Origin of the sequence: Streptomyces albus subsp. albus, assembly GCF_000719865.1 — a bacterium.
Lineage (GTDB): Bacteria > Actinomycetota > Actinomycetes > Streptomycetales > Streptomycetaceae > Streptomyces > Streptomyces albus_E.
This window is the reverse complement of the sequence record NZ_JOID01000017.1, coordinates 56,438-114,108: the sequence shown is the minus strand read 5'-3', so window position 1 is coordinate 114,108 and position 57,671 is coordinate 56,438. Positions and strand designations below refer to the sequence as shown.

The 57,671-nt window shown below is 71.3% G+C and carries 49 protein-coding genes and 1 tRNA gene (2 of these 50 running past the window's edge); 38 read left to right on the top strand and 12 right to left on the bottom strand.

The annotated features are described in order from the left end of the window. On the top strand, positions 1-1,510 hold the 3' portion of the coding sequence (locus IF83_RS0119460) for a fibronectin type III domain-containing protein (protein ID WP_030545832.1). 869 nt of this gene lie to the left of the window's left edge; the window shows 1,510 of its 2,379 coding nt (coding positions 870-2,379); the start codon falls outside the window, past its left edge; the stop codon is at positions 1,508-1,510. A gap of 243 nt (positions 1,511-1,753) precedes the next feature. Continuing rightward, positions 1,754-2,473 (top strand): hypothetical protein, encoded by a 720-nt coding sequence (locus tag IF83_RS0119455; RefSeq protein ID WP_208605914.1) that lies wholly within the window; start codon positions 1,754-1,756, stop codon positions 2,471-2,473. Positions 2,474-2,646: 173 nt separating this feature from the next. On the opposite strand, the gene IF83_RS0119450 is transcribed toward IF83_RS0119455, so the two are convergent. Together IF83_RS0119450 and IF83_RS0119445 are read right to left on the bottom strand one after the other, a co-directional pair. Further along, positions 2,647-2,838, bottom strand: a complete 192-nt coding sequence (locus IF83_RS0119450) for a hypothetical protein (protein ID WP_030545828.1) — start codon at positions 2,836-2,838, stop codon at positions 2,647-2,649. Between the two features lie 9 nt (positions 2,839-2,847). After that, complete coding sequence (locus tag IF83_RS0119445) at positions 2,848-3,699, bottom strand: helix-turn-helix domain-containing protein (protein WP_030545826.1); 852 nt, start codon at positions 3,697-3,699, stop codon at positions 2,848-2,850. Between the two features lie 167 nt (positions 3,700-3,866). Between IF83_RS0119445 and IF83_RS35475 the strand changes: the two genes are divergently transcribed. Further along, on the top strand, positions 3,867-4,541 hold the full coding sequence (locus IF83_RS35475) for an ATP-binding protein (protein WP_347877110.1): 675 nt from the start codon (positions 3,867-3,869) through the stop codon (positions 4,539-4,541). On the opposite strand, the gene IF83_RS0119430 is transcribed toward IF83_RS35475, so the two are convergent. After that, positions 4,456-5,394: a DUF3800 domain-containing protein gene (locus IF83_RS0119430; protein WP_030545823.1), complete on the bottom strand. Its 939-nt coding sequence runs from the start codon at positions 5,392-5,394 to the stop codon at positions 4,456-4,458. The genes IF83_RS35475 and IF83_RS0119430 overlap by 86 nt on opposite strands. A 338-nt stretch (positions 5,395-5,732) precedes the next feature. On the opposite strand from IF83_RS0119430, the gene IF83_RS0119425 reads away from it, so the two are divergent. From IF83_RS0119425 to IF83_RS0119415, 3 genes are all read left to right on the top strand, one after another. Next, entirely contained in the window at positions 5,733-7,253 is a 1,521-nt protein-coding gene (locus IF83_RS0119425) for a type I restriction-modification system subunit M (protein ID WP_030545821.1), read from the top strand. Further along, positions 7,250-8,476, top strand: a complete 1,227-nt coding sequence (locus tag IF83_RS0119420; RefSeq protein WP_107046820.1) for a restriction endonuclease subunit S — start codon at positions 7,250-7,252, stop codon at positions 8,474-8,476. Before IF83_RS0119425 ends, IF83_RS0119420 begins: the two co-directional genes overlap by 4 nt. 201 nt (positions 8,477-8,677) lie before the next feature. After that, entirely contained in the window at positions 8,678-12,274 is a 3,597-nt protein-coding gene (locus tag IF83_RS0119415; protein WP_078843627.1) for a DEAD/DEAH box helicase family protein, read from the top strand. 236 nt (positions 12,275-12,510) lie between these two features. Here IF83_RS0119415 and IF83_RS0119410 read toward each other — a convergent pair whose 3' ends face one another. Together IF83_RS0119410 and IF83_RS0119405 are read right to left on the bottom strand one after the other, a co-directional pair. Next, entirely contained in the window at positions 12,511-13,086 is a 576-nt protein-coding gene (locus IF83_RS0119410) for a hypothetical protein (protein ID WP_030545815.1), read from the bottom strand. Positions 13,087-13,511: 425 nt separating this feature from the next. Then, a tRNA-Arg gene (locus IF83_RS0119405) sits at positions 13,512-13,583 on the bottom strand. Between the two features lie 287 nt (positions 13,584-13,870). On the opposite strand from IF83_RS0119405, the gene IF83_RS0119400 reads away from it, so the two are divergent. The 24 genes from IF83_RS0119400 (at position 13,871) to IF83_RS0119285 (ending at position 40,298) form a co-directional block, all read left to right on the top strand. Continuing rightward, on the top strand, positions 13,871-14,425 hold the full coding sequence (locus IF83_RS0119400) for a response regulator (protein WP_078843626.1): 555 nt from the start codon (positions 13,871-13,873) through the stop codon (positions 14,423-14,425). Positions 14,426-14,566: 141 nt separating this feature from the next. After that, positions 14,567-15,760, top strand: a complete 1,194-nt coding sequence (gene nrtL / locus IF83_RS0119395; RefSeq protein ID WP_030545812.1) for an ArgS-related anticodon-binding protein NrtL — start codon at positions 14,567-14,569, stop codon at positions 15,758-15,760. A 145-nt stretch (positions 15,761-15,905) separates the two neighbouring features. Then, positions 15,906-17,297: a diaminopimelate decarboxylase gene (lysA, locus tag IF83_RS0119390; protein WP_030545810.1), complete on the top strand. Its 1,392-nt coding sequence runs from the start codon at positions 15,906-15,908 to the stop codon at positions 17,295-17,297. Positions 17,298-17,903: 606 nt separating this feature from the next. Continuing rightward, positions 17,904-19,196 (top strand): homoserine dehydrogenase, encoded by a 1,293-nt coding sequence (locus IF83_RS0119385; RefSeq protein ID WP_030545808.1) that lies wholly within the window; start codon positions 17,904-17,906, stop codon positions 19,194-19,196. Positions 19,197-19,206: 10 nt separating this feature from the next. Next, positions 19,207-20,298, top strand: coding sequence for a threonine synthase (gene thrC, locus IF83_RS0119380; RefSeq protein WP_051722956.1), 1,092 nt, complete (start codon positions 19,207-19,209; stop codon positions 20,296-20,298). A 644-nt stretch (positions 20,299-20,942) separates the two neighbouring features. After that, positions 20,943-21,899, top strand: coding sequence for a homoserine kinase (gene thrB, locus IF83_RS0119375; protein ID WP_030545805.1), 957 nt, complete (start codon positions 20,943-20,945; stop codon positions 21,897-21,899). Between the two features lie 355 nt (positions 21,900-22,254). Then, the gene (gene rho / locus IF83_RS0119370; protein WP_030545803.1) at positions 22,255-24,363 is read left to right on the top strand and encodes a transcription termination factor Rho; all 2,109 of its coding nucleotides are present in this window, start codon (positions 22,255-22,257) and stop codon (positions 24,361-24,363) included. Positions 24,364-24,518: 155 nt separating this feature from the next. Further along, entirely contained in the window at positions 24,519-25,631 is a 1,113-nt protein-coding gene (locus IF83_RS0119365) for an LCP family protein (protein ID WP_030545801.1), read from the top strand. Between the two features lie 190 nt (positions 25,632-25,821). Beyond that, positions 25,822-26,046: a 50S ribosomal protein L31 gene (gene rpmE / locus IF83_RS0119360; protein ID WP_030545799.1), complete on the top strand. Its 225-nt coding sequence runs from the start codon at positions 25,822-25,824 to the stop codon at positions 26,044-26,046. A 144-nt stretch (positions 26,047-26,190) separates the two neighbouring features. Beyond that, a complete protein-coding gene (prfA, locus tag IF83_RS0119355) occupies positions 26,191-27,270 on the top strand; it encodes a peptide chain release factor 1 (RefSeq protein WP_030545797.1) in 1,080 nt (359 codons plus the stop codon). Positions 27,271-27,407: 137 nt separating this feature from the next. Beyond that, positions 27,408-28,247, top strand: a complete 840-nt coding sequence (gene prmC / locus IF83_RS0119350; RefSeq protein ID WP_030545795.1) for a peptide chain release factor N(5)-glutamine methyltransferase — start codon at positions 27,408-27,410, stop codon at positions 28,245-28,247. Positions 28,248-28,350: 103 nt separating this feature from the next. Further along, complete coding sequence (locus IF83_RS0119345; protein ID WP_030545793.1) at positions 28,351-28,998, top strand: L-threonylcarbamoyladenylate synthase; 648 nt, start codon at positions 28,351-28,353, stop codon at positions 28,996-28,998. Further along, positions 28,995-29,708 (top strand): arsenate reductase/protein-tyrosine-phosphatase family protein, encoded by a 714-nt coding sequence (locus IF83_RS0119340; RefSeq protein WP_394297348.1) that lies wholly within the window; start codon positions 28,995-28,997, stop codon positions 29,706-29,708. Before IF83_RS0119345 ends, IF83_RS0119340 begins: the two co-directional genes overlap by 4 nt. A gap of 560 nt (positions 29,709-30,268) precedes the next feature. Continuing rightward, positions 30,269-31,621 carry an MraY family glycosyltransferase gene (locus IF83_RS0119335; protein WP_037680532.1) on the top strand — a complete coding sequence of 451 codons (1,353 nt, stop codon included), beginning with the start codon at positions 30,269-30,271 and terminating at the stop codon, positions 31,619-31,621. Between the two features lie 291 nt (positions 31,622-31,912). Further along, complete coding sequence (locus IF83_RS0119330; RefSeq protein WP_030545787.1) at positions 31,913-32,350, top strand: hypothetical protein; 438 nt, start codon at positions 31,913-31,915, stop codon at positions 32,348-32,350. Positions 32,351-32,614: 264 nt separating this feature from the next. Continuing rightward, positions 32,615-33,436: a F0F1 ATP synthase subunit A gene (gene atpB / locus IF83_RS0119325; protein WP_030545785.1), complete on the top strand. Its 822-nt coding sequence runs from the start codon at positions 32,615-32,617 to the stop codon at positions 33,434-33,436. Between the two features lie 70 nt (positions 33,437-33,506). After that, the gene (gene atpE / locus IF83_RS0119320) at positions 33,507-33,731 is read left to right on the top strand and encodes an ATP synthase F0 subunit C (protein ID WP_030545783.1); all 225 of its coding nucleotides are present in this window, start codon (positions 33,507-33,509) and stop codon (positions 33,729-33,731) included. Positions 33,732-33,772: 41 nt separating this feature from the next. Further along, a complete protein-coding gene (locus IF83_RS0119315; RefSeq protein WP_030545780.1) occupies positions 33,773-34,330 on the top strand; it encodes a F0F1 ATP synthase subunit B in 558 nt (185 codons plus the stop codon). After that, positions 34,327-35,142 (top strand): F0F1 ATP synthase subunit delta, encoded by an 816-nt coding sequence (locus tag IF83_RS0119310; RefSeq protein WP_030545778.1) that lies wholly within the window; start codon positions 34,327-34,329, stop codon positions 35,140-35,142. Before IF83_RS0119315 ends, IF83_RS0119310 begins: the two co-directional genes overlap by 4 nt. 119 nt (positions 35,143-35,261) lie before the next feature. Continuing rightward, positions 35,262-36,833 (top strand): F0F1 ATP synthase subunit alpha, encoded by a 1,572-nt coding sequence (gene atpA, locus IF83_RS0119305; RefSeq protein WP_030545776.1) that lies wholly within the window; start codon positions 35,262-35,264, stop codon positions 36,831-36,833. A gap of 2 nt (positions 36,834-36,835) precedes the next feature. Further along, positions 36,836-37,753, top strand: coding sequence for a F0F1 ATP synthase subunit gamma (locus IF83_RS0119300; protein ID WP_030545774.1), 918 nt, complete (start codon positions 36,836-36,838; stop codon positions 37,751-37,753). Between the two features lie 5 nt (positions 37,754-37,758). Then, the gene (atpD, locus tag IF83_RS0119295; protein ID WP_030545773.1) at positions 37,759-39,213 is read left to right on the top strand and encodes a F0F1 ATP synthase subunit beta; all 1,455 of its coding nucleotides are present in this window, start codon (positions 37,759-37,761) and stop codon (positions 39,211-39,213) included. A gap of 132 nt (positions 39,214-39,345) precedes the next feature. Further along, positions 39,346-39,723, top strand: a complete 378-nt coding sequence (locus IF83_RS0119290) for a F0F1 ATP synthase subunit epsilon (protein WP_030545771.1) — start codon at positions 39,346-39,348, stop codon at positions 39,721-39,723. A gap of 125 nt (positions 39,724-39,848) precedes the next feature. Then, positions 39,849-40,298 (top strand): DUF2550 domain-containing protein, encoded by a 450-nt coding sequence (locus IF83_RS0119285; protein ID WP_030545769.1) that lies wholly within the window; start codon positions 39,849-39,851, stop codon positions 40,296-40,298. A gap of 130 nt (positions 40,299-40,428) precedes the next feature. Here the strand turns inward: IF83_RS0119285 and IF83_RS0119280 are convergent, their stop codons facing one another. The 4 genes from IF83_RS0119280 to IF83_RS33260 all read right to left on the bottom strand — a co-directional run bounded on the left by IF83_RS0119280 (position 40,429) and on the right by IF83_RS33260 (position 44,763). Beyond that, positions 40,429-41,691: a glycoside hydrolase family 18 protein gene (locus tag IF83_RS0119280; protein WP_030545767.1), complete on the bottom strand. Its 1,263-nt coding sequence runs from the start codon at positions 41,689-41,691 to the stop codon at positions 40,429-40,431. Positions 41,692-41,937: 246 nt separating this feature from the next. Beyond that, the gene (locus IF83_RS0119275; RefSeq protein ID WP_051722954.1) at positions 41,938-42,633 is read right to left on the bottom strand and encodes a response regulator; all 696 of its coding nucleotides are present in this window, start codon (positions 42,631-42,633) and stop codon (positions 41,938-41,940) included. A 4-nt stretch (positions 42,634-42,637) separates the two neighbouring features. Next, positions 42,638-43,870, bottom strand: coding sequence for a sensor histidine kinase (locus IF83_RS0119270; RefSeq protein WP_037680530.1), 1,233 nt, complete (start codon positions 43,868-43,870; stop codon positions 42,638-42,640). A gap of 83 nt (positions 43,871-43,953) precedes the next feature. Beyond that, positions 43,954-44,763, bottom strand: coding sequence for a response regulator transcription factor (locus tag IF83_RS33260; protein WP_051722951.1), 810 nt, complete (start codon positions 44,761-44,763; stop codon positions 43,954-43,956). A gap of 207 nt (positions 44,764-44,970) precedes the next feature. Here IF83_RS33260 and IF83_RS0119260 point away from each other — a divergent pair, with 207 nt between their 5' ends. Beyond that, positions 44,971-45,651 (top strand): 4'-phosphopantetheinyl transferase family protein, encoded by a 681-nt coding sequence (locus tag IF83_RS0119260; RefSeq protein ID WP_158711069.1) that lies wholly within the window; start codon positions 44,971-44,973, stop codon positions 45,649-45,651. Here the strand turns inward: IF83_RS0119260 and IF83_RS0119255 are convergent. Continuing rightward, positions 45,641-47,014, bottom strand: coding sequence for a helix-turn-helix domain-containing protein (locus IF83_RS0119255; RefSeq protein ID WP_078843622.1), 1,374 nt, complete (start codon positions 47,012-47,014; stop codon positions 45,641-45,643). The two genes, IF83_RS0119260 and IF83_RS0119255, sit on opposite strands and share 11 nt — an antisense overlap. A 35-nt stretch (positions 47,015-47,049) precedes the next feature. Here IF83_RS0119255 and IF83_RS0119250 point away from each other — a divergent pair, with 35 nt between their 5' ends. From IF83_RS0119250 to IF83_RS0119230, 4 genes are all read left to right on the top strand, one after another. Continuing rightward, positions 47,050-48,276, top strand: a complete 1,227-nt coding sequence (locus IF83_RS0119250; RefSeq protein WP_158711068.1) for an MFS transporter — start codon at positions 47,050-47,052, stop codon at positions 48,274-48,276. Positions 48,277-48,393: 117 nt separating this feature from the next. Beyond that, the gene (locus IF83_RS0119245) at positions 48,394-49,635 is read left to right on the top strand and encodes an aldehyde dehydrogenase family protein (protein WP_051722949.1); all 1,242 of its coding nucleotides are present in this window, start codon (positions 48,394-48,396) and stop codon (positions 49,633-49,635) included. Then, positions 49,632-51,350, top strand: a complete 1,719-nt coding sequence (locus IF83_RS0119240; protein ID WP_030545751.1) for a thiamine pyrophosphate-binding protein — start codon at positions 49,632-49,634, stop codon at positions 51,348-51,350. Before IF83_RS0119245 ends, IF83_RS0119240 begins: the two co-directional genes overlap by 4 nt. Before the next feature lie 102 nt (positions 51,351-51,452). Next, positions 51,453-52,355 (top strand): hypothetical protein, encoded by a 903-nt coding sequence (locus tag IF83_RS0119230; protein ID WP_030545749.1) that lies wholly within the window; start codon positions 51,453-51,455, stop codon positions 52,353-52,355. Between the two features lie 303 nt (positions 52,356-52,658). On the opposite strand, the gene IF83_RS0119220 is transcribed toward IF83_RS0119230, so the two are convergent. Both IF83_RS0119220 and IF83_RS0119215 read right to left on the bottom strand, forming a co-directional pair. Beyond that, positions 52,659-52,901, bottom strand: a complete 243-nt coding sequence (locus IF83_RS0119220) for an acyl carrier protein (RefSeq protein WP_037680528.1) — start codon at positions 52,899-52,901, stop codon at positions 52,659-52,661. Between the two features lie 150 nt (positions 52,902-53,051). After that, on the bottom strand, positions 53,052-54,032 hold the full coding sequence (locus tag IF83_RS0119215) for a ribonucleotide-diphosphate reductase subunit beta (RefSeq protein WP_051722947.1): 981 nt from the start codon (positions 54,030-54,032) through the stop codon (positions 53,052-53,054). 186 nt (positions 54,033-54,218) lie between these two features. Here IF83_RS0119215 and fabF point away from each other — a divergent pair, with 186 nt between their 5' ends. The 3 genes in view from fabF to lanKC are tightly spaced (each overlapping or abutting the next) and all read left to right on the top strand, a layout consistent with a single transcriptional unit that may run on beyond the window. Beyond that, positions 54,219-55,532 (top strand): beta-ketoacyl-ACP synthase II, encoded by a 1,314-nt coding sequence (gene fabF, locus IF83_RS0119210; RefSeq protein ID WP_208605913.1) that lies wholly within the window; start codon positions 54,219-54,221, stop codon positions 55,530-55,532. Further along, on the top strand, positions 55,529-56,362 hold the full coding sequence (locus tag IF83_RS31280; RefSeq protein ID WP_051722945.1) for a GNAT family N-acetyltransferase: 834 nt from the start codon (positions 55,529-55,531) through the stop codon (positions 56,360-56,362). Before fabF ends, IF83_RS31280 begins: the two co-directional genes overlap by 4 nt. Beyond that, positions 56,359-57,671, top strand: the 5' end (the start) of a protein-coding gene (gene lanKC / locus IF83_RS0119200; protein ID WP_051722943.1) for a class III lanthionine synthetase LanKC. The gene runs 1,363 nt beyond the window's last position; only the first 1,313 of its 2,676 coding nucleotides appear in the window; its start codon is at positions 56,359-56,361; the stop codon falls past the right edge of the window. The genes IF83_RS31280 and lanKC overlap by 4 nt, the downstream gene beginning before the upstream one ends.

Genomic DNA, 57,671 nt, shown 5'->3' with positions numbered 1-57,671 from the left:
CTTCCTGGACGGCCGGCTGCACGACGAGTTCCCGATGGAGCAGTACTGCCTGGACGCCGAGGGCGAGCAGGCGGACCCGTGCACGGCGGACAGCGTCATCGAGTACCCGATCGAGCCGCTCGAAGCGGCCACGTCGTACACGCTGCGGATCGAGGCGGTGGAGGAAGACGGCACGCAGTGGCGGGACTTCTCCGGCGGCTTCATCACCAAGACCGTCGCACCCTCGGTGCCCGACGAGGTCACGCAGCAGGTCAGCAGCGAGAGTTCGCAGTGTGCCGCGCAGGGCGGCGACTTCTACATCGCGCCGAGTGTGCGTTCCGCCGTGACGGTGCCGGGCGGCAGCACCGAGGTGTTCCCCGGCTGCTACACCGCCGCGGACGCCAGTTGCGTCGAAGAGCACATGCCGCCGGAGGAGGACGAGTCGTTCGACTGCTCGGACGATGTCACCGGGCTGCTCCGCGACGTCTCCTCGCCCGGCGGCGGACCGGCGCTCTCACCGCTGAACCCGTCCCCGACCAGCGACACGACGCCCTTGTTCGACCCGGGCAACCCGGTCCAACCGGTCGCCTGGTGCCTCCAGAGCGGCGCCTGCACGCTGCTGCTGGCACCACCGGCGACGGCGGCGGCGGGTGCGGGAGTCGCGGCCACCGTCTCCGCGGTGATCTTCTGGGTCGTCGTGATCGCGGCGGCGATCGTCATCGGGGTCGCGCTGGGGGTCATCTGGTCGATCATCGACGCCAGCCCGATTGCCATCGGCGGCCTCCTCGAATACCCGGTCGACCACGCCACCGACTTCGACACCTACGAGGACTGGGGCCTGGAAGAGGGCCGGTGGTACCACAGCCTGACGGCCTACGCCCAACTCATCAAAACGACGAAGGAGATAGCCGACGAACACCAGATGCCCTTCGCCTGGACCAGCACCGAGGACTCCTACCTCCGGCGCACCATCGACCAGGCCTGCGCCGCCCTCAAACAGACGGGCACCAGCACCGCCCCCTGCGACGACGACTTCGCCGTCTACGTACCGGGCGGGAAGAACCACAAGTTCGTGGACATGCAGCAGACCGGGGACCACATAGTGGCCGCCATGGGCAACGGGGGCTATCCGCAGCCCCCCGGACGGATCGCGTGGCTGGCCCCGGGACGCAGCATCGACGGTCAGGCCGCGCGGGCGGCCGGCCACCGGCGCGGCTGGTTCAACACGCTGGCGTTCCGGCCGAACGCCTGCGACAACCGCGGGGGCCAGGTCTGCGACGAGTTCCCGTTCTGGGCGACGGACCAGGCGGTCAACCTGTCGGGCCTGACCGCCGACTTGAAGCCGGTGCCTCGCCGGGAGGCGAATCCGCAGGGCAATGACATCTCCGTGTTCCACAGCAAGTGCAAGGTGAAGAACGGGGAGAAGTTCATGGTGCTGCCGCTCAAGTCGTGGGTGTCGGCCGGCGCCCCGAGCTTCGGCATCCGCGTCAACGGCAGCGGCGCCAGCGTGTGCATGCAGCCGTCGCCGTAGCGACCGACCGCGGTCCGCTGCCGCGCCACACGACGCGGCAGCGGACCGCCGGTCCCAGGGCGACGCGGTAGTGGACTGCCGACCTGAGCGCGACGCGGCAGCGGACTGCCGGCCCCGCCCGACGCGGCAGCGGACCGCCGGTACCCCGCCCGACGCGGCAGCGGGCCACCGATCCCGGCGCGACGCGGCAACGGACTCCCGGCCCCCGCCCGACTGTGGAAGGCTTCCGCCATGCTCGATGACATGACCGTGTTGCGTGACGCGGTGGCGGGCTACCGGGCGGCCGCCACGTCCGCGGGCCTCGACTGGCCCGCGCCCGCCACCCCGGCCCCGGCGCCTCCGGACCTGGTGCACCGGCTGTTCGACGTTAACCACGTCCCCGAGCAGCTGACGTGGCTCCAATCCCAGGGCTGGGATTCCCAGCGGCTCCTGCCCGACGGCGGACTCACGCTCCCCTGGCCGAGCGACGGCGACGCGCTCGACGACCTCTCACTGTCGATCGGCGTCCCGTTCCCTTGGCGCCATCAACTGCCGCTGTTCCACTTCGAGTACCTCTTCTACACGTTCGTCCTCGCCGGCGACCACGAGGGCGAGATCTGGCGCTACGAGTACCCGCCCGACACCTGGGACGCGGTACGGGCTGCTCCCAGCCTCGCCGCGCTGTTCACCGAGTGGACGAAGGGAATCGAGGCCGGTGCCGTGCGCCTGGACGACTCCACGGGCTGGCTCATGGTCGGCTCGGGCACCGGCAACGACGACGACACGATCCGCGAACTCGCGGAACGGGCCCCGGAACTCGACCCGCTGGCGTTCCCGATCTCCATGCCCAACCACCCGCTGCTCCGCACCCGGCAGGCCGAATGCGGGGTCGACCCGAACTCCGTCACCCCGGACCGGGCCCCCGAGATCATGGACGAGCTGACGGACGAAATCAGCGCCATCCGCGCGTCCCTCAGCGTGTAGAAGCCGGGAGGCCGCCGGGAATCCCCCGTGTTCCGCGAGCGCATACAACGGACGCCCGCGCGGGGTGCACCGGCCGGCGTCCGGTCCCGCCACTGCGGGTAACGGGCGCTGCGGGGGACGGCCGCCACCCTCGCCGCCGGTGCCACCGAAGCCGGGGTCCGCGCGGGCGGGCCCTACAGCAGGTGGTCGGCCTTGCCGGCCTTGATGTCGGTGATGAGGGTGCGCAGGGCTTCGAGGGAGTCGGTGAGGTAACGGTCCTCCTGGCCGTTGAGGGCTATGTAGCCGTTGCCGTCGGCATCGGTGCCGAGGCGGAAGCAGTTGTTGCCTTCTGCACAGAAGGGGGCTTCCCACGTGATGACAGGCATGAGGGCTCCTCAGAGTTCGCGGGCGACAGTGTGGATGAGCTCCCGGGAATTTTCGGGGTTCAGAGAGTGCGCGTCCATCCAGTCGAGGTGGGCGCGGAACTTGGCGAGTTGCGCGTCGGCGTGGAGAAACTCGCGGCCGTGCGTGGAGTCCAACTGCACCGTGTCGAGCTGCGGCACGGGGCCTTCGGCGTACAGGAGGGCGTGCCCCGCTCCGGGAAAACCGTCACAGTCGGCGGGGATGATCCGCAGAGTGATGTTGTCGCGCTCTGACATGGCCTGTAGATGATCGAGTTGGGTTCGGGTGACCTCGCGCCCACCGAACCGCATGCGAAGCGCCGCCTCGTGGATGTACCCGATGTACGGCAGCGAGATCGGCGCATCCAGAACCTGCTGCCGGTCCATCCGATGCTTCACGCGCAACTCAACTTCAAGGCGGGACATTTGCGGCAGCCCGGAGTTGAACACCGCACGGGCGTACTCCTCGGTCTGGAGGAGGCCGGGCAGATGGACGATCTGCCCGGTAAGGAGGCGCTTGGCGTGCCACTCGAGCTCGGCGATGTCGAGCAGTCCGGAGGGCAAGGTGCCGCGGTACTGCTCCCACCAGCCCGGTTCCGTTTCGCCGGCCATGGCCGCCAAGGCGTCGACGTAACTCTGGTCGGAACAGTCGTAGTTGCTGGCCAGCGTCCGCACTCGCTCCGGGCTCGTGATCCGGGTGCCCGCTTCCATGTTGGAGATCTTCGCGCGGTCCAGGCCCAGCAGACCAGCCGCGTACTGAGTGCTCGCACCAGCCGCGACGCGGAGTTTGCGCAGCTCAGCGCCAAGTCGCTGTTGGCGTTCCGTGGGTGCGCTTCGCATCGACATGCTGTCCTCTCTGCCCGGCTCCGTCAGTCTGCCGCGCTTCTCACCCTTGCTCCAAACTCGATCGTGGCAATTTGCCAAAGAATTGGTGGCGTCGTGCCACAAGAGGTCGCTAGCGTCGGGTCACGCGCAAGTTACACACCGCAACGCCGGAAGCGCACCGCGCGAGCATGCCCGCCTGCCCTGGGGCGGGTGTGCCCGCGACCAGGGCGGTAGGCCACCGGCGACCCCAAACCCGTGACAGAGCACTGGAGTTCGCCATGCCCGAGATCCCCCTCGTACCCGCTCACTGGCGCTTCCCGGCCCACCCCACCTCCGTACAGCACGCCCGGCACGCCGTCGCCGCATCGCTGCCGCAGGCCCTTCGGCCCCACCTCGGCGACGACCTCGGCCTGTTGACCTCCGAGCTGGTCACCAACGCCATCCGCCACGGCGCCTGCCGGGAGGAAGAGGAGCTGATCGAACTCGTCCTGTGGCCGGCCGACGGTCACTACTGGCTCGCCGTCTCCGACCCGGGAACGGGCAAGCCAACACTGACCCACCCGGACGCGAACTCCGAGAGTGGCCGGGGCCTCCTCCTCGTCGACAGCCTCGCCACAGCCTGGACCGTCCGCCCCCGCCCCACACGCGGAACCTCCGTAATCGCGGGACTCTCGTTCAGCCGGGCGGCTGAACCCGGCGGAACGGGCGGCAGGGAGGAGTTCGGGAGGCCGGGCGGGGCAGGCTGCCAGTGTGTCGCCCGTATCGGGGGTCGTCCCGTTACGGGAGAAGCGGCAAACCGCCGTCCGGCTCGGCCTCGCGCCGCTCGGGGGACGGAGCTCCCAGCTGCCCCGGGATTGCAGTAGCCGGCATAGTGACCGTCTTCTTGGGTCCGAACATCAGGCTGGACGGCTCCTGCGTCCGGCGGTCGGACACGACGATCCCGCCGCGCCACTTCCCCACGGGGTCCTGGTACCGGAACTGCAGCTTCTTCAGCTGCCGCCCGAACTGCTCCCGCAATGGCCGGTAAGCGTCGTCGCAGTGCACGTTCCACGTCACGTCGGCCAGGTAGGCGTGGCACGCGATGGGGAACAGTAGGGAGGACACCACGAGATCGGCGAGCTGGAGGAGCGTGTGGGTGTCGCTGTGGCCGAAGACCGGCGACTCGATGACCCCGCGGAGGCTGTCACCACCCGTGCGGTACTTGCGGGTGGTCACGCAGTGCACGTTGGGAGCGTTCTTCACCTTCGTGCGGCTGTCGAGGACCATCATGCCGCGCGAGTGCTCATGGGCGAGCTGCGCCTGGAAGGTCTCGTTCAGCGCGGCGACGGAGGCCGGATACACCCCGGACTCGTCGAATGCCAGCCCTTCCTCTTTGATCCACACGCGGGCGAGGATGCGGGCTTCGTGGGATTCCAGTATGTCGAGCAGCGAAGCCACCAGCTCCATGGCCGCGCGTCGCCAACTGTGGTTGCCCGCACGGAGGTTCTTGCGGACGTCCGAGCCCTTGATCTCGTGCTGGATCACCTCTGAGAGCTGGTCCGCGTTCCGCAGCTGCGGCCGGTAGTGCTTCTTGATGTCGAGAAAGGCCCAGGTGAGGGACCTTACCTGGGCTCGTGGCACGGTGAATCCGCCGACGACGAGGACCGGCGGAGCGTCAGGCCTCATAGGGGTGAGTGTCTGCCCGTTGCCCGCCTCGTCGATGTAGCACAGATGCACCGAACCTCCCGAAAACACGTCTGTGGCCGCCCCCGAAGGGACGGCCACAGGGTCTGCGCAGCCATATGCGCGGTTTTTTGCTTGCTGAGCCCGATCCTGCCGACAACGGCTACGGTCGGTCAAGTCGAGGACACGTTGCGTGGTATCAGTTTCGGCCAACCTTGACGGGCGAGGCCGAGAAACGCCGCCCAGGGAGCCTGGCGCGACGGCGAGGCTGGGGGTTGCTGGGCCGAGCAAGATGGTGTGCGCGGAGTCCGACGTCTGAGGCGCCAGGCGGTGGGGTCTCGAACCTGTCAAGTCTGGATGGCGCGAGGTTCGGGGGCCGTAGGATCCTCTGTGTGATTACGGGCGAGCTGAAGAGCAAGGTGGGGCGCGTCTGGGACGCGTTCTGGTCGGGTGGCATCTCGAATCCGCTGGAGGTGATGGAGCAGATCACGTACCTGCTCTTCATCAAGCGGCTGGACGAGATCCAGACCCGCAAGGACCGCAAGGCGACGGCAACGGGCAAGCCCGACCCGGACCCATTCTTCTCGGACGACCAGCAGGATCTGCGCTGGCAGAACTTCAAGGTCAAGGACCCCGAGATCATGTACGGGCTCGTCGCCGACGGCGTCTTCCCGTACCTGCGTCGCATGGGCGGGGAAGAATCGACGTACTCCCACCATATGAAGGACGCCCGGTTCACGATCCCGGGGCCCAACCTTCTGGCGAAGGTCGTCGATCTGCTCGACGACATCTCCATGGACAGCAGCGACACCAAGGGCGACATCTACGAGTACCTGCTCGCGAAGATCGCCACATCAGGCCAGAACGGACAGTTCCGCACGCCGCGCCACATCATCGACCTGATGGTCGAGATGACCCAGCCGGGGCCGCGTGACGAGATCTGCGACCCGGCGTGCGGCACGGCGGGCTTCCTGGTGCAGGCGGCGTCGTACGTGCGGCGGGTGCACCGCGAAGCGCTGCTCGGAGGGGAGCAGCGCAAGCACTTCAACGAGTCGATGTTCCACGGCTTCGACTTCGACTCCACGATGCTCCGCATCGGCTCGATGAACATGCTTCTGCACGGCATCGAGAACCCGGACATCCGTTACCGTGACTCGCTCGCGGAGAACGCGGCCGGCGAGGCCGAGCGCTACTCCCTGATCCTGGCGAATCCGCCCTTCGCGGGGAGCCTGGACTATGAGTCCACGGCGGTGGACCTCCAGCGCATCGTCAAGACGAAGAAGACGGAACTGCTGTTCCTGGCTCTGTTCTTGCGGCTCCTGAAGCCCGGTGGCCGGGCCGCCGTCATCGTCCCGGACGGTGTGCTGTTCGGTTCGACCAAGGCGCACAAGGAACTGCGCCGCATCCTGGTGGAGGAACAGCAGCTCCAGGCGGTGGTCAAGCTCCCGAGCGGGGTCTTCAAGCCGTACGCCGGTGTCTCGACGGCGATCCTGTTCTTCACGAAGACGGACTCGGGCGGCACGGACCACATCTGGTTCTACGACGTGCAGGCGGACGGACTGAGCCTGGACGACAAGCGCAACCCGCTGCTTGTGGAGGAGCGCCTGGGCGTCTGCCCGCAGGGCGACCCGCTGACGCCGGACGAGCTCCTGAAGAACAACCTCCCGGACGTCCTGGCCCGCTGGCAGGAACGAGACGGCACGGAGAGGAACCGGGCCAGGACCGAGCAGAGCTTCTGCGTACCCAAGACGGACATCGCAGCCCAGGGCTACGACCTCTCCCTGAACCGCTACAAGGAGATCGTCCATGAGGAAGTCGTGACGCGGACGCCGAAGGAAATCCTGGCGGACCTAGATCAGTTGAACGAGGAGATCGCCAAAGGAACGGCGGAGCTAAAGGGGATGCTGGCGTGAGCGCGTCCATGGTCCGTATCGGCGACGTTAGCGAGCAGATTCGTGGTGTCACATACGGAAAGGCGGATGCCACCTCGAAGAGTACCCCGGGGTATCTCCCGATTCTCCGAGCAGGGAATATTGGAGAATCGGGGATTACATTCGATGATCTGGTCTATGTTCCTTCCGCGAAGGTGGCAGAACGGCAACTGATTCGCCAAGGTGACGTTCTGATCGCAGCGTCAAGCGGCAGTTTGTCCGCAGTCGGGAAGGCGGCGCAGGCCGCCGAAGATTTCGCCGGTGCATTCGGGGCCTTTTGTAAGGTGCTTCGCCCGTGTGAAAGAGTTGACGCGCGCTATTTTGGGCACTTTTTCCGTACTGCTTCATATCGGCGACATGTTGCCAATGTGGCGGCCGGAGCGAATATCAACAATCTTCGCAATGAGCATCTAGATGGATTGATCTTGCGCTTGCCATCCTTCATGGAGCAAAAGCGTATCGCCGCCGTTCTCGACCAGGTGGATACCGTCCGTGCCAAGCGTCGGGAGGCCATCGTCCTCCTCGACGACCTGGCGCGATCGATCTACTTCAATATGTTCGGTAATCTTGTTGAAGTAGCTGAGAAGGTTCCGCTTTCAAGCGTCGCGAATATTGCATCAGGGATTACCAAAGGGCGCAAGGAGCCGATTGGGGAGCTCCAAAACGTTCCATACTTGGCAGTCGTCAATGTGCAAGATCGAAAGCTTAACCTTTCGACAGTCAAGGAGATTTCCGTATCGGTGGCTGAACTGGAACGTTTCAGGCTGCAGTCGGAGGACTTGTTGCTGACTGAGGGCGGTGACCCGGACAAGTTGGGACGGGGAACCCTGTGGCGTGGAGAGCTTCCGGTGTGTATCCATCAAAATCACCTGTTCCGAGTTCGAGTGATGGATCGTGAAGATGTCGACCCGGTCTACTTGAACTGGGTTATTTCGTCGAATTATGGAAAGAACTATTTCTTGCGTACCGCGAAGCAAACGACCGGCATCGCATCGATCAACAAGTCGCAACTTGGCGCTTTTCCCCTCCCGATGCCGCCACTCGTGCAGCAGAGAGAGTTCCGTGCCCGGATCGAAAGGGTGGAGGCACATCAGCAAGCGCACCGCATCCACCTAGCAGCCCTCGACGAACTCTTCACCTCCCTGCAGCGCCGTGCCTTTTCCGGCACTCTCTGGGAGAGTGAAGCCCCAAGCGACGCGGCGTAAGCCGCTTTCGCCGTTCGCGGTGCATCACACCGATCGCACCACCAGCACCACAGCCGCCCGTGCGGCCGGGCAGGGGAGCCCGGCCTCCGGATGGTTCTGCCGTAGGAGACGGACCGATACGTCGGCCTCGTGCGGGCTGGGACGCCGAGCCCCGGACCTGTACGACAGGGCCGCCACAGGGGAGAGGGACACCGCACCGCCATGGGTAGCGAGCAGAACGGTGAGAGCGGCCAGAAGAGCGATGGCCAGGGCCAGGCCAGTCACGACAAACACGCCCGCGACCGTGCCGCAGCCGACAGCATCGGCCATACGGCGGGCGGTAACTTCGCCTTCCTGCGCGCCGAGTGGCCCGACCTCTACGACGAAGCGATCCATGCCGAGCGGTTGATCCACCACGATCCCCGTGCCGCCTGCTTCTACGCCCGACGCGCCATCGAGATCACGGCCCGTTGGATGTACGACACGGACAGCAGCCTCAGCGAGCCCTACAAGAAAGACCTCGCGGCGATGCTCCACGAGCCGAGCTTCCGGCAGCTCGTCGGGCCGACGGTCAACGCCAAGATGGACCTTATCCGTCGGCACGGCAACAACGCCGTGCACAAGGCCGCCCCGGTTCCGAAGACCGTCGCCGAGGCCAGCGTCAAGGAGCTGTTCCACTCCCTCTACTGGTTCGCCCGTACCTACACCCGCCAGGCCGCCGCGCTGCCGCCCGCCGGGCTGGAGTTCGACACCGGCGTCGTACCGCGCCCCCTCTCCCCACAGGCCCGCGCGCTGAAGCAGGCCGAGCTCAAAGCCAAGGAGGCGGAGGACGAGGCACGCTTCAAGGAGCAGGCGGAGCAGCTCGCGGCCGAGCGGGCCCAGAACGCGGACCTCGCCCGGCAGCTCGAAGAGCTCAAAGCGCAGATCGCCGCCGCGAAGGCCGCCAACCAGGCCGTGCGGGACACCCACGACTACGACGAGCAGGCCACCCGGGACGCCTTCATCGACCTGCTCCTCAAGGAAGCGGGCTGGGACCTCCTCACCCGGGGAAAGGACACCGAGTACCCGATAGCAACCGGGATGCCCACCAAGACGGGCAAGGGGTTCGTCGACTACGTGCTCTGGGGCGACGACGGCAAGCCCCTCGCCGTCGTCGAGGCCAAACGGACCCAGCGGGACGCTCGCGACGGGCAGCAGCAGGCGAAGCTGTACGCCGACGCCCTCGAGAAGCAGTTCAACCGCCGCCCGGTGATCTTCTACAGCAACGGGTACGAGACCTACCTCTGGGACGACGGTCTTGGCTACCCGCCCCGCCAGGTGCAGGGCTTCTTCACCAAGGACGAGCTGCACTGGCACATTCGCCAGCGCGCCGGACGCCTCTCCCTAACGGCCACGCCGGTGAACGAGAAGATCGCCGGCCGCCCCTACCAACTCCGGGCGATCAAGCGGGTGGGCGAGACCTTCGAGCGGGACCGGGGCCGTCAGGCGCTACTCGTCATGGCGACCGGCACCGGCAAGACCCGCACCACCGTGGCCCTCGTGGACCAGCTGATGAAGGCGGGCTGGGCGCAGAAGGTGCTGTTTCTTGCAGACCGGCAGGCGCTGGTCACCCAGGCGATGAAGGCGTTCAAGGAGAACCTGCCGAACACCCCCGCCGCCAGCCTCCTCGACGACAAGGCCGCCGCGGCCCGCGTCTACCTCTCCACGTACCAGACGATGATGAAGCAGATCAACGTCACCGATGGCGCGGGCCGCCGCCGCTTCGGGCCCGGCTACTTCGACCTGATCATCATCGACGAGGCTCACCGCTCCGTATACGCCAAGTACGGCGAGCTGTTCCGCTACTTCGACTCACTGCTGCTCGGCCTGACCGCCACGCCCAAGGACGAGATCGACCACAACACGTACAAGCTGTTCGCCATGGAGGACGGGGTGCCGACCGACTCCTACGACCTCCATGAAGCCGCCGCCGAGGGTTACCTCGTCCTCCCCAAGGCGGTGAAGGTGCCGCTGAAGTTCATGGAGCAGGGCATTCGGTACGACGACCTCTCGGAGGAGGAGAAGGCCGAGTGGGATGCCAAGGAGTGGACCGAGGACGGTGACATCCCGGACGCGGTGGGTCGGCACGAGATGAACAAGTTCCTCTTTAACGAGGACACGGTGGACAAGATGCTGGAGACGCTGATGACGCGCGGCCACCGCGTCGAGGGCGGCGATCGGCTCGGCAAGACGATCATCTTCGCGAAGAACAACGACCACGCCCGCTACATCGAGGAGCGCTACAACGAGAACTACCGGCAGGGTGCCGGCCACACGGCGCGCGTGATCACGTACAAGGAAACGTACGCCCAGTCCCTCATCGACGACTTCTCCAACCCGAAGAACCCGCCAAACGCCCCGGACATCGCCATCTCCGTCGACATGCTCGACACCGGCATCGACGTGCCCGAAGTGGTGAACCTGGTCTTCGCCAAGCCGGTCTTCTCCAAGACCAAGTTCTGGCAGATGATCGGCCGCGGCACCCGACTGCGTCCCGCCCTGTACGGCCCCGACCCCGACAACCTCGACCACAACAAGAAGAACTTCTACGTCTTCGACTTCTGCGGCAACATTGACTTCTTCAACAGCCAGCTCGACAGGTCAGAGGGGCGCAGGGCTGCCACCCTCACCGAAAAGCTCCTCCAGCGCCAGCTCGATCTCGTCCGGGTCCTGGACAAGCGGCACCAGCCCGATCCCGCACGGGACGCCGGCCCCGACGCGATCGGCACCGAGGCGGAGATCCGCTGGTCGCTGGCTCACCGGCTGCACCACACCATCACCGGCATGAACCTGGACAACTTCTTGGTCCGCCCGCACCGCCGGGAGGTCGAGGTCTTCAGTGACTTCGGCAGCTGGCACCGGGTGGACGACGACGCGGACACCGCGATCCGTGACCACCTGCTCGGACTGCCCAGCGAGTTCCGCCCGGACGACGAGGAGACGGGCGAGGAGGCCAAGCGGTTCGACCTGATGGCGTACGGTCTCCAGCTCGCCGCGCTGGAAGGCAGCAAGGAGTTCGCCAAGCTGCGCGCGAAGATCCAGGACATCGCTTCCAACTTGCTCACCAAGACCAACATCCCGGCGGTCGGCGAACAGGCCGAGCTGCTGGAAGCGGTGGCGGGCGATGAATGGTGGGACGGCGTCACACTCCCGCTGCTGGAGGACATGCGGCGCCGTATGCGCCGACTGGCCCGTCTCACCGATCCCAAGGTCAAGCGGAAGGTCGTCTACACCGACTTCGCCGACACCCTCGGCGAAATCACCGAGGCCGAGATCCAGGGGATGCCCCAGGGCACGGACGAGCAGCGCTTCAAGCAGAAGGCCCGGGCCTACCTCCTGCGTCATGAGGACCAGCCGGTGGTGCGCAAGCTGCGTCTCAATGAACAGATCACTCAGTTCGATCTCTCGGGCCTGGAGCAGATCTTCCTCGCAGAAGCCATCGCCTCGCCCGAAGACTTGGACGAGGTGCGGTCTTCCGTCGGCCTGGGTGTGTTTGTACGTGGGCTGTGCGGGCTGGACCGGCAGGCGGCACAGAAGGCATTCGAGACCTTCGTGACGGGCAAGCAACTCAACTCCCGCCAGCTCGACTTCCTGACGCTGATCATCGATACGGTGGCCAAGCGCGGAATCCTGGGCTTGGGCGACCTCTACGAGGACTCATTCGCTGATCTTGCCCCCGGTGGCCCGGACGACCTATTCACGGGTGACGAGCTCGATGACCTCAGGGTCATCTTCAACAAACTGGAGCGGACAGCCAAGCCCACCACCTTGGCGGCCTAGTTAACTTCCCGGTCTTGGCCTAAAGCCGTGGAGCCGACCGCCCCGGCCACGACGTGTTCTGACCTCAGGCACTGTGTGTCTGTCTCTTGGGCGGGAGCGGGCGGCCGGCGGTGCCGAGCGGGAGACATGAGCGCGGGCGCCGCCGGTCGCCCGCGCCCGCCCGGAGACGAAGCGGCGACAGGGCTTTACGGAGCGGTTGAGGAATCGAAACCGGCACAGTTTTCTTGCGAGTTCTGCTACCGCTCGAGGGAAACCCAGATGTCGAAAGCGCGCTGGGCTTCCCCTAGCAACTGCGCGAGCTTTGGGAACTCGTCATCGATCATCTGCCAGTCACAGATCAAGCAGCCGTCAATGAGGGCCGTCCAAGCGGTGACGAAGTGTTTGAGGCACTCCCGGATGTGCTGTTGGTAGGCAAGCACGTGACGGACTTGGCGTTGGCGGCGCTTCGCCTCGATCTCGTCCTGGTCCGGAGGCATGTGTCGCACGAACGGCGATGGAATGGGTTCCGGTCCGCGATCTGGATCGAGAACCCCGGCCCCGCGGTGGTGCAGCTCTGTGGTCTGGAGGATCAAGCTCTCAAAGTCGCTCCGCTTGGCGGTAGCCACTTCTCGGGCGAATGCCTGCATGATCCAGTCCCAGTCGGCCGCGTATCGCGGCTCTGGGCCGTGCCAGGTGGTTGTGCGCGCGTGGAGGGCGCGGACCTCATCACCGGTCCTGCGCAGCCGGGAGTGCATAGATTCCCAGTCCCTGTACAAGCTATTGACGCTCTCGCGGTCGTCCTCGTCTTCGTCGTGCTCGTGATCAAGGCTCACGTCTACCCCCTCGTTAGTAGTGAGTCGCGGGCTGGAAGCGTAGTGGTAGTGCGTCGTATAAGTCCCGAGGTCCCCGGCCGTCGGCCGCAGAGCCGACTGCGCATCGCGATTCGTCCGGCGAGTAAGAGCGCTGCTATATGCATGGTGGAGTCAAGACCGGTCCGTCATGCCGGTAGCCCAAGAAGCCGAGTGCGGCATGACGGCGCAGTCGGCGGGGGTTGCCATGTTGCCAGTCCTGTTCTTCTTGACGGAGGCGCGACTATCCCAAGGGGTGAGCGACCTGCGGCGATGTTCCAAAGTCCCGTCCACGCCTCGTCCACAGACCCCGGCATACGACCGCTCCGGGCGCATGCGCCTGCACATACGCGAAGACCCCGGCCTCAGCGTTTCCGCTGGTGACGGGGTCTTGGGCACCTCATACAGGGTGCCCCCGGCAGGATTCGAACCTGCGCACACGGCTCCGGAGGCCGTTGCTCTATCCCCTGAGCTACGGGGGCGTGTCGTTCGCGTTCGCGGCGACGGGTAGAACCCTACCAGCTCCAGGGGGGTGCCCATGAACGGCATTTCGTGGGGTGGGGGAGGGGTGCGGAAGGGCCCCTGTCCGCTGGTTCCGGTCTCCTCCCAGGGGCGGTGGGTGGGGTCCCGCCGCAGTGGGGATACGGGGTGTTGGTTCTCGTCTTCGGGAGGTCCGGCGGCAGCTGGCTCGGCTCCTCCGGCCCGGTCGGGCCCTCGTCGTGGCTCGTCCCGCGCCCCCGGACCGGTTCCCTCCGGGCTCCCCTAGCGCATGCGTCGCGCACGGCGCATCCGGTCGGGGAAAGCTCCCTCGGAGGGGGCGGAAGTGGGGAAAAGCCGGACGCGGGGGGAGCTCGCGACCTACTCTCGAGTTGTGCCTGGCTCGTTCGCCCGGGTCCTTGTGGTCGACGACAACAAGGTGATCCGGCAGCTGATCAGGGTCAACCTCGAACTTGAAGGGTTCGAGGTCGTGACCGCGGCCGATGGTGCCGAGTGTCTGGACGTCATTCACGACGTGCGTCCGGACGTCGTCACCCTGGATGTAGTGATGCCCCGCCTCGACGGGTTACGTACGGCCACCCGTCTGCACGAGGACCCGCGGACCCGGAATCTGCCCGTCGCGATCATCAGTGCCTGCACCCAGCAGGAGGTCGACGCCGGACAGGCCGCCGGGGTCGACGCGTTCCTCGCCAAGCCCTTCGAGCCGGCCGATCTCGTGCGGCTCGTCCGGCGGCTGGCGCGTGCGGGGAAGCGGTCCCCCGGGGAGCCGCCGGCCGGTGAGCTCTCCGACGGGGACAGCGCGCCCTCGGCCCGCCCGGCGGGCTGACGGTCCAGCTGAGGGCAGGCGCGGCGCGGCGGCATGCCGCCCGTGCCCTGTCCGCACAGTCCGCGCCGCCCTCGTCGCCCACCGCGTCCGGCCTGTGAAACGGTTCGCGGAACCACCCCGCACCTCCCCTACGCTGGAAGCGTGACCCCCGCCCAGCTCTCCCAGACCGTGCTGCGCACCGTGCGCCATGCCGTCGCGGACGGCGAGCTGCGCGTGCCCGTACCCGAGCGGGTGGCCGTCAAGCGGGCCTCCCGTCCCGGTCACGGCGACTACGCGACCGGGGTCGCCCTCCAACTCGCCCGCCCCGCCGGGCTCCCCGCCCTCGGCGTGGCCGGAATCCTCCGGTCCCGTCTGGCCGCCGTGTCCGGTATCGAGCTCGTCGAGGTCTCCGGTCCCGGCTTCCTCAACATCACCCTGGCCGACGGTTCCGGCGCCGCCCTCGTACGGGACATCCTCCGGCGCGGCACCGCCTACGGGCACGGTGACGCACTGGCCGGCGAACACATCGAGCTGGCCTTCCCCGGCGAGACCCGCGCCGCCGTCACCGCCGACGCCCTCCGCCGCGTCCTCCGCTCCCAGGGCGCCCTCGCCACCATCCGCTGCACCGGACCGGTGGCCGATCCCGGCTGGGCCGGCCTCCGTGTGAGCCTCGACACCGGCACCATCCCCGGTGCCCCCGGCGCTGATGGTCGCGGAGATCCGCGCGGCCCGGTCGCCGACGCCCGCGCCCGCGTAGGGGCCGCCCCGGGCCGGCTCACGGTCCGTCCCGTGCCCGTCCGGGCCTCCGCCGACGAGCTGCTCCGCACCCTCGGGGCCGACGCCGCCCGCTGGGCCCTTCTCCGGCCCGCCGCCCACGACCACCCCCGCCTCACCGGCGACGAGCACGACCCCCTGCTCGTCCAGCGCGAGTCGAACCCCCTCTTCCGGGTTCGGTACGCCCATGCCCGCGCCTGCGCGCTCGCACGGAACGCCGCCGACCTCGGGGTCGAATCCCTTCCCGGAGACCTCGGGACCGGAGACGGTTCCGGCGGCCCCGGCAGCCCCGGTGCGCCGGCCGGCCCGTCCTCCGCCCGTGACCTGCTCGCCGCCCTCCGCGAGTACCCCGCAGTCCTCGACGCCGCCGCCCGGCACCGCGCCCCCGACCGCATAGCGCGCCACCTCGAGCAGCTCGCCGACGCCTTCTTCCGTTTCCACGACGCCTGCCCCGTCCTCCCGCGCGGCGACGAGAAACCCGGGGCCGCCCACCGGGCCCGGACCGCCCTCGCCGAGGCGACCGGGACGGTGCTCGCCGGCGGCCTGCTCCTGCTCGGCATCGACGCACCCGCACACCTCTGATCCGACGCCCGCCGAGACGGTGGTCCGGAGTCGCGTAACGGCCCGAAGCCACCTGACGGACCCCAGCCGCGACGCGGACGAGACGACCGACTCCGCACGGGCACCACCCACCCCAGCGCCACCACCCAGGAGAGCCCAGAGCGCCATGAGCCGTTCCGCACACCCCGCCGGGCCCCGGCACGCCGATGTCCTGCCCGAGGGCCACTACACCGCCCCGCCCGCCGACCTCAACGCCCTCGACCCCCGCGTCTGGTCGCGCACCGTCACCCGTGACGACGACGGCGTCGCCACCCTCGGCGGCATCCCCGTCACCCGTCTCGCCGAGGAGTTCGGCACCCCCGCCTACTTCCTCGACGAGGACGACTTCCGCGCCCGCTGCCGCGCCTGGCACGACGCCTTCGGCGGCGAGGCCGACGTCTTCTACGCCGGCAAGGCCTTCCTCTCCCGCGCGGTCGTCCGCTGGCTGTACGAGGAGGGCCTCAACCTCGACGTCTGCTCCGCCGGCGAGCTGAGCACCGCCCTCGCCGGCGGCATGCCCGCCGAGCGCATCGCGCTGCACGGCAACAACAAGACCTCCGACGAGATCGAGCGCGCCATCACCGCGGGCGTCGGCCGGATCGTCCTCGACTCCTTCCAGGAGATCGTGCGGGTCGCGCACATCGCCGAGCGCCTCGGCCGCCGCCAGCGCGTGCAGATCCGCGTCACCGTCGGTGTCGAGGCCCACACCCACGAGTTCATCGCCACCGCGCACGAGGACCAGAAGTTCGGCATCGCCCTCGCCGACGGCCAGGCCGCCGAGGCCGTGCGCCGCGTCCTCAAGCTCGACAGCCTCGAACTGGCGGGCATCCACTCCCACATCGGCTCCCAGATCTTCGACATGGCCGGCTTCGAGGTCTCCGCCCGCCGCGTCGTCCAGCTCCTCGCCGAGGTGCGCGACGAACACGGCGTCGAGCTGCCCGAGATCGACCTCGGCGGCGGCCTCGGCATCGCCTACACCTCCGAGGACGACCCCCGCGAACCGCACGAGATCGCCAAGTCGCTGAGCGACATCGTGACCCGCGAGTGCGCCGCCGCCGGCCTCGCCGTCCCCCGGATCTCCGTGGAGCCCGGCCGCGCCATCGTCGGCCCGACGACCTTCACCCTCTACGAGGTCGGCACCCTCAAGGAGCTTCCCGGCCTGCGCACCTACGTCAGCGTGGACGGCGGCATGTCCGACAACATCCGCACCGCGCTCTACGACGCCGAGTACTCCGTCGCCCTCGCCTCCCGCGTCTCCACCGCCGGGCCCATGCTCTCCCGGGTCGTCGGCAAGCACTGCGAGTCCGGCGACATCGTCGTGAAGGACGCCTTCCTCCCCGCCGACCTGGCCCCCGGCGACCTGCTCGCCGTCCCCGCCACCGGCGCCTACTGCCGCTCCATGGCGAGCAATTACAACCACGCCCTGCGGCCGCCCGTGGTCGCGGTCAAGGACGGCAAGGCCCGCGTCATCATGCGGCGCGAGACGGAGGAGGACCTGCTCCGGCTGGACCTGGGCTGACGGGCACGCGGGACGGCGGGCGCGGGGTGACGGCCCGGCGCGGAGGTGACGGCACGGGCCGGCGGAACGCGGCCGGCCGGCGCCCTACGGCGGGCGCGGAACGACCGGAAGCGGGCTGGCCGTCGGCGCCGGTGGGCAAGGGCCCGGTAGCGGCCCGGGGCGCCGGACACCGGGTGACATCCGCCACCTTCCGCCCCGCACCGTTCCGCTGCCCGGCCCGGCGCGGTAGTCCTGCCGTCGTACTGGTTTCGCCCCAGGAAGCCGGTACGGCGGTCCCGCCGTGCCGTGCGCGGTACCGCAGCGCGCACGGACCCCGGTCCCGCGCCCCCGCACGTCCCACTCGCGCGGCACTTCCCGGCACCCGCCCGGCATCGGGCACCCACCCGGCACCGGGCGCTCGCCCCCGCCCGCCGGCAGTCTCGGAATCCGGACAAACCCCGGAGTGACCCACCCGGTGAGTGAGACTGGTGGGGAGCCAAGATAATCGGGACCCGGGTGTCGGTCCCGGGAACGCCCGGGTGACGTCCCGGGAACGCCCGGGCACGGTTCCCGGAAGCCTGGGGCACAGTGCACGGTTCCGGGCACATCGCGGAGAGACGAGGTCGGATGATGCGTACGCGTCCGCTGAAGGTGGCGCTGCTGGGCTGTGGAGTGGTCGGCTCCGAGGTGGCGCGCATCATGACGACGCACGCGGACGATCTCACGGCGCGCATCGGGGCCCCCGTCGAGCTGGCCGGCATCGCCGTCCGCCGCCCGGACCGGGTCCGCGAGGGCGTGCCCGCCGAGCTGGTCACCACCGACGCCACCGCCCTCGTCAAACGCGGCGACATCGACGTCGTCGTGGAGGTCATCGGCGGCATCGAGCCCGCCCGCACCCTCATCACCACGGCCTTCGAGCACGGCGCGAGCGTCGTCTCCGCCAACAAGGCCCTGCTCGCCGAGGACGGCGCCGCCCTGCACGCCGTCGCCGAACGGCACGGCGCCGATCTGTACTACGAGGCCGCCGTCGCCGGCGCCATCCCCCTGGTCCGCCCGCTGCGCGAGTCCCTGGTCGGCGACAAGGTCAACCGCGTCCTCGGCATCGTCAACGGCACGACCAACTTCATCCTCGACCGCATGGAGACCGGCGGCACCGGCTACTCCGAGGCGCTCGACGAGGCGACGGCCCTGGGCTACGCCGAGGCCGACCCCACCGCGGACGTCGAGGGCTTCGACGCCGCCGCCAAGGCCGCGATCCTCGCCGGCATCGCCTTCCACACCCGCGTCCGCCTGGACGACGTGCACCGCGAGGGCATCACGGAGGTCACCGCCGCCGACATCGCCTCCGCCCGCCGCATGGGCCGCACCGTCAAGCTGCTGGCGATCTGCGAGCGCGCCGAGGACGGCCGCTCCGTCACCGCCCGGGTGCACCCCGCGATGATCCCGCTCAGCCACCCGCTCGCCTCCGTCCGCGAGGCGTACAACGCCGTCTTCGTCGAGGCCGAGGCCGCCGGCCAGCTGATGTTCTACGGGCCCGGCGCCGGCGGCGCGCCCACCGCCTCCGCGGTCCTCGGCGACCTCGTCGCGGTGTGCCGCAACAAGCTCAACGGCGCGACCGGCCCCGGCGAGTCCGCGTACTCGCGGCTCGCGGTGAGCCCGATGGGCGAGGTGGTCACGCGCTACCACATCAGCCTCGACGTCGCCGACAAGCCGGGCGTCCTGGCCCAGGTCGCCGCGGAGTTCAACGAGCACGGGGTGTCCATCGAGACCGTCCACCAGCAGGTCAAGGACGGTGAGGCGTCCCTCGTCGTGGTCACGCACCGGGCCAGCGACGCGGCGCTCTCGGCGACGGTCGGCGCCCTGCGGGCGCTGGACACCGTGCGCGGTGTCGCCGGGATCATGCGGGTCGAAGGGGAGTAAGGAAGAAACCATGGCTGCTGCAAGCACAGGTCCCCGCCGGGGCGCCACCCACCAGTGGCGGGGGGTGATCGAGGAGTACCGCGACCGCCTGCCGGTCACCGCGGACACCCCGGTCGTCACCCTCCGCGAGGGCGGCACGCCGCTCGTCCCCGCGCAGGTGCTCTCCGAGCGCACGGGCTGCGAGGTCCATCTCAAGGTCGAGGGCGCCAACCCCACCGGTTCCTTCAAGGACCGCGGGATGACGATGGCCATCACCCGGGCCAAGGAGGAGGGCGCGCAGGCCGTCATCTGCGCCTCCACGGGCAACACCTCCGCCTCGGCCGCCGCCTACGCGGTGCGGGCCGGGATGGTCTGCGCGGTGCTGGTGCCGCAGGGCAAGATCGCGCTCGGCAAGATGGGTCAGGCCCTGGTGCACGGCGCGAAGATCCTCCAGGTGGACGGGAACTTCGACGACTGCCTGACGCTGGCCCGCGGCCTCTCCGACAAGTACCCGGTGTCGCTGGTCAATTCGGTCAACCCGGTCCGCATCGAGGGCCAGAAGACCGCCGCCTTCGAGATCGCCGACATGCTCGGCGACGCCCCGGACATCCACGTCCTCCCGGTCGGCAACGCGGGCAACATCACCGCCTACTGGCGCGGTTACAGCGAGTACGCGGCCGACGGCATGGCGGACCGGCGCCCGCGGATGTGGGGCTTCCAGGCCTCCGGCTCCGCGCCGATCGTGCGCGGCGAGCCGGTCAAGGACCCGCACACCATCGCGACGGCCATCCGCATCGGCAACCCGGCCTCGTGGGAGTTCGCCGAGCGGGCCCGGGACGAGTCGGGCGGCCTCATCGACGAGGTGACGGACCGTCAAATCCTCGCCGCCTACCGGCTGCTGGCCTCCCAGGAGGGCGTGTTCGTCGAGCCCGCCTCGGCCGCGAGCGTCGCCGGTCTGCTGAAGGCCGCCGAGCAGGGCAAGGTCGACCCCGGCCAGCGCATCGTCTGCACCGTCACCGGCAACGGCCTCAAGGACCCGGACTGGGCCGTGGCCGGCGCCCCGCAGCCGGTGACCGTCCCCGTGGACGCGGACGTGGCGGCGGAGCGGCTCGGCCTGGCCTGATCCGGTTTCGGGAGCCGTGGTCCGGTCCCCGGAGCCCTGATCCGGCCCCGGAAGCGGAGGCCGTCCTCCGGCGCGGACGCGCGTGAACCGCCCGTCCGCGCCGGGCCGCACGGCCCCGCACCGCCCGGCCTCGGCTCCGCACCGGCCTCGCCCCGTACCGTCCGGCACCGGCCTCGCACCGCCGGGCGCGGGCTCCGCACCGCCCACGCCGCAGCGGCCGCGACGGGCCGGCCCGGCCGCAGCGAGTCCCCGCCCTCGCCGGCAGGCGTCCGCAAGCCGCCGTAAACGGTCACAGGAGCCCCGGACCGGGCGGAAACGCCTGGTCCGGCCCGCTCCGGCCGCAACCGACGCAGACCGTATCCGGAAGCACGGAACGGTGACGACACGCATCGTGCGCCTCCTGTGCGCCCTATGTCGCGACAGAACCTTCCTTCGATAGGCTGGAGGAGAACCCCGCCCCTTCAGCCGCTTGCCGGATGCATATGCACGGCACCGGCAGGGCACGCAGAGTACTGGCAGAGCAAGCACCGGCAGGCCGCCACCGGCCCCGGGCGAAGCCCCTGGCAGCAGCATCCGCGGCCCGTCCCCGGCGGGTTCCCCCGGGGGAAATCCCGTTGTTCCGATCCAAGGAGAGTCACCGAGCGATGGCCGGTCCCGCCTTCCGAGCCGCCGCCGTCCGGGTGCGCGTCCCCGCGACCAGCGCCAATCTCGGCCCCGGCTACGACGCCTTCGGCCTCGGCCTGGGCCTGTACGACGACGTCGTGGTCCGCGTCGCCGAGGCGGGGCTCCACGTCGACATCGCCGGCGAGGGCGCGGAAACGCTCCCGCGGGACGAGAGCCACCTCCTCGTACGCTCCCTGCGCACCGCCTTCGACCTGCTCGGCGGGCAGCCGCGCGGCCTCGAAGTGGTCTGCGCCAACCGCATCCCGCACGGCCGCGGGCTGGGTTCCTCCTCCGCCGCCATCTGCGCCGGAATCGTCGCCGCGCGCGCCGTGACCATAGGCGGGGCCGAGAAGCTCGACGACACCGCGCTGCTGGAACTGGCCACCGAGATCGAGGGCCACCCCGACAACGTCGCCGCCTGCCTGCTCGGCGGCTTCACCCTCGCCTGGACCGACGGCGGCTCCGCCCGCGCCATCCGGATGGACCCCGCGCCGAGCGTCGTCCCCGTCGTCTTCGTGCCCTCCACGCCCGTGCTCACCGAGACCGCCCGCGGCCTGCTGCCGCGCATGGTCCCGCACGTCGACGCCGCCGCCAACGCCGGCCGGGCCGCCCTGCTCGTCGAGGCCCTGACCCGGCGCCCCGAACTGCTGCTCGCCGCCACCGAGGACCGGCTCCACCAGGAGTACCGGGCCCCCGCGATGCCGGAGAGCGCGGCCCTGGTCGCCCGGCTCCGCCAGGACGGCGTCCCCGCCGTCATCTCCGGCGCCGGACCGACGGTGCTGGCCCTCGCCGAGGAGAGCACGGCCGACAAGGTCGCGCGGCTCGCCGGGGAGGGATGGGCGGCCAACCGGCTGTCCCTGGACGGCTCGGGCGCCTGCGTCCTGCCGCTCACGGGGCAGGGCGGAATGCCGGGGGGCGCCCCGCGGTCCGCCGGGTGACTTCCAACGATTGCCGGTCTTCGAGAGGGGGAATGTTTGTTGGGTCCGGTAGTGTTAACCTCAAGTCAGCACTTGGCACCTGAGCGGTGCGGTGCTTTGTGTCCCCCTCGGGGACACCATTCTTCCGGGAGCCTCCTCAACTGCCTGTGCAGCCTGCCTGAGCAGATGTGAGCACGCTCCGGAATCGGCGTGGCGGACATCCGGACAGTCTCCCCGCCGGGCCAATCCATTGATTCTCCGCCGTTTCGGCGGGACCACCGCACCGGCCGGTCCGGGACACCCGGGACCGCAGCCGGACAGCACAACCGGTCGCCGAGCCAGACAGGCCGACGCCCGCTCCAGGGAAGGACCCTTCGTGAGCGACACCACCGATCTGATGGGCGTGACTGCCGACGGGAACGTCGGCGCAGCCTCCGCGCCCGCCACGGACGCTCCTGCCGCGCCTGCCACCGGTGCTGCCACTGGCACCCCGAGGCGGCGCCGCTCCGGCACCGGCCTCGAGGGCATGGTCCTGGCCGAGCTGCAGCAGGTTGCCTCCGCGCTCGGCATCAAGGGCACCGCGCGCATGCGCAAGAGCCAACTCATCGAGGTCATCAAGGAGAAGCAGGCGGGCGGCGCCGCCCCCGCCAAGGACTCCGCCGACCAGGCCGCGCCCTCCTCCGAGGCCGCCGCCACCAAGCCGCGCCGCCGCGCCACCTCCAAGGCGCGTACGGGCGAGGAGGCCACCGGCGCCGAGTCCGCGGACCGCGCCGAGGGCAAGACCACCCCCCAGCAGCAGATCGAGATCCCCGGCCAGCCGGCCAGCGACGAGCCGCCGCAGGGCGGCGAGCGCCGCCGGCGCCGCGCGACCGCGCAGGCCGGCAGCCCCGAGGACACCGCCGCCGACACCTCCGCCGGTGCCCAGGAGGGCGACCGCACGCGCGCCGAGACCCGCACCGCGCCCCAGGGCGGGGAGCGGCAGGACGGCGCCGAGGGCCGCGGTGGCAAGGGCGGCGACCGCGACCGCCAGGGCGGTGGCCAGGGCGGCGACCGCCAGGGCGGCCAGAAGGGCGACCGCCGCGAGCGCGGTGAGCGCGGCGACAACCGTGACAACCGCGGTGAGCGCGGCGAGCGCGGCAACAACCGTCGCAACAAGAACGACGACGGCGGCGGCCAGGGCGGCAACCGCCAGCGCGACCAGCGCGGCGGCGGCCAGCAGCAGCGCGAGGACGACGGCGACGACTTCGAGGGCGGCCGCCGCGGCCGCCGCGGCCGCTACCGCGACCGGCGGGGCCGCCGCGGGCGCGAGGAGTTCGCCAACGAGCCGCAGGTCTCCGAGGACGACGTCCTGATCCCCGTCGCGGGCATCCTCGACATCCTCGACAACTACGCGTTCATCCGCACCTCCGGCTACCTGCCGGGCCCGAACGACGTGTACGTCTCCCTCGCCCAGGTCCGCAAGAACGGCCTGCGCAAGGGCGACCACGTCACCGGCGCGGTCCGCCAGCCCCGCGAAGGCGAGCGCCGCGAGAAGTTCAACGCCCTGGTGCGGCTGGACTCGGTGAACGGCATGGCGCCCGAGACGGGCCGCGGACGCCCCGAGTTCGGCAAGCTCACCCCGCTCTACCCGCAGGACCGGCTCCGTCTGGAGACCGAGCCGAACCTGATGACGACCCGGATCATCGACCTGGTCGCGCCGATCGGCAAGGGCCAGCGCGGTCTGATCGTGGCCCCGCCGAAGACCGGCAAGACCATGATCATGCAGGCGATCGCCAACGCGATCACCCGCAACAACCCCGAGTGCCACCTGATGGTCGTCCTCGTCGACGAGCGTCCGGAAGAGGTCACCGACATGCAGCGGTCGGTGAAGGGCGAGGTCATCTCCTCGACCTTCGACCGCCCCGCCGAGGACCACACCACCGTCGCCGAGCTGGCCATCGAGCGGGCCAAGCGCCTGGTCGAGCTGGGTCACGACGTGGTCGTCCTGCTGGACTCGATCACCCGCCTCGGCCGCGCGTACAACCTCGCGGCCCCGGCCTCCGGCCGGATCCTCTCCGGTGGTGTCGACTCCACCGCGCTCTACCCGCCGAAGCGCTTCTTCGGCGCCGCGCGGAACATCGAGGACGGCGGCTCGCTGACCATCCTGGCCACCGCGCTGGTCGACACCGGCTCGCGGATGGACGAGGTGATCTTCGAGGAGTTCAAGGGCACCGGCAACCTGGAGCTGAAGCTCGACCGCAGGCTCTCCGACAAGCGGATCTTCCCCTCGGTGGACGTCGACGCGTCCGGCACCCGCAAGGAGGAGATCCTGCTCGGCAGCGACGAGCTCGCGATCACCTGGAAGCTCCGCCGGGTGCTGCACGCGCTGGACTCCCAGCAGGCCATCGAGCTGCTCCTGGACAAGCTCAAGGAGACCAAGAGCAACGCGGAGTTCCTGCTCCAGATCCAGAAGACGACCCCGGCCCCGGGCAACGGCAACGACTGACCCGGACGCCGCGGCGCCCACGGCGACCGGCAGGGGGCTCCTTCCGCCACGGCGGGGGGAGCCCCCTGCGGCGTACGGGCACGGGCGCCGGGTGAGCCGGCCCGGGTCTGACCGCGCCGTAACGGGGTAACCGGACAGCGACACGTGGGGAGCACATGGCGGACGAAGCGACGAACGGGCAGAGCGGGTCATCCGGCGCCGGCGACAAGGGCGGGACCCGCCGCCGGACGCTGAGGATCACCGCCTGGGTGCTCTCCGCAGCCGTCCTGCTGGGCGGCGCCGGCCTCGGCTACGTCTGGACGAAGCTGAACGGCAACCTCCGGGGCATCGACATCGACGCGGCCCTGGGCACCGACCGGCCCGAGGACGTCGACAACGGCTCGACGGACATCCTGGTGCTCGGCTCCGACTCCCGCAAAGGCGCCAACAAGAAGTACGGCAGCGCCGGCGAGAGCGGCTCCCGCTCCGACACGGCCATGATCGTCCACGTCCACGAGGGCCGCCGCGAGGCCACCGTCGTCAGCATCCCCCGGGACACCCTGGTGCGGCGCCCCGCCTGCGACCACAAGGACGGCGAGGGTACGCACCCGCCCGTCCAGCGGGCCATGTTCAACGAGTCGTACAAGATCGGCGGGCCGGTCTGCGCCGTCAAGACCGCCGAGGCCATGTCCGGCATCCGCATGGACCACTATCTGGAGATCGACTTCACCGGCTTCAAGAAGCTCGTCGACGAACTCGGCGGCGTCGAGCTCACCACCGAGGAGCGGATCGAGGACAAGAAGAGCCGGCTCGACCTGCCCCCCGGCACCCACGTCCTCGACGGCGAGCAGGCCCTCGGCCTGGTCCGCACCCGGCACGCCATCGGCAACGGCAGCGACCTCGGCCGGATACACCTCCAGCAGGCCTTCCTCAAGGCCCTGCTCGACCAGATCGGCGAGATCGGCCTCTTCAGCGACCCCGGCAGGCTCTACGGCGTCGCCGACACCGCCACCAAGGCCCTCACCACCGACTCCGGGCTGTCCGGCGTGAAGAAGCTGCTGGACTTCTCCCGGAGCATGCGGGAGATCGACTCCGAGGACCTGGACATGATCACCCTGCCGGTGGAGTACGACCGCGCGGACGGCAACCGCGTGGTGCCGATCACGGACAAGACCCGCACCGTCTGGGACGCCCTCCGCCGGGACCGGCCCGTCCCGGAGTCCGCCACCGAGGGCTCCGCAGCCGATCTGGCCCGCGAGGACTCCGACGAGGTGCTCGGCGGCTCCTGACCCGGCGGGGCCCCGGCCGGCCCGCGCCCGGAATAGAACGGCCCGTCCCCCGGTTTTGGGAGATGCGCCCGGTCCTGGCAGACTGGTGCGTCGGCCCCGGTTCACGTACGGGCGGTTACCCCACCTCGTCCGCCATCGGGCAGGCGGGGCCCGGACGACCCGGTGCCCTCCCGAACCTTAGGAGCATCCCTTGAAGCGCGACATCCACCCCGAGTACGTCGAGACCCAGGTGAGCTGCACCTGCGGAGCCTCGTTCACCACGCGCAGCACCGTCAAGGAGGGCGCCATCCGCGCCGACGTGTGCTCCGAGTGCCACCCGTTCTACACGGGCAAGCAGAAGATCCTCGACACGGGTGGCCGCGTGGCCCGCTTCGAGGCCCGCTTCGGCAAGAACGCCGGGTCCGCCAAGAAGTAGCGACCCCACGGCGCCGGACTCCGGCCGCCCCTTCTGCCAGGGGCGGCCGGACCGGCGCTTTGTCGTCCACCGGGCCCTCACGGCCATCCGCACCCCGCGGGCGCAACCGCCCGCCCCACCCCACTCCCGAGGAAACGCATCCCGATGTTCGAGGCGGTCGAGGAACTGATCGGCGAGCACGCCGGTCTCGAGAAGCGGCTCGCCGACCCCGCGGTCCATGCCGACCAGCGCGAGGCGACGCGGCTGAACAAGCGCTACGCCGAGCTGACACCGATCATCACCGCCTACCGCTCCTGGAAGAGCACCGGCGACGACATCGAGACGGCACGCGAACTGGCCGCGGACGACCCCGACTTCGCGGACGAGGTCAAGGAGCTGGAAGCCCGGCGCGAGGAACTCACCGAGCGGCTGCGGCTGCTGCTCGTCCCCCGCGACCCCAGCGACGACAAGGACGTGATCCTGGAGGTCAAGGCGGGGGAGGGCGGCGAGGAGTCGGCCCTGTTCGCCGGCGACCTGCTGCGGATGTATCTGCGCTACGCCGAGCGCGTCGGCTGGAAGACGGAGATCCTGGAGGCCAACGAGTCCGACCTCGGCGGCTACAAGGACGTCCAGGTCGCCGTGAAGACCAAGGGCGGCAACGGCGCCACCGAGCCCGGCCAGGGCGTCTGGGCGCGGCTGAAGTACGAGGGCGGGGTGCACCGCGTGCAGCGGGTCCCGGCCACCGAGTCGCAGGGCCGCATCCACACCTCGGCCGCCGGTGTGCTCGTCACGCCCGAGGCCGAGGAGGTCGAGGTCGAGATCGGACCCAACGACCTGCGGATCGACGTCTACCGCTCCTCGGGCCCCGGCGGCCAGTCCGTCAACACCACCGACTCCGCGGTGCGCATCACCCACCTGCCCACCGGCATCGTCGTCTCCTGCCAGAACGAGAAGAGCCAGCTCCAGAACAAGGAGCAGGCGCTGCGCATCCTCCGCTCCCGGCTGCTGGCCGCCGCGCAGGAGGAGGCGGAGAAGGAGGCGTCGGACGCCCGGCGCAGCCAGGTCCGCACCGTCGACCGCTCCGAGCGGATCCGCACCTACAACTACCCGGAGAACCGCATCTCCGACCACCGCGTCGGCTTCAAGGCGTACAACCTGGACCAGGTGCTCGACGGAGACCTGGACCCGGTCATCCAGGCCTGCGTGGACGCCGACTCGGCGGCCAAGCTGGCCGCCGCCCAGTAGACCCGGACGTCCGCCACCCAGGGACGAACCGAAGCCCGCACCGCCGGACCGGCTGGAGGAACAGCGTGCCGCCCTCATCCGGGGGACGACCCCCGTACCCGCCCGCTGCCGGCGGGCGCCCCGCGCGCCCCCGGTCACTGCTGCTCGCCGAGGTGGCCCAGGCCACCCAGCGGCTGGCCGACGCCGGCGTGCCCTCACCGCGCTTCGACGCCGAGGAGCTCGCCGCCTACGTGCACGACGTCAAGCGGAGCGAGCTGCACACCGTCGCCGACGCCGACTTCGACGCCCGCTACTGGGAGGCCGTCGCCCGCCGCGAGGCCCGCGAACCGCTCCAGCACATCACCGGCCGCGCCTTCTTCCGCTATCTGGAACTCCAGGTCGGACCGGGGGTGTTCGTGCCCCGCCCGGAGACCGAGTCGGTCGTCGGCTGGGCCATAGACGCGGTCCGGGCGATGGACGTGGCCGAGCCCTTGATCGTCGACCTCTGCTCCGGTTCCGGCGCCATCGCGCTGGCCCTCGCGCAGGAGGTGCCGCGCTCCCGGGTGCACGCCGTGGAGCTGGACGAGGGCGCGCTGCGCTGGGCCCGCAGGAATGTCGAGGGGTCCCGCGTCACCCTGCACCAGGGCAACGCCTTCGACGCCCTCCCCGAACTCGACGGCCAGGTCGACCTCGTCGTCTCCAACCCGCCGTACATCCCGCTCACCGAGTGGGAGTACGTGGCCCCCGAGGCGCGCGACCACGATCCCGAACTGGCGCTCTTCTCCGGCGAGGACGGCCTCGACACCATCCGCGGCATCGAACGCACCGCGCACCGGCTGCTGCGCCCCGGCGGCGTCGTCGTCGTCGAACACGCCGACACCCAGGGCGGCCAGGTGCCGTGGATCTTCACCGAGGAGCGGGGCTGGGCCGACGCGGCCGACCACCCCGACCTCAACAACCGGCCGCGGTTCGCCACGGCCCGCCGGGCCATGCCATGACGGCCGCGGCGACCGTTTCCGGCACGATCGACGGCAGCACCGGCCGCACCCATCACACTGACCACAGCGAGCGGACAGCGCTCCGGCCGAGGGAGGCCCGTTAATGGCACGGCGATACGACTGCACCGACGCGACCGACCGCAAGACCGGCCTGCGCGAGGCCGCGTCCGCCGTCCGCCGCGGTGAGCTCGTCGTCCTCCCCACCGACACCGTCTACGGGATCGGCGCGGACGCGTTCGGCCCCGAGGCCGTCGGCGACCTCCTGGAGGCCAAGGGCCGCGGCCGCAACATGCCCTCGCCCGTGCTCGTCGGCTCCCCGAACACGCTGCACGGCCTGGTCACCGACTTCTCGGAGCTCGCCTGGGAGCTCGTCGACGCCTTCTGGCCCGGGGCGCTCACCCTCGTCGCCCGGCACCAGCCCTCGCTCCAGTGGAACCTGGGCGACACCCGCGGCACCGTCGCCATCCGCATGCCGCTGCACCCGGTGGCCATCGAGCTGCTGACCGAGGTCGGCCCGATGGCCGTCTCCAGCGCCAATCTCACCGGCCACCCCTCGCCGCAGACCTGCGACGCCGCGGAGGAGATGCTCGGCGACTCCGTCTCCGTCTACCTCGACGGCGGTCCGACCCCGGCCGCCGTGGCCTCCTCCATCGTGGACGTCACCGGCAAGGTGCCGGTGCTGCTGCGCGAGGGCGCGCTCTCCGCGGAGCAGCTCCGCGAGGTGGTACCCGACCTCGAGGTGGCGAATTGACGGCGCCCCACGGGCGGGGCATAGCGGACGGCCTCCCGGGCCGCGCGGGCGGTTTCCCGGGTCCGCGGCCGGGTGCCTTCTCCGTCTCCGACGGAGGCGGGGACCCCGGCGTCTTCCGCATCCTCCACGTCAGCACCGGCAACGTCTGCCGCTCGCCCATCACCGAGCGGCTGACCCGGCATGCCCTCGCCCACCGGCTCGGCGGGCCCTGCGGCATCGTCGTGGAGAGCGCCGGCACCTGGGGGCACGAGGGCGCCCCCATGGAGGCGCACGCGGCGACCGTGCTCACCGACCTCGGCGCGGACCCCGGCGGCTTCACCGGCCGCGAGCTCCTCGACGAGCACGTCATCCGCGCCGACCTCGTCCTCACCGCGACCCGCGACCACCGGGCCCAGGTGATCTCCATGGGGCACTCGGCGGGCCTGCGCACCTTCACGCTCAAGGAGTTCACCCGGCTGGTACGGGCCATAGACCCGGCGACCCTGCCCGACCCCGCGCCCGACGGGGCCGTCGTCGACCGCGCCCGCGCCCTGGTGCGCGCCGCGGCGGCGCTGCGCGGCTGGCTGCTGGCGCCCAGCGCCGAGGCGGACGAGGTGCACGACCCGTACGGTGCGCCGATCACCTTCTTCCGCTCCATCGGCGAGGAGATCCAGCAGGCGCTCGACCCGATGCTCACCGCCCTCACGGGCGTCCCCGCCCCGCGGCCGTAGCCGCGATCCCGGCCTCCGGGCCCGGCGGCGGGCACCCTCCGTCTCCGCTCCGTGAACGACAGCACCGCCCGGGTCGGGGTTGACGCGCGTAGAGCGGGGTCGTCTCCGTGCGTCCGTGCGCACGCTGGGGTCCGGGAGGGAGCCGGGCGGCCGGAGTGGCGTGCGCGCGGAACCGCCGGACGCGGTGCCGCGGGGGAGCCGGAGGCGCGCACCGAGACCCCCGCACCGGCCCGGAACCACCGCCCTGTCCCGGCCCGGGGGAGCCCGGGCCGCTCCCGGCCGGTATCCCGGTGCCCTCACCGGGCAGACGTACAGCCGGGAACCATCCGTGACCGGCGTACGTCCTTACAGGAACGGCGGCTCCCGGCCGGCTCCCCCGAGTCCCGAGTCCCGGGCCATGGCCGCCGGCCCCCGGTGCACCGGCGTGGTGCCCGCCCTTGTGAAGAGGCCGTGAGAAACACCGCGGTACGGGCCTCCCGCCGGAGGCTTGTGCACGCGACCGCTGTGCGGCGGCATAGGCTGTGGGGCCTAGAAGGCCGGCGAGACCCCTGGGGCAGTTCGTGCGTGAATACCTGCTGACGCTCTGCGTCACCGCCGCGGTCACCTACCTGCTGACCGGACCGGTGCGCAAGTTCGCGATCGCGGCCGGCGCGATGCCGGAGATCCGCGAGCGCGACGTCCACCGCGAGCCGACGCCGCGGCTGGGCGGGATCGCCATGTTCGGCGGTCTCTGCGCGGGACTGCTGGTGGCCTCGCAGATGTCGAACATCGGCGAGATGTTCGAGCTCTCCAGCGAGCCGCGGGCGCTGCTGGCCGGCGCCGCCCTGATCTGGCTGCTGGGCGTGCTCGACGACAAGTGGGGCGTGGACGCGCTCATCAAGCTGGGCGGCCAGATGATCGCCGCCGGCGTGATGGTCTGGCAGGGCCTCACGATCCTGTGGATCCCGGTGCCGGGCGTCGGCTCGGTGGCGCTCACGCCCATGCAGGGCACGCTGCTGACCGTGGCGCTCGTCGTCATCACCATCAACGCGGTGAACTTCGTCGACGGCCTCGACGGCCTGGCCTCGGGCATGGTCTGCATCGCCGCCGCCGCGTTCTTCATGTACGCGTACCGCATGTGGTACGGCTACGGCGTCGAGGCCGCGGCCCCCGCCACCCTCTTCGCGGTCGTCCTCATGGGCATGGCCCTGGGCTTCCTGCCGCACAACATGCACCCCGCCCGGATCTTCATGGGCGACTCCGGGTCGATGCTGATCGGCCTGGTGCTGGCGGCCGGAGCCATCTCCATCACCGGCCAGGTGGACCCCGACCTGCTCCAGGCGGCCACCGGCTCCGAGAAGGAGGCCGTCAAGTCGACGGTGCCCGTCTACATCCCCGTCGTGCTGCTGCCGCTGAGCATCATCGCGGTGCCGGTCGCCGACCTGGTGCTGGCCGTCGTCCGGCGCACCTGGAACGGCCAGTCGCCGTTCGCGGCCGACCGGGGCCACCTCCACCACCGGCTGCTGGAGATCGGCCACTCGCACAGCCGGGCGGTGCTGATCATGTACTTCTGGTCGGCGCTGATCGGCTTCTCCGCGGTCGCCTACTCGGTCAACTCCGCCAGTGTGTGGGTGGTGCTGGCCCTGGCCATGCTCAGCGCCGTCGGCCTCTTCATCCTGCTGCTGCCCCGCTTCACCCCCCGGGTGCCGCGCTGGGCGCAGGCCGTCGTGCCGCCCCGCTACCGCAGCAAGGGACGCCGGTCGGAGCCCGCGGAGGAGCCGGCCGGGGACGGGCCGTCGGGAGCCTCCCCGGAGGCCGGTGCGGCGGGCACGGAACGGTCCGGTACGGTGGCGCGGGCCAACGGCGCAACGGCCGTCGGCGCCCGCGGCGACCACCGCGTCCCGCAGCGCAGCAAGGCCGGCACCCGGGGCTGAAGCCGGCGTTCCGCGGGCCGTCCGGGATTTTGCCGGACCGTGAGATTTCCCCCAGCGGGGGTTCCGTTCGGGTGCACCCTGTTGACCTGCGCCTTAGCCCGTTGGTGTGACAGTCGGCACACCAAGTGAGTAAAGACCTCATCAAATAGTTTGTGATACCGTTCACGAAGACCCGGAAACAGGGTCGGTGACCCCGGTGCGACGGGCCGCCGGCCGGGAGGTGGCACCTCAACCGGGCCTTACGCTCGTCCTCGACGACCTCTCGACCCCCACTCCACGGAGCTGCCCTCCATGCAGTCGAACGACGCCCGAATGCTCCTGCACACGGCGGGGCCCACCGCCGCCGTCGGTGTGATCGCCGTCGCCGCGGCCGCGGCGCTCGCCGGTGGCAAGGGTGCCCTCGGCGCGGTCTTCGGCACGGTGGTGGTGATCCTCTTCATGGGGATCGGCATCTTCGTGCTCCAGCACACGGGTCGGAAATACCCGCAGCTCTTCCAGGCCATGGGCCTGATGCTCTACACCACCCAGCTGCTGCTGCTCTTCGTCTTCGTGGCCGCGTTCAAGAACACCACGCTCTTCGACCACAAGGCCTTCGCGGCCTCGCTGGTGGCGGCCACGCTCGTCTGGGTCGCGGCGCAGGCCCGCGCGCACACGAAGGCCAAGATCCTCTACGTCGATCCCGAGCAGGCCGGGCGGAGTGAGCCCGGTGCCCGGGGGTCGGCCGCATGACGACCGGGGGCGCGTCAAGAACCCGTAAGCGGGCCTGCTATCGTCCGGTTCCAACTGCGGCACAGCGCGAGCGATCGGCCGGGCTCCCGGATTCCACGGGACGGAACCGGCGGTCCCCGCGGCTGACGCCCCGTCGGCCACACGGCTCCGCGCCGGCCGGCCGCCCCCAAACCCGTAACACCAGTCCAGTGCCGAACCGCGGCTCCGTGCCGCGCCGACACAACGAGGTTGCCGTACCTATGCGCCACGCTGAAGGAGCTCGCGGTGAGTGCTGACCCGACAACGGTGCTCGCGTTCGAGACCGATTGCCACATCTTCTCCGGGTGCGGCTTCCCGGCCCCCAGCCTGTGGTCGTTCATCTTCGAGCCGATCGTCGGCGACAGGCACTCCGACTTCTACTTCAACAAGCCGATGCTGCTGGCGCTGCTCAGCACCGTCGTGGTCGTCGGCTTCTTCTGGATGGCCTTCGCCAAGCCGAAGGTCGTGCCGGGCAAGCTCCAGATGATCGGCGAGGCCGGCTACGACTTCGTCCGCAGCGGCATCGTCTACCAGACGATGGGCAAGAAGGACGGCGAGAAGTACGTCCCGCTCATGGTCTCGCTGTTCTTCTTCGTATGGATCATGAACCTCTGGTCCATCGTCCCGCTGGCGCAGTTCCCGGTGACGTCGATCATCGCGTACCCGGCCGCCCTGGCAGCGATCGTCTACGTCCTGTGGGTCTCGCTGACCTTCAAGAAGCACGGCTTTGTCGGCTTCTTCAAGAACGTCACCGGCTACGACAAGTCGCTGGGTGCCGTGCTGCCGCTGGCGATGACCATCGAGTTCTTCTCGAACCTGCTGGTCCGCCCGTTCACGCACGCGGTCCGGCTCTTCGCCAACATGTTCGCCGGTCACACCCTGCTGGTCCTCTTCACCATCGCCAGCTGGTACCTGCTGAACGGGATCGGCATCGCCTACGCCGGCGTCTCGTTCGTCATGGTTCTCGTGATGACCGTCTTCGAGCTCTTCATCCAGGCCGTTCAGGCATACGTGTTCGTCCTGCTGGCCTGCACCTACGTCCAGGGCGCTCTCGCAGAGCACCACTGAGCGTTCCCAGAACCCCCAGACGTCCGGTGGCCAACCCCCACCGGTCCGTGAAAGAGAAGGAAGAACTGGCATGTCCCAGACCCTTGCTGCCGTCGAAGGTTCCCTCAGCTCCGTCGGCTACGGCCTGGCGGCCATCGGCCCCGGCGTCGGCGTCGGCATCATCTTCGGTAACGGCACCCAGGCCCTCGCCCGCCAGCCCGAGGCGGCCGGTCTCATCCGCGCCAACCAGATCCTCGGCTTCGCCTTCTGTGAGGCGCTGGCCCTCATCGGCCTCGTCATGCCGTTCGTTTACTAAGAACGAACCGCGACGACACCCATTCGACGAAAGGCAATGATGTGAACGTTCTGGTTCACCTGGCGGCGGAGGAGCCTCAGAATCCTCTGATCCCGCCGATCCCAGAGCTCGTCATCGGCCTGATCGCGTTCGCCATCGTCTTCGGCATCCTCGCCAAGAAGCTCCTCCCGAACATCAACAAGGTTCTGGACGAGCGCCGCGAGGCCATCGAAGGCGGCATCGAGAAGGCCGAGGCGGCCCAGACCGAGGCGCAGGACGTGCTGGAGCAGTACAAGGCCCAGCTCGCCGAGGCCCGGCACGAGGCGGCGCGGCTGCGCCAGGAGGCCCAGGAGCAGGGCGCCGCGCTCATCGCCGAGATGCGCGCGGAGGGCCAGCGGCAGCGCGAGGAGATCATCGCCGCCGGTCACGCCCAGATCGAGGCCGACCGCAAGCAGGCCGCGCAGGCGCTGCGCCAGGACGTGGGCACGCTCGCCACGACCCTGGCCGGCAAGCTCGTCGGCGAGTCCCTGGAGGACCACGCCCGGCAGAGCCGCGTCATCGACCGCTTCCTCGACGAGCTGGAGAGCAAGGCGGCGACGAAGGCCGAGGCCGGCCGATGAACGGAGCGAGCCGCGAGGCACTGGCTGCCGCACGCGAGCGTCTCGACGCGCTCACGGACAACACGTCCGTGGACGCGGCGAAGCTCGCCGAGGAGCTGGCCGCCGTCACGGGCCTGCTCGACCGCGAGGTGTCGCTGCGTCGGGTCCTCACCGACCCGGCGCAGGCCGGCGAGGCCAAGGCCGAACTGGCCGGCCGCCTGCTGGCGGGCCAGGTCGGCGGCGAGACCGCCGACCTCGTCACCGGCATGGTCCGCTCCCGCTGGTCGCGCTCGCGTGACCTGGTGGACGCGATCGAGGAGCTGGCGAGCACCGCCGAGCTCATCGCCGCGCAGCGGTCCGGCGCGCTGGACGACGTGGAGGACGAGCTGTTCCGGTTCGGCCGGATCGTCGCCTCCAGCCCCGAGCTGCGCGCCGCGCTCGCCGAGCGGGGCACCGAGGCCCGTGCCAAGGCCGAGCTGCTCCGCCGGCTGCTGGGAGGCCGGGCCAACCCGGTCACCGAGCGGCTCGTGGTGCGACTCGTGACACATCCGCGGGGACGTAGCCTGGACGGTGGGCTCGACGCCCTGTCCAAGCTGGCCGCGGACCGCCGCGACCGGCTGGTCGCGGTCGTCACCTCCGCGGTGCCGCTCAGCGACGAGCAGAAGCGGCGCCTCGGCGACGGGCTGGCCCGGCTGTACGGCCGGCAGATGCATCTGAACCTCGACGTGGACCCCGCGGTCCTCGGCGGAATCCAGGTGCGGATCGGCGAAGAGGTCATCAACGGCACCATCGCGGACCGCCTCGACGAGGTGTCCCGGCGGATGGCCGGCTGAGACAGCCACCAACTCAACAAGCATGGCAGCGGCCCGGGTTGGGCCGTGCAGAGTCCTCTGGGGGCACAACCCCAGACCCCCAAAGACTTCGGGCCCAACAAGGAGAGCAGGGAACCCAGATGGCGGAGCTCACGATCCGGCCGGAGGAGATCCGGGACGCGCTGGAGAACTTTGTCCAGGCGTACAAGCCGGACGCGGCCTCGCGCGAGGAGGTCGGTACGGTAAGCGTTGCCGGCGACGGCATCGCGAAGGTCGAGGGTCTGCCCTCGGCCATGGCGAACGAGCTGCTCAGGTTCGAGGACGGCACCCTCGGTCTCGCCCTCAACCTGGAAGAGCGCGAGATCGGCGCGATCGTGCTCGGCGAGTTCAGCGGCATCGAGGAGGGCCAGCCGGTGCAGCGCACCGGTGAGGTGCTCTCCGTCGCGGTCGGCGAGGGCTACCTCGGCCGCGTCGTCGACCCGCTGGGCAACCCGATCGACGGCCTCGGCGAGATCGCGACCGAGGGCCGCCGCGCCCTCGAGCTGCAGGCCCCCGGCGTCATGGCGCGGAAGTCGGTTCACGAGCCGATGGAGACCGGCCTCAAGGCCGTCGACGCGATGACCCCGATCGGCCGCGGCCAGCGCCAGCTGATCATCGGCGACCGCCAGACCGGCAAGACCGCGCTGGCCGTCGACACGATCATCAACCAGCGCGACAACTGGCGCTCGGGCGACCCGGACAAGCAGGTCCGCTGCATCTACGTCGCCGTCGGCCAGAAGGGCTCCACCATCGCGTCCGTGCGCGGCGCGCTGGAGGAGGCCGGTGCCCTGGAGTACACGACGATCGTCGCGGCCCCGGCGTCCGACCCGGCCGGCTTCAAGTACCTCGCCCCGTACACCGGCTCGGCCATCGGGCAGCACTGGATGTACCAGGGCAAGCACGTCCTGATCGTCTTCGACGACCTGTCGAAGCAGGCCGACGCCTACCGCGCGGTCTCCCTGCTGCTGCGCCGCCCGCCGGGCCGTGAGGCCTACCCGGGTGACGTCTTCTACCTGCACTCCCGGCTGCTGGAGCGCTGCGCGAAGCTCTCCGACGAGCTGGGCAAGGGCTCGATGACGGGTCTCCCGATCGTCGAGACCAAGGCCAACGACGTCTCGGCGTTCATCCCGACCAACGTCATCTCCATCACCGACGGCCAGTGCTTCCTGGAGTCCGACCTCTTCAACGCGGGCCAGCGGCCGGCGCTGAACGTCGGTATCTCGGTCTCCCGTGTCGGTGGCTCCGCCCAGCACAAGGCCATGAAGCAGGTCTCCGGCCGGCTCCGCGTGGACCTCGCCCAGTTCCGCGAGCTGGAGGCGTTCGCCGCCTTCGGTTCCGACCTGGACGCGGCCTCCAAGGCCTCGCTGGAGCGCGGCAAGCGCATGGTGGAGCTGCTGAAGCAGGGCCAGTACGCGCCGTTCTCCACGGAGAACCAGGTCGTCTCCATCTGGGCCGGCACCACCGGCAAGATGGACGACGTGCCCGTCGAGGACATCCGCCGCTTCGAGAGCGAGCTGCTGGACTACCTCCACCGCGAGCACAAGGGCCTGATGACCAGCATCCGCGAGGGCGGCAAGATGTCGGACGACACCCTGCAGGCGCTCGCCGACGCCATCGCCTCCTTCAAGCGGCAGTTCGAGACCTCGGACGGCAAGCTGCTGGGTGAGGGCTGAGCATGGGCGCCCAGATCCGGGTCTACAAGCGCCGCATCAAGTCGGTCACCGCGACGAAGAAGATCACCAAGGCGATGGAGATGATCGCGGCCTCGCGCATCATCAAGGCCCAGCGCCAGGTGGACGCCTCTTCGCCGTACGCGCGGGAGCTCACCCGCGCGGTGGCCGCCGTGGCCACCGGCTCCAACACCCAGCACCCGCTGACCACCGAGACCGAGCGTCCCGTCCGGGCCGCGGTCCTGCTCGTCACGAGCGACCGCGGACTGGCCGGCGGCTACTCCTCCAACGCCATCAAGGCGGCGGAGGCGCTCCGGGAGAAGCTCGTCGCGGAGGGCAAGGAGGTCGTCCAGTACGTCGTCGGCCGTAAGGGCGTGGCCTACTACACGTTCCGGGAGCGGAAGCTCGCGGACTCGTGGACCGGCTTCACCGACAGCCCGTCGTACGCGGACGCCAAGGCCGTCGCGGCCCCGCTGATCGAGGCGGCCGTCCAGGACACCGCCGAGGGCGGGGTGGACGAACTGCACATCGTCTTCACGGAGTTCGTGTCGATGATGACGCAGTCGCCGGTCGAGAAGCGGCTCCTGCCGCTCAGCCTCGCCGAGGCGGGCGCGGCGGAGCAGGGGACGAAGGCGGAGATCCTTCCGCTGTTCGACTTCGAGCCGTCCGCCGAGGAGGTCCTCGACGCCCTGCTGCCGCGGTACGTCGAGAGCCGCATCTTCAACGCCCTGCTGCAGTCGGCCGCCTCCGAGCACGCCGCCCGCCGCCGCGCGATGAAGTCGGCCACCGACAACGCCGAAGAGCTCATCAAGTCGCTGACGCGGCTTGCCAACGCGGCCCGCCAGGCCGACATCACCCAGGAAATCAGCGAGATCGTCGGTGGCGCTGGCGCCCTGGCCGACGCGAACGCGGGGAGTGACTGACAACTATGACCACCACTGTTGAGCCGACCGCTCCGGTCGGCGTGGCCGCCGGCCGCGTCGCACGGGTCATCGGCCCGGTCGTCGACGTGGAGTTCCCCGTCGACGCGATGCCGGAGATCTACAACGCCCTGACCGTCCAGGTCGCGGACCCGGCCGAGGACGGCGCCCTCAAGACGCTGACCCTCGAGGTCGCCCAGCACCTGGGTGAGGGCCTGATCCGGGCCATCTCCATGCAGCCCACCGACGGTCTCGTCCGCCGGGCCCCCGTGACCGACACCGGCAAGGGCATCACCGTCCCGGTCGGCGACGTCACCAAGGGCCGGGTGTTCAACACCCTCGGCGAGATCCTGAACGAGCCGGAGGCCGAGTCCGAGGTCACCGAGCGCTGGCCGATCCACCGCCAGGCCCCCGCCTTCGACCAGCTCGAGTCCAAGACCGAGATGTTCGAGACCGGCCTGAAGGTCGTCGACCTGCTGACCCCGTACGTCAAGGGCGGCAAGATCGGTCTGTTCGGCGGCGCCGGCGTCGGCAAGACCGTGCTCATCCAGGAAATGATCATGCGTGTGGCGAAGCTGCACGAGGGCGTTTCCGTGTTCGCCGGTGTCGGTGAGCGCACCCGTGAGGGCAACGACCTGATCGAGGAGATGGCCGAGTCCGGCGTGCTCCCGCAGACCGCCCTCGTCTTCGGCCAGATGGACGAGCCCCCGGGCACCCGTCTCCGGGTCGCTCTGGCCGGTCTGACCATGGCGGAGTACTTCCGCGATGTGCAGAAGCAGGACGTGCTGTTCTTCATCGACAACATCTTCCGCTTCACCCAGGCCGGTTCCGAGGTCTCCACGCTGCTCGGCCGGATGCCCTCCGCGGTGGGCTACCAGCCGAACCTCGCGGACGAGATGGGTCTCCTCCAGGAGCGCATCACCTCGACCCGCGGCCACTCGATCACCTCGATGCAGGCGATCTACGTGCCCGCGGACGACCTGACCGACCCGGCCCCGGCGACGACCTTCGCGCACCTCGACGCGACGACGGTCCTCTCCCGGCCGATCTCGGAGAAGGGCATCTACCCGGCGGTGGACCCGCTGGACTCGACGTCCCGCATCCTGGACCCGCGCTACATCTCGCAGGACCACTACGACTGCGCCTCCCGCGTCAAGGGGATCCTGCAGAAGTACAAGGACCTCCAGGACATCATCGCCATTCTCGGTATCGACGAGCTCGGCGAGGAGGACAAGCTGGTCGTCCACCGCGCCCGCCGTATCGAGCGCTTCCTGTCGCAGAACACCCACGCGGCGAAGCAGTTCACCGGTCTCGACGGATCGGACGTGCCGCTGGACGAGTCGATCGCCGCGTTCAACGCGATCGCCGACGGCGAGTACGACCACTTCCCCGAGCAGGCGTTCTTCATGTGCGGTGGCCTCGACGACCTGAAGGCCAAGGCCAAGGAGCTGGGCGTCTCCTGACCCCGGTCCGGCGTCCGGGGGCGGGCCCGTCCCGCCCCCGGATCCACGCCGGTTATTCTGTGAAGCCCGGACATCCCCACCCCCAGACTTTCTGGACACCTGTCACGGCAGGTGGAGACCCGAGGAGCCACGTTGGCTGCTGAGCTGCACGTCGAGCTGGTCGCCGCGGACCGCAGTGTCTGGTCCGGCGAGGCCACCCTGGTCGTCGCACGCACCACATCGGGTGACATCGGCGTCATGCCCGGCCACCAGCCGCTGCTCGGTGTGCTGGAGACCGGCCCGGTGACCATCCGTACGACCGACGGCGGTACGGTGCTCGCCGCCGTCCACGGCGGTTTCATCTCCTTCGCCGACAACAAGCTGTCGCTGCTCGCGGAGATCGCCGAGCTGGCCGAGGAGATCGACATCGCCCGGGCCGAGCGGGCCCTGGAACGAGCCAAGTCGGAAGCCGACGCCGCCGCCGAGCGGCGCGCGGAGATCCGGCTCGTCGCGGCCGCCAGCAAGCGCTGAGACGGTCACGACACGCACGATGAGCACAGCCGCGGACCGCTCCGGGAACCTCCGGGGCAGTCCGCGGCTGTTGCGGTACATGACGTCATACTGGTCGGGTACGTGAGGCGAGGAGGTCGGTGGAGATGGTCCTCGCTCTTGTGCTGAGCGGCACGGTCGTCGCGCTGGTGCTGTTGGGGCTCTTCGTCTTCGGACTGCGGCGCAGACTGCTCCAGCGGTCCGGCGGCACCTTCGACTGCAGCCTGCGCTGGGACGTGCCCGAGGGGGAGCCCGAGCCCAGCGGCAAGGGCTGGATCTACGGAGTCGCCCGCTACAGCGGTGACCGGATCGAATGGTTCCGGGTGTTCTCCTACGCGCCCCGGCCGCGCCGGGTCCTGGAGCGCTCCGCGATCGAGGTGCTGGCGCGCCGCACCCCCCAGGGCGAGGAGGAGCTGGCCCTGCTCTCCGACTCCGTCGTCCTCGCCTGCTCGCACCGCGGCGTCCGCCTGGAACTGGCGATGAGCGAGGACGCCCTGACCGGCTTCCTCGCCTGGCTCGAAGCGGCCCCACCGGGGCAGAGAGTGAACGTGGCCTGAGTGGCCTGAGACAACGGGTCCCCGGACGCAGAGTCCGGGGACCCGTTGCGTGCGGGAGAACCGGGGAGACGGCGGGCGGCACCGTCTCCCCGGTCGCCGGTGCGGGGCGTCCCGGCCCCGGGCGGCGCCCCTACCGCAGGCCGCGGTCGATGGCGCCGATCAGCTCGCCGTCGGCGGTGTCACCGCTGGTCTCCCAGAAGAACGCCCCGCCGAGACCCCGTTCCCTGGCGTAGGCCATCTTCCCGGCGATGGTCTCCGGGGTGTCGTAGCTCCACCACTGCGTACCGCAGTGCGCGTAGGCGGTGCCCGCGACGGTGCCGGTGACCGGGCACGCCGTCTTCAGAACCTTGTAGTCCTCGATGCCGGACTCGTACGTGGCCGGCGCCGGGCCGCTCGCGGCGCCGCCCGGCGCGCTCTGCGCGACGCCTGTCCAGCCGCGGCCGTAGAAGCCGATGCCGAGGAGCAGTTTGCGCGCGGGGACGCCCTGGTCCGCGAGTTTGCGGACGGCGGCGTCGGCGTACTGGCCCGCTGTCGGGATGCCCTCGTAGGCGGTGAGCGGGGAGTGCGGGGCGGTGGGGCCGTCGGCGTCCCAGGCGCCGAAGAAGTCGTACGTCATCACGTTGTACCAGTCGGTGTACCGCGCGGCGGCGGCGTAGTCGGTGGCGTCGAGCTTGCCGCCCTCGGAGGCGTCGGCGGTGATGGCGGCGGTGACCAGGTCCTCCCCGAACTCGGCGCGCATGGCCCGCATCATGGTCGCGAAGGCCTGCGGTCCGCTGCTGTCGCACCGCAGCCCGCAGGCGTTGGGGTACTCCCAGTCCAGGTCGATGCCGTCGAAGACGCCGGCCCAGCGCGGGTCCTCGATGAGCGCGCGGCAGGAGCGGGCGAAGCCCTCCGGGTCGGCGGCCGCCTCGGTGAAGCCGCCGGACCAGGTCCAGCCGCCGAACGACCACAGCACCTTGAGGTGCGGGTAGCGCTCCTTGAGCTTGCGGAGCTGGTTGAAGTTGCCGCGCAGCGGCTGGTCCCAGGTGTCGGCGCTGCCGTCGACGCTCTGCTCGGCGGTGTACGCGCGGTCGTGGTCGGCGTAGGAGTCACCGATGGCGCAGCGGCCGCCGGTGACGTTGCCGAAGGCGTAGTTGATGTGGGTCAGCTTCGCGGCGGTCCCGGAGGTGACGAGGTCTTTGAGGTGGTGGTTCCGGCCGTAGCCCGCCCAGTTGGTGAAGTAGCCCAGCTTGATGACGGGGTCCGCTGCGGCGGGGCCGGTGGCGGCGGCCGGAGCGGCGTCCGGGCCGGGGTCCGGGGCGGCCTGGGCGGTGGGGGCGAGGGCGGTGAGGGAGAGCAGGAGGGCGATGAGGGCCGCGGCGGCCCGGCGGGGTAAGCGCGAGAGGGCGGGTATGAGGGGGGAGGTTCCTGAGCGCAAGGCTGCTCCTCGGTCGATCCGTAGGGGGTGGAACCTGCGGCCGCCCGACGGCACGCTCCTCCGCCCGCACGGGGCGTGAAGGCGTGGCCTTCGCATTGCTGAGGAGAGTAGAAAGGTCTGTACCTCTGGTCAATAGGTCTGGACCAATCGCCTCCGTGATGGTGTGCCGGCCGTGTGCCGGCTGTCCCGCCGCTGCCGCTCCGCGAGCGCCCTCCCCGGGCGTCAGGGCCCTTGGACGCCCAACTCGCGGGCCAGTACGGCGGCTTGGACGCGGGAGCGGAGTTCCAGCTTGCCCAGCAGCCGGCTCACATGGGTCTTCACCGTGGCCTCCGCCATCCGCAGCCGGCGGGCGATGTCGGCGTTGGACAGGCCCTCGCCGAGACAGCCCAGCACCTCCCGCTCGCGCGGGGTCAGGGCCCGCAGCACCTCGGGATCCTGCGCGCCGGCCCGGTGCTCCCGGCCGGGGCAGGCGAACTCGGCGATCAGCCGGCGGGTCACGGCGGGGGCGATCAGCCCGTCGCCGCGGGCCACGGTCCGTACCGCCGTCACCAGTTCCGCCGCCTCGCTGTCCTTCAGCAGGAAGCCGGCCGCGCCGGCGCGCAGGGCTCCGAAGACGTACTCGTCGAGATCGAAGGTGGTCAGGACGAGGACGTCCGCCAGCCCCTCGGCGGTGATCATCCGCGTCGCCGAGACCCCGTCCAGCCTCGGCATCTGGACGTCCATCAGGACCACGTCCGGGCGGAGTTCCCGGGCCAGCCGCACGGCCTCCTCCCCGTCCGCGGCCTCGCCGGCCACCTCGATGCCGGGGGAGGAGCGCAGGATGAGGACCAGCCCTCCCCGGACGGCGGACTGGTCCTCGGCCACCAGCACCCGGACGGGCGGCCCGGCCGGCTCCGTCGTCGCGGTCTCCGTCGTCACGGCTTCAGGGTCCCTTCACGTCGGCGGGCAGTTCCGCCCGCACCTGCCATGTCTGCGGCCGGCCGGGCACCGGCCCGGCGCGCTCGGCGGTGCCCGCGGGCACGGTGACCGGCCCGGCCTCGAACGTGCCGCCCAGCAGGGCCACCCGCTCCTCCATGCCCACCAGGCCCGCCCCGGCGCCCGGCGCGCGGGGCCGGCCGCCGGTGTCCCAGGGGCTGCGGACCTCGACCGTCAGCGGCCCGCCGTCCTCGTGCGCCAGCGCCACGGTCACGGTGCCGGGCGAGGCGTGCTTGAGCGTGTTCGTCAGCGACTCCTGGACGATCCGGTACGCCGCCATCTCGACCGGCGCCGGCAGCCGCAGCCCGGGGGTGCGGGTGTCCTCCAGGACGAACTCCAGACCGCTGCCGGAGCCGTTCGCGCGGGTCTGCTCCAGCAGCGCGTCGAGACCGTCGAGTCGGGGGGCGGCGAGCAGCTCCGCGTCCTCGCCCTCGCCGGCGCGCAGCAGGCCGATCAGTCCGCGCATCTCGGCCAGGCCCTGCACACTGTTCTCGCGGATGACCCGGAGCGCCTCCTGCGCGGCCTTGGGGTCCCCCAGGGACAGCGCGGCGGTGGAGTGGATGGCGATCGCGGAGAGGTGGTTGGCCACCAGATCATGCAACTCCCGCGCCATTCGGCCGCGTTCGGTGGCCACTGCCTCGCGCCGGTCCATCTCGGAGAGCAGCGCCGTCTGTTCGGCGCGCATCCGCTCCTCCCTGGCGGCCTCCCGGTGTTCGCGGATGGTGAGGCCGCTCCAGGCCGGGGCGATGGTGATCAGCGCGCAGACCACGCCGACGAGCAGCGACTCCGGTTCCGGATGGGCGGCCAGGGCCCAGAAGGTCACGCCGACCGTGGCCACGGTGCTCAGGGACATCACATGGCGGGCCATGCCGGGGCGCCCGTAGAGCACACTCGCGTAGACGACGTCGGTGAACATCAGGACCGTCGCCAGCAGGGAGCCGATGATCTGGTCGGCGACGAGCGCGCCGACCCCGATCAGCAGGGCCCACGGCTGTCCGGTGCGGCGCAGCAGCACGGCGACGCACATCACGGCGAGCGGCGCCAGCGGCAGGGTGCCGAGGTCGGCGCTGCGCGGGACCGTGGTGTAGATGTCGAAATACCACAGCACCAGGCCGCCGAGAAGACCGCCTGCGGCAATCAGGCCATCGTCGCGGGGCGGGAGGGGGACGGCGGACGGCATGGACCCATCACAGCACGGGAGTTGGGGGCGGGCGTCGGCTGCCGGACGTACATCCAAGGATGTAGGGGTCCGGCGGGGCCGCCTCAGGGCGGCGCCGGCAACGGTGGGACGGCGGGCGGAGGGGGCGGTTCCGGGGGGCCGCCGTCGGTCCAGCCGGCCCGGTAGGCGAGCACCGCGGCGCTCGTCCTGCTGCTGACGCCCAGTTTGCGCAGGGTGGAGCTGACGTGCTCCTTGACGGTGGCGGGCGTGATGCCGAGCCGTGCGGAGATCGCGGGGTTGGTGAGCCCGGCGGACAGGAGGCGGAGCACCTCCCGCTCCCGCAGGGTCAGCCGGGTGAGCCCCGGATGCTCCCCGGCCACGTCCGGGGGAGGCCGGTGGAGTGCCGCCCGGGCGGCGGGCACGTGGGCGGCGGGGGACGGGAAGACGTGTCCCCCGGACGCCAGGATGCGTAAGCAGGAGAGCAGGACGGGCCCGTCGGCCTGTTCGTCCAGTACGCCCGCGGCGCCCGCGGCGAGGCAGCCGGCGACGTACTCGGTGCCGGGCGCGGAGGTCAGGACGACCACCGGCGGCGGTGCCGGCAGCGAGCGCAGGGTCCGGACGGCGGCGAGCGGGGGCGGGCCGTCCGGCGTGGCGGCCAGCAGCACGAGGTCGGCGTCCGCCGGGGCCGCGGCCGGGGCCGCGTCTTTCCCGCCCGGGTCCGCTGAGCCCGCGTCCGCGTCCGCGTCCGCTAAGCCTCCGTCCGCCTCCGCCTCCGCCTCCGCCGCCGCGGGTCCGGCGGTCCGGTCCGGCCGGGGGATCCGCGGCGGTCCGACGACCGTGATGTCCGGGGCGGTCAGGGCGGCGCGCAGAGCGGCCCGCCCGCCGGCCGTGCCGAGGAGTGCGACGCGGATCACGGTCCCCCTTCCGGACCCCGCCGAATGGGGGGTGTCGAATCCTTCTGAGGTAGGAGATTAGCGAGCGGAGTCCGCTGTCAGGATTGGCTTGAGTTCTACCCGATCCCGGCGGGCACTCACATGACCGGTGAGGCCGCGGGATTCCGGGGGAGGGCCCGGCTACCCGTTTCCGGGCGCTCCGTACTCCGTGCCATCTAGGGGGATGCGATGCATGGAAGAGACGCGGGTCCGGTTCCGGTGGTCGACCGCCACCAGCCGTTCGCGGACCGCGAGTTACACGTCTTCTCGGTGCGGCTGGACCGCCGTGCCGCCGGGGCGAGGGGCCGGTGGTCCGCACTGCGGGCCTTTCTCGGCCAGCTGCTGGACCTGCCGGAGCGGGAGGTACCGCTGCGGCGCGACGCCTACGGGCGGCCGGAGCTGGAGGGCTCATCGGTGGACATCGCCGTGTGCCCGGACGAGCGGCGGCAGTTCGTCGCGCTGGCCGGCGGCTCGTCCGTGGCGGTGAGCGGGCACGGCGTGCCGAGCCTCCTCGAAGAGGAAGCGTTTCTGCCGTTCAACCGCTCGGAACGGCTGTTCGTGGACGAGGCCCCGGAGGAGGAACGCTCCCGCCGGCTGGCCCAGTTGTGGACCCGCAAGGAGGCCTCCCTGCGGCTGTCGGGCCACGGACGGCTGGCCCTGGCGGGCGAGGTGGACGCGCTGATCCAGCACCGCGAGGGCCGGGTGCTGCTGCCGCCGGATTCCGGCGGCGGCGAGTCCGCGGGCCCGCCCGTCGCCTACGTCTACGACGTACCCGCCGAACCCGGGCTGGCGGCCTCGGTGGCGACCTCCTCGGAGATGCGGCGGGTGTTCGTGTGGCAGGTGGGCGACAGACCGCCGGTCACGGCATGACGAGCGCGTGCGGGTCGAAGCCGGTGCGGCCGGGCGGCACGGGCTCGCTGAGCTCCCGCCAGACTTCCACCGCGAAGCGGTAGGCGCCGGTCCGCTCGTAGCGGGCGGCGGCGTCGCGGTAGCGGGCGTCGGCCTCCTCCGCGGCGCCGGCGGCCCGGTGCGCCCTGGCGAGCGCCACGGTGCACCGGGCCTCGTCCAGCGGGGCCGTTCCGTCGAGGCCGGCCTCCGCCTCGCGTGCCTGCTCCAGCGCTCCGGCGGTGTCGCCGCGGTGGAGGGACAGCGCGACGGAGGCCGCGGCGAGCCGGGTCCGCAGGGCGGCGGACCCGAGCAGCGACGCGGTCTGCCGGGCCTGCTCCAGCAGGCTCTCCGCGGCGTCGGCCTCCCCGGCGGAGAGGCGCATCAGGGCCCCGGCCACGGACAGCCGGGCGCTGAGCTGGAGATCGGCGGCGGCGGAAAGCAACTCCGCGGCCCTGTCCAGCAGTTTGACGGCCCCGGGGGTGTCGCCGGCCGCGTACCGGGCACCGGCGCAGGCCCACAGGGCGACGGCCTTCACCTGGCCGTCGGGCAGGGCGGACACGGCGTCGCGCAGTTCCTCGGCGAGACCGGCGGACCGGTGCCAGTCGCCGCTCTCCGCGCAGGCCGACAGCAGGGCGACCCGGGCGCGGACGGTCTCGGCCGGGTCGGCGCCGAGGGACTCCGCCGACCGGACGGCCTCCTCGGCGACGCGCACGCTCTCGGAGAGCTTGCCCGCCAGCCGCAGCGCCTGGGCGGTCTCCACGGAGACCCGGGTGAGCAGCAGCGGGGAGGCCTCGGTGAGCGGGTCGTCCAGCAGCCCGCGGAGGGTTTCCTCGCGTTCCCGCTGCCGGCCGAGGTGGCCGAGGGTGGTGGCCAGGTCCCAGCGGGCCTCCCAGAGCACCTCGTCCGCCTCGGAGTCGCCGGCGCGCTCGATGACGTCGCGGAGCTGGTCGTGCGCCGCCTCCCAGTCGCCCGAGAGCTGTGAGGAGCGGGCGGCGACGAGCCGGCCGACGAGACCGAGGCGGTGCGTGCGCCGCTCCTCGCGGGGCTGGGGCGCGACGAGCTGCTGGAGCGGGACGCCCAGACGCTCGGCGATGACCCGGGCCAGTTTGACGCTGGGGGCCCGGCGGCCGCTCTCGACGAGGGAGATATAGCTGGGTGACATGTTGTCACCGGCGAGGTCCGTCTGTGACAAGCCCTGCGCGCGGCGGATCTCGCGGACCTGCCGCCCGAATTCCGGTTGCTCGACCGTCAAGTTAATCGCTCGCCAAAGGTTGTGTGGACGCCGGGGAAGTAACGAACTATGACAAGGCAGTGTACCGGTCCCGTCCGGACCTGGCCTTTTCATTTCAGTCATAGCCAGTCATGCTAAAGTCACGACTTGTGTCCAACGGAGACGGCGCGCCGCGACGACGGGCGGGGTTGACCGCCCTGCTGACGGCGGTGGCGATCGCCTCCGTGGGCGAGGCCATGATGATCGTGGCCGTCCCGTGGTTCGTGCTGCAGACCACGGGGAGCGTCGCCCGGACCGGAATCGTGGTCGCCGTCGCGTCCGTCGGCGCCGGTGTGGCCGGTTTCGCGGCGGGCCCGCTCATCGACCGGTGGGGGTTCAAGGCCACCACCGTCGTGTCCTATCTCTTCGGCGGTACGGCCGCCGCCGCGATCCCGCTGCTGCACGCCCTGGGGCGGCTGGACTTCACCGTTCTCGTCGCGCTGGTGCTGTTCGCGAGCCTGCTGGACATCCCCGGGGTCACGGCCGTGACCGGGCTGGTGCCCGCGCTGGCGACCGCCGCCCGGATGCCGCTGGAACGGGCCAACGGGCTGCTCACGGCGGTGCGCCAGGTCAGCCAGCTCTGCGGACCGGCGCTCGGCGGCCTGGGGGTGGCCCTGTTGAGCACGGCGGGCGTGCTGCTGATCAACGCGGGCGTGTGCGCCCTCGCCGCGTTGGTGATCACCGCCGGGGTGCCCGCCCCCGCCCGCTCCGCCGCCCCCGCGCCGGGGAAGCCGGCGGGCGGGTACGCGGCCGAACTCCGGGCGGGGCTGCGGACGTTGCGGCGGCACCGGCTGCTGCGCACCCTGACGGCCTCGTCCACCGCCTTCAACGGCCTGGACAGCGGGCTCGCCGGGGTCGTCCTCGTCACCTACGCCTACCAGCACCTGGGCAGCGCCGGCAGCCTCGGCGTCCTGCTGACCGCCTTCGGGCTCGGAACGGCCGCCGGGTCGCTGGCCTTCGCGGCGGCGGGGCACCGGCTGGGCCGCCGCCGGACCTTCCTGGCGGCCGGCTTCGCCGCCGGGGTGCTCATCGCCGGGCTCGCCGCCCTGCCCCCGCTCCCGGTCGGCGCGGCCCTGCTGGCCGTGCTGGGCGCGGTCGCGGCCCCCGTCGCGCCGCTGCGCACCGGCGCGCTGCAACGCGGGATACCCCAGGGGCAGTACGGGCGGGTGGTGGCGGCGATCGACACCGTCGCGCTCTCCGCTGTGCCGCTCGGGGCCACCGCCGCGGTCGCGCTGGTGGGCGGCGTTGGTTTGTCCCATACCGTCCTGGTGATCTCCGGCGCTTATCTGTTAGTTGTGGCGGGATGCTGGGCGGCGCCGGGCCTGCGGGAGATGTGAGGCGCCGGCGACCTGCGGACGCACGCGGCGCGGCACTCAATGACTTCTCTTGACAGATTATGACTCTGCATTGACACTCGTGGTGACCAGCTTCAGCTCGTACCGTGAGGGGGACAGATGACCTCGGCTCCCGTTCAGCCCGCCGGCGACACCTTGACCTGGAGTGTCCCGTACGGCGGGCGTGCGGACGCTCTGCGCAGGGTCCGGGACTTCCTGGCGCGGGAGCCCGGCGGCGTACTGAGCCTGCTCTGCGAGATCTCCACCCACCGGGCCGCCGGATACGAGCTGGAGGCCGCCGTCGCCACCCTCGACGGCGCGCTGGCCGAGGTGGAGCGCTACCGGCCCGGCCACGTCCGGAGCGTGGCGGTCTTCATGCCGTCCAACGTGCTCCTCTACTCCTACGTGCTCTACCTGCTCGTGCCCTCGCTCTACTCCGGCCGCGTCGTCTTCCGGCCGTCGAGCCAGGTGCGCGACCAGGTCGTCCGGCTGCACCGGATGCTGGCCGAGCACCACCGGCTGCCCGTCGACCTCGTCACCGCCAGCCAGCGCGCCTTCGTCCGCGACCACGCCCGGCCGGCGAGCGTGGTCGTCTTCACCGGCGCCTACCGCAACGCCGAGCGCATCCGCGAACAGCTCTCCACCGGGCAGCTGTTCCTTCACCTCGGCGCCGGGGTCAACCCCTTCGTCGTGGCCCCCGGCGCGGACGTCGAACGGGCCGCCGCCGACGCCGTCGAGGTCCGGATGCTCAACGCCGGGCAGGACTGCCTCGGCCCGGACCTCTTCTGCGTCCACGAGGAGCTGCTCCCCGGCTTCCTCGACGAGCTGATCACCCGCCTGAAGGGGCTGCGCTACGGCCCGTACGACGATCCGGCCACCGACTACGGCCCGATCTTCTACGAGGGGGCCCTGGAGGAGGCGGCGCTCTTCCTCGCCCGCAACCGGAGGGACATCGTGCACGGCGGCGTCGTGGACTTCCGCAGCCGCCGCTTCGACCCCGTGGTGGTGAACGGCGAACCGGTGACCCCGCGCACCCACGTCCCCGAGTTCTTCGCCCCCGTCTTCAACGTGGCCGGCTACCGCGAGGAGTCCGCCCTCGCCGCCACCCTCACCACCGGCAGCTTCACCGAACGGGCCCTGGGCGCCAGCGTCTACGGCACCGCGCCCGCCCTGGTGGAGGCGCTGCGCCGGCGCACCACGGTCACCGTGGACACCACCCTGCTGTCCGTCGACGACGGCAACGCCCCCTTCGGCGGCTACGGCCGGCAGGCCAACTACATCAGCGACGGAGAGAACGTCCACGCCGAGCCGGTGCTCATCTCCAAGGCCGTCGCCGACCACCTCCCGGCGGACGCCCGGTGAGCGCCGCCCCGTACACCCATCCCACGGTCTGGGCCGCTGTCGCCGACTTCCTCGAACACCTCGGCACCGACACGGTGTTCGGGCTGCCGGGCGACGACATGGACCTGCTCGGCGCCCTGGAGGACCGCGCGGCCGCCGCCGTGCTCTGCCGCGACCAGCGCAACGCCCTCTACATGGCCACCGGTTACGCCCTCGCCTCCGGCCGCCCCGGAGTGTGCGCGGTCGGCAAGGGCCCGGCCGTCACCCACGCGCTCACCGGACTGCTGGAGGCCCGCTCCGCCGCCGCGCCGCTGATCCTCCTCGCCGGCGGCACCGGCCTGGACCGGCTCGGCACCGGCGCCTTCCAGGAGCTCGACCAGCTCACCGCCGTCCGCCCGTTCACCAAGTGGGCCGTCCGCGTGGACCGTGCCGACCGGCTGCCCGCCGCGCTGGAGAAGGCGGCGGCGGTCGCCGTCAACGGCACGCCCGGCCCCGTCTACGTCGAGATCCCCGAGCAGATCGCCGGGGAGCCGGTGGAGCGGTACGCGCCCTGGCGCCCGGCCGGACCGCAGCGGCTCGCCCCGGACGCCGGGGCGCTGCGCGCCGCCGCCGAGCGCATCGCCGCCGCGGAGCGCCCGCTGCTCCTCGTCGGCGGCGGGGCCCGGCACCGCAACGCGGGCCGCGCCGTCGAACGGCTGGCGGAGCTGATGGGCGCCGGCGTCTTCACCACCGCCTCCGGGCGCGGTGTGTTCTCCGAGGAGCACCCCCTGTTCTGCGGGGTGTCCGGCCTCTACACCACCGGGCCCGCCGCGGAGCTGTGGCGGGAGACCGACCTGGTGGTCGCCCTCGGCAGCAGGCTGGAGGAGACCGCGACCTTCGGCTGGCCGGAGGCACCGCACCCGGAGGTGATCCAGGTCGTCGCCGGTGAGGAGGACGTGGTCACCGGCCGCCCCGGGCTCCACGTGCTGGGCGATGTGTTCCGCGCGGTCCAGGGCTGGGCCGGGCTGCTCGCCTTCCGGCCGTCCCGGGCGGGCTGGACGGGCCGGGTGGAGCGGGCCCGTGCCGAACAGGCGTCTGAGGCGGCCCGGTTGGCCGCCGAGGCGGAGCGGGCCGCCGCGGCCGCCGGCACCCCGTCGGTCGCCGGAGTGCTCGCCGCGCTCCGCGAGGCCGTACCGGAGGACTGCGTGCTCGTGCAGGAGAACGGCCTGCAGGACATGTGGTCGTACCACCACCCGCACTGGTCCTGCGGCGCGCGCGGCGGCTCCGTCGTGCCCAGCGAACAGACCCCGCTGGGCTTCGGCGCCGCCGCGGCCCTCGGCGTGCGACTGGCCCTGCCGGACCGGCCGGTGGTGGCCGTCACGGGCGACGGCGCGTTCAACGTCTTCCGCACCGAACTGCCCACCCTCGCCGACGCGGGGGCGCCCGTCCTCTACGTCGTCCTGGACAACGGCGGCTACGGCTGGCTCCAGACCAACCTCGACCGGGTGTCCGGTCCCTCCTCCCGTTTCGCCTTCACCCGGGACCGTCCCACCGGCAACGAGGAGCTCGCCGCGGCCCTCGGCCTCGGGCACGCGCGGGCCGACCGGCCCGGGGAGCTGGCGGGCGCCGTGCGGAAGGCCTGGGAGCACTGCGCGTCCGGCCGCCCGGCGGTCCTGGAGGTGCGGGTCCGGCTCGGCGACGTACCGCCCGGGATGGACGAGGGGCTCGCGGGCGACTTCCCCGCCCGGGACGCCTGAGCCGCGCACGGGACCGGGGGCGCCGCGCGCCGGCGCCCCGCCGCGCGTCCCGCGGCCGATGGCAGCGACGGCCGACCCAACCCACGAGAAGAGAGATGACGCATGTCCGTGGTGCTGTTCTTCCCCGGGCTCACCCCGACCCGGTACGACGCCATCGAACGCTTCGTGACCACCCAGGAGCACGCCAAGCGGCGCTTCGCCGAGGCCGACGAGGTCCTCGGCTACCCGCTGCTCGAGGCCTACCGCGACGCCTCCATCTACGAGTGGGAGGTCTTCGAGTGCGGCTTCATGGCCCTCGCGCTGGCCCTCGCCGACTGGGCGGAGGAACGGTACGGCACCGCCCCGGAGCTGTGCGGCGGCCAGAGCTACGGCGAGGTGATGGCGGCCGTCTGGGCCGGCACCCTCAGCTATCCCGACGCGCTGCGCCTGATGTCCCGCAGCGTGGTGGTGGAGCAGGACTGGTTCGGCTCCCTCGACGAGCCCCTGGGCTGCCACTTCTTCTACCGGCTGCCGCAGGAGACGGTGGAGCGGCTGGTGGCGGAGTTCCGCGCCGGGGGCGACTGGATGGAACTGTCGGTCGCCTTCGACGCCTCGGTGCACGCGGTGTCCGCCTCCCTGCGGACCCTGGAGCGCTTCGAACAGCGGGTGCGGGAGGAGGGCGGCTTCCCCTTCTACACGGTGAACCGGGCCGAGCACTGCTCCGCCGTCGCCGGGCTGCGGGAGCGGCTGGACCGGGAGGTGTACGGGACCGTGGAGTGGCGGACCGCCCGGATCCCCGTCATCTCCGACGTCGACGGGCGGACGCTGCGGGACGGCGAGGAGATCCGGCGCGACCTGCTCGACGGCTGGACCACGCCCGTGCACTGGAGCACGGTGCTGCGCGGCATCCGCGCGGCGGGCGGCGAGCAGGTCTGGATCCCGGGGCCGCGGAACATGTACGCCCGGATCACCGCCCGGGAGTTCCCGACCGAGGTGATCACTCCGCGGAGGGCGCTCGGCTCCTGACCTTTCCGGGACGAGACGGGGACGGGACGGGGACGGGGACGGGGGCACAACGACGGAGACGGACGGGGCGGGGCCCCGGGGAGCCCGGTGGCTTCCCCGGGGCCCCGCGGCCGTTCGTACGGGCGCCGGACCCGGTGTACGGAGCCGGAGTGCCGGACGCCGCGCCGCGGCCGTGGCCCGGGAAGGAGATGACCCACGACGAAGCCGGCCGGTCCCGCGGAAGCGCGGTGCCGGCCGGCGGAGTGGGCGGAACGGGCGGGGCGGCCCGGTGGAACGCGATCCACCGGGCCGCCACCCGCCGTCTCAGGTGAGCTGCTTCTCGACGCGGCCCACCACGTCGGAGACCAGGCGCAGTTCGCGCAGCTCCTCCTCGGGCAGCTTGACGCCGAACCGCTCCTCGGTGGCCACGATGATCTCCACCATGGCGAGGGAGTCGACGTCCAGTTCCTCCACGAAGGACTTCTCCTCGGAGACCTCGGAGGGCTCGACGTCGGCGACCTCGTTCAGGATCTCGGCGAGACCGGCGACGATTTCTTCACGCGTCATGGGATGACCTTCTTTCGGTGAGTTCGGCCGTTACGGGCCTCGGCGGATCGGCGGATCGCGGATCAGGGGGACGGGGGAGGGGAGTGGGGGCGCCTGCGGAGGGCGGCGGAAGGAGGAACCGGCGCGCCGGTTCCCCAGCGGTCCCGGGGCTCAGGCGGCCCCGGCGGTCCCGTCTTCGCCTTCGTCCCCGTCCGCGGCCGGCTCCCGGAAGGAGATCGCGATCAGGTGATCGGCGAACTCCCGCTCCAGGCCGATGAGATGGATCTGGCGGCGCAGGCTGTGGACGCTGAGGTCCGTCATGGTCGGATCACCGCCGGTGCGGTCCTCCGGGCGGTCGCCGTGGTCGATGCCGAGGGCGATCGGCGCGCTCAGCTCCAGCATTTCGCGGATGTCGTCGCCGTAGCCCTCCTTCACCCCCTGGCGGAGCGCGTGGAGCCCGAAGCTGACATGCCGTGACTCGTCCCGGCACATGGCGGTGAAGCCGGCCTTGACTCCGGGCAGCGCCTTCGTCCCGTGGAGCTGGTTGAGGATGGCGCGCTGCCCGACGAGGGCGAGCACGCCCTCGGTGATGAGGTGGAACAGGGTCACGGCGCGCAGCCAGCGGCGGTAGTCCGAGGGGTGCTCCTGGAGCTCCTTGACGACCTCGGCCTCGATGGTGCTGAGCTCGCGGTGCGAGGGCGTGACCATGTTCCACGCCTGGACGAGCATCCGCCTGGGGTCGGGGTCCAGGCCGAGCAGCTCCTCGCCGAAGCGCAGCATCAGCTGGGTGTGGCGGGTCTCGTCGGCGATCTGGGTGCCGAGGTAGAGGTGGTCCACCTCCTCCGGGGCTCCGGTGAGGATGGGTCCGAGGAGGTCCAGCCCGGTGTACTCGCCCGTGATGAAGGTGGCGATCTGGTCGGTGAGGGCCTGCCGGGCGGCGGGGGAGATCTCCTTCTCGAAGGCCTCCCGGTCCCGCTCCAGCCCGATGGCCTGCGCCGACCACTGCTGCCGCTCCCAGCGTTCGTAGAGCGCCTGCGGCTTGGGGCGTCCGGCGGTGACGAGATCCGCGTGCCGCAGCACCTGGTCGACAGGGAGGTCCGGCATCTCGGCGAGTGACGCCTCGTCGAGCAGCAGCGTGCTCCAGCGGGTCATCCCGGCTCCTTGACTCGATGGTGAATCGCCTGCGCATGACTGGCAGTGCGGCCTTCAGTGAACAGGAACGGTTGTGTTTCGTCAATGAGGAGTCACATTTGTTGACAGTGGCGTGATGGCCGTGTCAATGTTCAGCCGTGCCGGGCAGCCGGCGGCCGATCGAGGCATTCGAGGAAGGGGACAGGCGTGACCGTGACACCGCTCCGACGCGAGGCGCCCGGACGGCGCGTCGTCGTGACCGGTACCGGAGTCGTCTCCCCGATCGGTCTGACGACCGGCGAGTTCTGGGAGTCCCTCACCGCCGGCCGCAGCGGCGTCCGGGTCATCACCCGGTACCCCGAGGACGAGCTGCCGACCCGCTTCGCCGGGGAGGTCACCGGCTTTGACCCCCGCGCCCACATGCCCAACAGGGTCGCCCGGCGCCTCGACCGCTTCGCCCAGTTCGCCCTGGCCGCCGCCCAGGAGGCCATGGCCGAGGCCAAGCTGGAGATCGACGAGGAGCTCGCGCCCCGGACGGCCGTCCTGGTCGGCAGCGGGTACGGAGCCGGGCACTTCACCCGGACCGCGGTCCTGGAACTGCGCGACCGCGGCCGCCGCAGGATGAACGCCTACTTCGCCTCGGCCGGCTCCTCGGACAGCGCCGCGGTCGAGATCGCCAACCGGTTCGGTGCCCGCGGGCCGTCCGGCGCGGTGGTCGCGGCCTGCGCGACGGGCGCCGTCTGCATCGGCGACGCCATGCGGCTGATCCGGGACGGCTACGCCGACGTAGTGCTGGCCGGCGGCTCCGACGACGCGGTGAACCCCCTCGACCTGGCGGTCTCCGCCAACGTCGGCGCCCTCTCCCGGCGCGCCGACCACCCGCAACTCGCCAGCCGCCCCTTCGACAAGGCCCGCGACGGCTTCGTCATGGGGGCCGGCGCCGGCATCGTCGTCCTGGAGTCCGCCGAGCACGCGGAACGGCGCGGGGCGGCCGTGCTGGCCGAACTGGCCGGCTACGGAGCCACCACGGACGCGTACCACGCCACCCATCCGCACCCGGAGGGGCTGGCTGTCAAGCAGGCCCTGGTGGACGCCCTCGACGACGCGGGGGTGGAGCCCGGCGAGGTGGACTACATCTGCGCCCACGGCACCAGCACCCCGCTCAACGACCGGATCGAGAGCGAGGCGATCCGCGGGGTCTTCGGCGAGCACGCCCCCCGCATCCCGATCAGCTCGGTCAAGTCCATGACCGGGCACATGATCGGGGCCGCCGGAGCGGTCGAACTGATCGCCTCGATGCTGGCCGTCCGCACCGGGATCCTCCCGCCGACCGTCAACTGTGACGACCCGCTGGACCCGGAACTCGACTACGTACCGCACACCGCGCGGAGGCAGCCGACGCGCGTGGCGGTGAGCAACTCCTTCGGATTCGGCGGGCACAACGCGGTCCTCGTGGTCCGCGCCCACCCGGAGGACGGACAGAACGCACAGGCCGCACAGGCCGCGGGAGGGAAGCGATGAAGGGCAGGCGCGTCACCCTGGTCAGGCCCACCGAGGCCGACTACGAACTGATCGCCGAATGGCTCGGACCGGCCTCCCCGGCCGCCGTGCTGACCGGGGACACCGGCGAGTTCGTCACCCCCGAGGACCTCAAGCGCTACAACGACTCCGGCGAGATACGGCAGTTCGCGGTCCGCACGCTCGACGGCACGACCGTCGGCACCGTCAACTACCGCCGCCAGGGCCCGGCCGGCAACTACGTCATCGGCGGCGCGATCGGCGACCCGTCGATGTGGCAGCGCGGACTCGGCGCCGAGGCGTTCGACCTGCTGATCGACCACCTCTTCCACGCCTGCAACGCGCGCCGGATGCAGTTCACCACCGCCCTCTACAACAAGTCCGTGCTGCGCATGGTCACCCGGGCCGGCTTCGTCCTGGAGGGCATCCTGCGCGAGTACCAGTACCTCGACGGGCGCTACCACCACGCCGCCGTCTGGTCGCTGCTGCGCCACGAGTACTACGACTCCCTGGACGAGCAGGCCCGCCGGACCCCCGGGTTCACCCGGCCCGACGCCATCCCCGAGTCCGCGAAGGCCGAGGCGCTCGCCGTGCTCTGCGACCACCTGCGCCGGCCGCAGGCCGAGACCTCCATCAAGATCCTGCTGGAGGACGCGGAGGCGGAGGCGGCCGCCCGGACGGCCGCCCGGACAGCCGGTGCCGCCGCGGCCGCGGCCGCGCTCACCGGCGCCGTCTCCGACGCGGTCTCCGGTGCCGCCCCGGCCCCCGCCGCGCCCGCCCACGCCGCCCCGGCCCCCGCCGCTCCGGCCGTCAACGGGGAGTCCCTGCGATGACGACCACGCGCCCGCAGCCCGAGGCGTACTGCCAGGCCGACCCGGTCTTCTACGACACCGGCAGCCGCCACACCGCGCACGACACCTCCGTCTTCCCGCTGACCGACGCCCCCGCCCCGGCGGGCTGGCGGCGCGGCGAGCGGGACGTCTGGGTGGTCCACACCCCCGATGGCCACCGGATGCCCGCCCAGGGCTGGAAGATCCACATCTCCGGGCGTCCCGACAACGCCCAGCGGATCATCGAGACCGCCTGGGACTACTGCACCGGCCGCGGTGTGCCGTTCAAGTTCCTGCGCAGCCGCGACGTCGTCACCGCCCACGGCGTCAAGTACGCGCCGCGCTCCGCCAGCGGCAAGCTCGTCACCCTCTACCCCGACGGAGAGGAGCAGCTCCGGCACGCGCTGGAGGAGCTGTCCGAGCGGCTGGCCGGGGTGTCCGGGCCGTACATCCTCACCGATCTGCGCTGGGGCGACGGGCCGCTGCACGTGCGGTACGGGGCCTTCGTCAGCCGGTACTGCACCGGCCCGGACGGCGCCCCGGTGCCCGCGGTCGAGCGGCCGGACGGAGTGCTGGTGCCCGACGACCGGCGGCCGGTGTTCACCGTGCCGGACTGGGTCGAGCCGCCCGCGTTCCTCGCCCCGCACCTTCAGGCGCGGCGGACGGCCGGCGCGGGGGACGACTTCCCGTACACCGTCGAGCGCGCCCTGCACTTCTCCAACGGCGGCGGCGTCTACCTCGCCCGGCACCGCGACGGCCGGCCGGCCGTGCTGAAGGAGGCCCGCCCGCACGCCGGTCTCGACGGCCGGGGCCGGGACGCCGTGGAGCGGCTGGAGCGCGAACGCACCGCCCTGGAGCGCCTGGCCGGCATCCCCGGCATCCCGGAGCTCTACGGCCACCACCGGGTCTGGGAGCACCACTTCCTCGCCGTGGAGCACTTACCCGGCGACACCCTGCACGGCTGGCTCGCCCGGCACTACCCGCTGACCAAGGCCGCACCCACCGCCGCCGACCTGCGGGCGCACGTGGAACGGGCGCGGGCCGTCGCCGAGCGGATCGAGGCCCTCGTCACCGCCGTCCACGAACGCGGCATGGTCTTCGGGGACCTGCACCCCGGCAACATCCTGGTCGACGAGAGCGACGACGGACTCCGGGTCTCCCTGGTCGACTTCGAACTGACCGTTCCCGCCGCCGAGGCGCGGCGCCTCGGCCTGGCCAACCCCGGCTTTTCCGGCTCCGGCCTGACCGGCTACGCCCTCGACCGCCACGCGCTCGCCGCGCTGCGGCTCTGGCTGCTCTTCCCGCTCACCGC

Coding starts and splice junctions, on each gene's coding strand:
- IF83_RS0119455 (WP_208605914.1), top strand. CDS start 1,754: ATGACCGTGTTGCGTGACGCGGTGGCGGGCTACCGGGCGGCCGCCACG.
- IF83_RS0119450 (WP_030545828.1), bottom strand. CDS start 2,838: ATGCCTGTCATCACGTGGGAAGCCCCCTTCTGTGCAGAAGGCAACAAC.
- IF83_RS0119445 (WP_030545826.1), bottom strand. CDS start 3,699: ATGTCGATGCGAAGCGCACCCACGGAACGCCAACAGCGACTTGGCGCT.
- IF83_RS35475 (WP_347877110.1), top strand. CDS start 3,867: ATGCCCGCCTGCCCTGGGGCGGGTGTGCCCGCGACCAGGGCGGTAGGC.
- IF83_RS0119415 (WP_078843627.1), top strand. CDS start 8,678: ATGGGTAGCGAGCAGAACGGTGAGAGCGGCCAGAAGAGCGATGGCCAG.
- IF83_RS0119400 (WP_078843626.1), top strand. CDS start 13,871: ATGCGTCGCGCACGGCGCATCCGGTCGGGGAAAGCTCCCTCGGAGGGG.
- lysA (WP_030545810.1), top strand. CDS start 15,906: ATGAGCCGTTCCGCACACCCCGCCGGGCCCCGGCACGCCGATGTCCTG.
- IF83_RS0119385 (WP_030545808.1), top strand. CDS start 17,904: ATGATGCGTACGCGTCCGCTGAAGGTGGCGCTGCTGGGCTGTGGAGTG.
- thrC (WP_051722956.1), top strand. CDS start 19,207: ATGGCTGCTGCAAGCACAGGTCCCCGCCGGGGCGCCACCCACCAGTGG.
- thrB (WP_030545805.1), top strand. CDS start 20,943: ATGGCCGGTCCCGCCTTCCGAGCCGCCGCCGTCCGGGTGCGCGTCCCC.
- IF83_RS0119365 (WP_030545801.1), top strand. CDS start 24,519: ATGGCGGACGAAGCGACGAACGGGCAGAGCGGGTCATCCGGCGCCGGC.
- prfA (WP_030545797.1), top strand. CDS start 26,191: ATGTTCGAGGCGGTCGAGGAACTGATCGGCGAGCACGCCGGTCTCGAG.
- IF83_RS0119345 (WP_030545793.1), top strand. CDS start 28,351: ATGGCACGGCGATACGACTGCACCGACGCGACCGACCGCAAGACCGGC.
- IF83_RS0119330 (WP_030545787.1), top strand. CDS start 31,913: ATGCAGTCGAACGACGCCCGAATGCTCCTGCACACGGCGGGGCCCACC.
- atpE (WP_030545783.1), top strand. CDS start 33,507: ATGTCCCAGACCCTTGCTGCCGTCGAAGGTTCCCTCAGCTCCGTCGGC.
- IF83_RS0119310 (WP_030545778.1), top strand. CDS start 34,327: ATGAACGGAGCGAGCCGCGAGGCACTGGCTGCCGCACGCGAGCGTCTC.
- atpA (WP_030545776.1), top strand. CDS start 35,262: ATGGCGGAGCTCACGATCCGGCCGGAGGAGATCCGGGACGCGCTGGAG.
- IF83_RS0119300 (WP_030545774.1), top strand. CDS start 36,836: ATGGGCGCCCAGATCCGGGTCTACAAGCGCCGCATCAAGTCGGTCACC.
- atpD (WP_030545773.1), top strand. CDS start 37,759: ATGACCACCACTGTTGAGCCGACCGCTCCGGTCGGCGTGGCCGCCGGC.
- IF83_RS0119285 (WP_030545769.1), top strand. CDS start 39,849: ATGGTCCTCGCTCTTGTGCTGAGCGGCACGGTCGTCGCGCTGGTGCTG.
- IF83_RS0119270 (WP_037680530.1), bottom strand. CDS start 43,870: ATGCCGTCCGCCGTCCCCCTCCCGCCCCGCGACGATGGCCTGATTGCC.
- IF83_RS0119260 (WP_158711069.1), top strand. CDS start 44,971: ATGCATGGAAGAGACGCGGGTCCGGTTCCGGTGGTCGACCGCCACCAG.
- IF83_RS0119255 (WP_078843622.1), bottom strand. CDS start 47,014: ATGAAAAGGCCAGGTCCGGACGGGACCGGTACACTGCCTTGTCATAGT.
- IF83_RS0119245 (WP_051722949.1), top strand. CDS start 48,394: ATGACCTCGGCTCCCGTTCAGCCCGCCGGCGACACCTTGACCTGGAGT.
- IF83_RS0119230 (WP_030545749.1), top strand. CDS start 51,453: ATGTCCGTGGTGCTGTTCTTCCCCGGGCTCACCCCGACCCGGTACGAC.
- IF83_RS0119220 (WP_037680528.1), bottom strand. CDS start 52,901: ATGACGCGTGAAGAAATCGTCGCCGGTCTCGCCGAGATCCTGAACGAG.
- IF83_RS0119215 (WP_051722947.1), bottom strand. CDS start 54,032: ATGACCCGCTGGAGCACGCTGCTGCTCGACGAGGCGTCACTCGCCGAG.
- IF83_RS31280 (WP_051722945.1), top strand. CDS start 55,529: ATGAAGGGCAGGCGCGTCACCCTGGTCAGGCCCACCGAGGCCGACTAC.